The sequence below is a fragment of the Ruegeria sp. BG5 genome (genome assembly GCF_056538425.1).
The window spans coordinates 1086590-1144260 of record NZ_JBQFTC010000001.1; the positions used below are offsets into that span (position 1 = coordinate 1086590).

Genomic DNA, 57671 nt, shown 5'->3' on the forward strand with positions numbered 1-57671 from the left:
ACGCAAACCTGACCCGAGTTTCGGAAAATCCCCGCAGCCGAGACTTTGGCGGCCTCTGCCAGATCGGGGGCGTCTGCAAACACGATATTTGGGGATTTGCCACCAAGTTCCAGATAAACACGTTTGAGGTTGGACCGCGCCGATGCCTCCATCAGCCGACGCCCCGTTGCCCCAGATCCGGTGAATACCAGTACGTCCACGTCGTGAGACTCGGCAATCTCAGTCCCGACAACCGCGCCTTCGCCGGTCACGACGTTGAAAACGCCGGGGGGAAGACCAGCGTCCAGCGCCAGTTCGGCAAGGCGGATCAGGGTTAACGAGGCGGTCTCGGCCGGTTTCAAAACCACGGTGCAACCGGCGGCAAGGGCCGGGCCCAGCTTCCAACTGCCGATCATCAGGGGGAAGTTCCACGGCACGATTGCACCCACAACACCTGCGGGCTGTTTATGCACCAGCCCCAGCGCGCTGGGGGCGGTTGGGGCGATCTCGCCATATATCTTGTCGATGGCTTCGGCAAAATACCGGATCGTCCCGGCAGCGCTGAGTGGTTCGGCTTTGTAGGCCATTCCGATCTCGGTTCCGTTGTTTTGCACGCCCAATACGGCAAGTTCTGCCGCCTGCGCTTCGATAAGATCCGCCCATTTCAGCATGATTTTCTTGCGTGCAGCAGGCGCGAGGCCAGACCATCGTCCGTCGTCAAAAGCTGCGCGCGCCGAACGGATTGCCAATCGGGCATCATCCCGCGTGCCTTTTGGCATGGTCGTCAGGGTCGATCCGTCGATGGGTGACACAACATCAAGCGTGCCGCCGTCCGAGGCATCACACCGCGCGCCGTCGATCACATGGCGGGCGGGCGGTACGCTTTGGGACCGGAGTTGGTCAATTATCGCTCTGTCCAAATCACGCCTCATCGGTTTAAATAGTGAACCATGGGTATCAAAAAAGTGTCTGATCAAATGCCGACATTTGTCAATATTGATTTTCTATTGACTGAGGAGGAAACCAGATCAAAATATCTGATACCAGTGGTTCAAATATTAAACCTATCAAAAGGTATCAGATGGGAACGATCACAAAAGCTTTGGACTTGCTGTCCCTGTACGCGCGCGACCGCGCAGAAATCGGGCTGGGTGAGTTTGTGCGCCTTACCGGGCGCGACAAGGCGACGGTTCATCGCCACCTGACCGAGCTTGCGGAAAACGGCTATCTGGAGCAACACCCTGACACGCGCGCCTATCGGCTTGGTCCGGCGCTGTTGCGCCTGTCGGCCTTGCGTGAGGCGGCGTTCCCCGTGCGAAAGCTGTTGCAGCCCATCGTGTCCGAATTGTCCGAAGCTGTTGGCGAACTGGCCCATGCCAGTCTGCTGCAGGGCGAGGCGCTGTCGCCGGTCGCCCACGCGGATCCTGCCCTGCACGGCATTCAGGTGAACTTTGACATTGCCGAGATGTTGCCCCTGCACGCGACATCGTCCGGCATCGCTGCCCTGGCTTTTTGCCCCGAGGATTGGCAAGCCCGCGTCATGGCACGGCCCTTGTCGAAATATACCGACCAAACGATCTCGGACCCGGCGGACCTGAAAGGCATGATCGACCGCGTCCGGCGGTTCGGCGTGGCGTCAGTCACCGGTGGGTTTGATGAAGGGGTCACGTCGGTCGGATGCCCCGTCTTCGGCGAAGGTGGGCGCGTTCTGGGCGCTTTGGCCGTTGCCGTCCCAAGCGTGCGGGCCAGGCCGGAGAAACTGCGCGACATTGCCCAAATGCTTTTGAATGAGGCCGACCGCGCCTCGACTGCGCTGGGCGGTGCGTTTCCACAAGGGTTCGAAGCCCTGCCGCCGGACTGGGGCGATGAAACCAAGACACAACAGGTGATGTGATGAAGGACAGCAATTTCCTGAAAGAAAACAACGCGCGCCACCTGTGGCACCCGATGGCGCATCCGGCGGACAGCCTTGCAAACCCGCCTGACATTATCGTCGGCGGTGACGGTGTGCGCATCACAGATGTGGATGGGAATACGGTTGTCGATGGGGTCGGGGGGCTATGGAACGTAAACCTTGGGTATTCGTGCCAGCCGGTGAAGGATGCAATTTCCCAACAGCTGGACAGGCTGCCCTATTATTCGATTTTCCGGGGCACTACCAATGATTTGGTCATAGAACTCAGCTGGATGCTGCGCGAATTCTTTGCCCCGGACGGGCTGTCGCGCGCCTTCTTTACATCCGGCGGGTCGGATGGCGTTGAAATCGCGCTGCGCCTTGCACGGCAATATCATAAGGTGCGTGGCGAGGCCGGGCGCGTCAAATTCCTGAGCCTCAAGAAAGGCTATCATGGCACCCATACGTTGGGCGCATCCGTGAACGGTAACCCGAATTTCCGAACGCAGTACGAACCGCTGATGCCCGGCTGCCATCACATTCCATCGCCCTATACCTATCGCAATCCGTTTGGCGAAACCGATCCGGAAAACCTGGCGCAACTGTGCCTTGCGGCGCTTGAGGATGAGATCAGGTTTCAGGACCCTTCGACCATAGCCGCAATGATCATTGAGCCGGTTCTTGGGGCGGGCGGTGTGATCCCGCCGCATGAAACCTTTATGCCCGGCGTGCGCGAGATTTGCTCGAAACATGGCATTCTGCTGATCGCGGATGAAGTGATCACAGCCTATGGCCGGACGGGGGCGTGGAGCGGATCGCGCCGCTTTGGCGTCAAGCCTGACATGGCGGTCACGGCGAAGGCCATCACAAACGGGTATTTTCCGTTCGGTGCCGTGATGATCAGCGATGCGGTGGCTGATGTGTTCGAAGGTGACCGCTCGGGCAAGGCGGCAATCGGGTCGGGGTATACCTATTCCGGCCATCCCGTGGGCGCCGCTGCCGCGATTGCGTGCCTGAAGGAAACCGAACGCCTGAACGTCAAGGACAACGCCGCGCAGCGTGGGGCGCAATTGCATGCGGGCCTTCAGGCGCTGGGCGAGACATACGACCTGATCGGCGATGTGCGTGGGGGGTATGGCCTGATGTGCGCGTTAGAGCTGGTTGCGGACAGAACCACAAAAACGCCCATCGACAAGGCCACTATCGGCAAGGTGCAAAAAACGGCCTATGAGGCCGGGGCCATGGTGCGCGTGTCGGGAAACAACATCATTCTGTCCCCGCCGCTGGTGCTGGGCGAAGAGGACGTGAACACTTTGATTTCGGCGCTGGACAAAGGGCTAGCGTTGGTGTGATTTCGTGACCTTTCAAGGGGTTGAATCCTGATCTTCAATCGCCAGGGCGAAGCTTTCGCAGCAGCGCCAACAGGGTGTCGTGATCGTTATCCCCAAGGATGCTTCGGTAATGGGCGGCGATGTCCGAGGCCTCGGCCATGTGATCATCAATGATCGCTTGCCCTGCAGCCGTGATCGCAATGTGCTGGCGACGGCGGTCTGTCGCGTCGGCCTCGCGGGACACGAGCCCGGCTTTCTCCATCGAATGTACAATCCGGCTGAGGCTTGGCGACATCAGCGCCGCGCGATTGGCCAACATGCCGGCGTCCATCTTTCCGCCCTCGCTGAGCACGCGCAGAACGCGCCATTGCTGTTCGGTGATGCCCGCCTTGGCCAACATCTTGCGGATCGGGGCCATTACGGCCTCACGCGCGCGGATCAGCGACACAGGAAGTGACTGCGCCGTTGGGGGCAGGGCGTTGGGTTTTTTGGTTCGCGATGTTTCTGGCAATGGTCCGATCCCAAAATTACATCACATGTTAAATAAATTGTTTGACTCGAGGCCGCAACGTTCGATAGGTATAATATTACTTAACATAGCAAATAAAATGGATTGAGACGTGCCGCATATCCACATCGAATATTCCGCAAACCTGGAACAGGTCGTGGATATGGCCGGGCTGTGTGATGCGTTAAGGCAATCTGCGGCCCGGATCGACGCCTTGCCCATGCCCGGGCTGCGTGTGCGGGCGATCCGCGTCGATCATTATTCCATCGCGGATGGCGATCCCAAACACGGGTTTGTCGACATATCGGTCCGCCTGCGCGAAGGACGGGCGGATGCCGTCAAGCAGGACGTCATCAAGCAGATTTTCGACACCGCGCGGGCCTTTCTGAAACCCGCAATGGACACGCATTCGATCGCTTTGTCGTCTGAATTGCGGGAAATCGACGCCCGTCTTTCCCCAAAATGCGGCACGATCCGCGACCATCTGGAGGACCCGAAATGAGCAGTTTGGAGCAGAACCTGGAAAAGCTGAACGGGTTGCTGGCGCGGTTCCGGAAGGATGGGATCAAAAACCGGATTGCGGGTAAGGACCGGGACGGGTCCGCAGGCAGGTTCCAAACCACGTCTCCGGTCGACAAAAGCGTGATTTGTGAGGTTGCCCAGGGCAATGCGGACGATATCGACGCTGCGGCCAATGCTGCGGCAGGTGCATTTCCCGAATGGCGTGACATGCCCGCAACCGAGCGGCGCAAGATCTTGATCCGTGTGGCTGAAGGCATCGAAGCGCGCGCTGAGGAGATCGCCTTGTGCGAATGCTGGGACACTGGGCAGGCGTTGAAATTCATGTCGAAGGCCGCACTGCGCGGGGCCGAGAACTTTCGCTATTTCGCCGATCAGGTTGTGCAGGCGCGGGATGGTCAGCATCTGAAATCGCCGACCCTGATGAACATCACCACGCGCGTCCCGATTGGCCCGGTCGGTGTGATCACGCCCTGGAACACGCCCTTCATGCTGTCCACGTGGAAAATTGCACCTGCGCTGGCGGCCGGGTGCACAGTGGTCCACAAACCGGCCGAGGCCAGCCCGCTGACGGCAAAGCTGTTGGTCGAAATCGCGGAAGAGGCCGGTCTGCCAAAAGGCGTTTTGAACACGGTGAACGGTTTTGGCGAAGAGGCGGGAAAGGCGCTGTGCGAACATCCTAAAATCCGCGCCATTGCCTTTGTGGGCGAAAGCCGCACAGGCAGCCTGATCACCAAGCAGGGGGCAGATACGCTCAAACGCAACCATCTTGAGTTGGGCGGCAAAAACCCCGTTATCGTGTTCGACGATGCCGATCTGGACCGCGCTCTGGATGCGGTGATCTTCATGATCTATTCGATCAATGGCGAGCGCTGCACATCTTCGTCGCGTTTGCTGGTGCAGGACACGATTAAGGACGCGTTCGAGGCCAAGCTTGTCGAGCGCGTGAACACGATCAAGGTCGGCCATCCGCTGGACCCGGCGACCGAGATCGGACCGCTGGTGAGCGAGGAACATTACAACAAGGTCACCAGCTACTTTGAGGTCGCGAAAGAGGACGGGGCCACCATCGCCGCGGGCGGGACGACGGTCGGGGAGACCGGCTATTTTGTACGACCGACCCTTTTCACCAACGCAAACAACCAGATGCGCATCGCGCGCGAGGAAATCTTTGGCCCCGTTCTGACCGCCATTCCATTCTCGACCGAGGATGAGGCGCTGCAAATCGCCAACGACACACCCTACGGTCTGACCGGCTACGTCTGGACCAACGACCTGACCCGCGCCTTGCGTTTCACCGACAAGCTTGAGGCCGGGATGATCTGGGTGAACTCGGAAAACGTCCGCCATCTGCCGACGCCGTTCGGTGGTGTCAAAGCCTCGGGCATCGGTCGGGACGGCGGCGATTGGAGCTTTGAGTTCTACATGGAACAAAAGCACATCGGCTTTGCCACCGGTCAGCACAAGATCACTCGCCTCGGAACCTGACGCGCGTCGCCCTGACAATCCAATGTACTTAGGAGTTTGAAATGCCTGTACCCGCTCCGAACCTCTACCCGGATTTCAACACGATCCGCCTGAGCCATGTTTGCCTGAACGTAAGGGATCTGGCGGTGTCCAGGGCGTTTTACGTTGACATGTTCGGCCTGCAGGTGACGCATGAGACCGACACCCACATCTACCTGCGCGCGTTGGAGGAGCGTGGGCATCATAGCGTGGTTTTGCAGAAATCCGATGCGCCCGGCACGGTCGATGTCATGGGGTTCAAAGTCTTTGATGAGGCTGATCTTGATCGCGCCGAAGCCTGGTTTCAGGCCAAAGGCCGCCCGACCCAGTGGATCCAACGCCCGTTTCAGGGGCGCACGTTGCTGACCTCGGACAATTTCGGTATCCCGTTGGAATTCTATAACAAGATGGACAGGCTGCCGACGATCCATCAGGACTATGCCCGATACCATGGCGTGCGTCCCTTGCGGATAGACCATTTCAACTGTTTCAGTCCAAACGTCGATCACAGCGTCGCCTTCTACAGCGACATGGGATTTCGGGTTACGGAATATACCGAAGACGAAGACAGCAAGCGGTTGTGGGCGGCGTGGCTGCATCGCAAAGGCGGTGTGCATGACATGGCCTTTACCAACGGCACCGGGCCTCGTATGCACCATGTGGCGTTCTGGGTCGCCAACCCGATGCACATCATCGATCTTCTGGATGTCATGTCGACCACGGGTTACGTCGAAAACATCGAACGCGGGCCGGGGCGGCACGGTATTTCCAACGCGTTCTTTCTGTATATCCTTGACCCGGATGGTCACCGGATCGAAATCTACAGCTCGGATTATCAGACACTGGATCCTGATCATGAACCGCTGAAATGGGATCTGAAAGATCCCCAGCGGCAAACCCTATGGGGTGCGCCCGCACCGCGCAGCTGGTTTGAACATGGGTCACGGTTCACAGGCGTTGACGTGGCCGAGGCGGATCTGAACGCCACCCCGATCATCGCACCCTGAGGAGGCGGGAATGGACTGGGACGAGTTTGGCCACTGGGGCAAACGCATATCCGACTGGGCCGCGGATTATCACAAGGCTCTGCCCGACCTGCCGGTGCGCGCGCAAACCGCCCCGGGTGAGATTGCCGCGCAGCTTCCCCAGCAGCCGCCCGAGCATGCGCAGGCCATGGACACCATCATGGCCGATTTCGAGCGGATCGTGATGCCGGGAATGACCCATTGGCAGCACCCGCGTTTCTTTGCCTATTTCCCGGCCAATGCCGCGCCGCCGTCGATGCTGGCCGAGATGCTGGTGACCACAATCGCGGCGCAGTGCATGTTGTGGCAGACCTCTCCGGCCGCGACCGAGGTCGAAGGGGTTATGGTTGACTGGCTCCGGCAGGCGCAGGGCTTGCCAGAAGGCATGACCGGGGTCATTCAGGACAGCGCGTCCTCGGCCACCTTGTCGGCGGTGCTGACCATGCGCGAACGGGCCACGGGCTTTACCGGCAATCGTGACGGGTTGAACACCAAGGGCGCGCTGCGGATTTATTGCTCGGATCAGGTGCATTCGTCGATTGACCGGGCCTGTTGGGTTGCGGGCATCGGTCAGGACAATCTGGTCAAACTGCCCGCGCATGGCCCCACCTTTGCGATTGATCCAGATGCGCTGGAGGCCGCAATCCAGCGCGACATCGCCGCCGGTCATATGCCCGCCGGGATCATTGCCATCACCGGGGGCACCGGGGTGGGGGCATGCGATGATCTCAATGCGGTTGCCGATGTGGCGCAGAAACACGACCTCTACACCCATCTGGATGCGGCATGGGCAGGGTCGGCCATGATCTGCCCTGAATTTCGTCAGGCGTTTTGGTCCGGGGCCGACCGCTATGACAGCATCGTTTTCAACCCCCATAAATGGCTGGGCGCGCAGTTCGATTGTGCGATCCAGTTCCTGAAGGACGCCACACCGCAACTCAATACACTGAAGATTGAGCCCGAATACCTCAAAACCACGGGGGCAGAGGTCACGAATTACTCGGAATGGACGATCCCCTTGGGGCGCAGGTTCCGGGCGCTGAAGATCTGGTTCCTGTTGCGCTCATACGGGTTGGAGGGGTTGCGCACCCGCATCCGCAACCATGTCGCCTGGGCTGCTGAACTTGCCGAGGTAATTGGCGCGATGGAGGGGTTTGAGGTGACGACGGGCCCGATCCTCAGCCTGTTTTCCTTCCGCTGTCCCGGCGATGATGAGATGCAACAGCGATTGGTGGACGCGCTGAACGATGATGGCCGGATTTACCTGACCCAAGGCCTGTTCGACGGTCGCAAGATCATCCGCTTTCAGGTCGGCCAATTCGATACAACGCGCGAAGACGTGCTGATGGCGGCAGAGGTCATCCGGGACGTCTGGGGAAAGATCACATGAAGTTTGCCACCTACACAGCAGATAACAGAACGTTTTTCGGAGCGATCACCGACAACGGCGCTATCGCTCTGAACGATGCGTTCCCGGACTGTGCCAGTCTGTATGAGGTGATCGCCTCGGGTGCATTCGGGCAGTTGGCCAAAGCTGCCGAGGGCAAGCCCGTCACCCATACCGAGTTCACCTATGAGATGGTGATGCCGGATGCGCGCCGTATCCTATGTGTTGGGGTGAACTTTCCGGACCGAAATGCGGAATACAAGGACGGCAGCGCGCAGCCCAAATACATGTCGTTGTTTCCGCGCTTTGCCAGCGGCTTTACCGGCCATGACCGTCCATTGATCCGACCGCCCGAAAACCACACGCTGGATTATGAAGGCGAGGTTGCAATTGTGATCGGCAAGGGAGGGCGCAGGATCGTTCAGCAAGACGCTTATGACCATATCGCGGCGTTGACCCTGTGCAATGAAGGCACGATCCGGGATTGGGTGCGGCATGCCAAGTTCAATGTCACGCAAGGCAAGAACTGGGATAAATCGGGGGCAATCGGCCCGTGGCTGGTACCCTTCACAGATGCGGCGCAACTGGATGACGCCCGCATCCAGACCCGCGTGAATGGTGAGCTACGGCAGGATGATACGCTGAACCGCATGATGTTCCCGATCCGGCGCGAGATCGAATATATTTCGACCTTCATGACCTTGCAGCCCGGCGATATCATCGTCACCGGCACCCCCACCGGCGCGGGCGCGCGGTTCGATCCGCCAAGATACCTGGTGCCCGGCGACGTCATAGAGGTGTCGGTCGACGGCATCGGCACCCTGCGCAACACGGTCGAGGATGAACAGGTATGACCCCCGAAGATCACGACCGCGCCGCTGCCGACTTGTTGCAGGCTGAACGGACGCGCGAACAGATCGGGTTGCTGAGCCTGCGCCACCCCGAGATGGGCATGGACGACGCCTATGAGGTGCAAAAGGCGATCTACCGTCAGAAACTGGCCGAAGGGCGCAGGGTGATTGGCTGGAAGATCGGGCTGACCTCGAAAGCGATGCAATATGCGTTAAATATCGACATCCCCGACAGCGGGATTTTGTTCGATGATATGGCGTTCGAAAATGGCAGCACTGTCCCGGCAGGACGTTTCATCCAACCCCGGATCGAGGCCGAGATTGCCTTTGTCATGCATTCCGCCGTGGGGGGCGAGGACGTTTCTCGTGAGGACATCATCGCCGCCACGGATTACGTCGTACCGTCCATCGAAATCCTCGACACCCGTATTCAGCGGGTGGATCCCGAGACCGGCAAGGCGCGCACGGTGTTTGACACGATCAGCGACAACGCGGCAAATGCAGGCGTCGTGTTGGGCGATGAACGCCATGCAATTGGTGCGTTTGATTTGCGTTGGGTGGGCGCAATGACTTTCCGCAATGGCGAGATTGAGGAAACAGGGTTGGGGGCTGGTGTATTGAACGATCCTATCGAAAGCGTTGTCTGGCTAGCCCGCCGTATGGCGCAGTTCGGCCAAAGCATCGAACCGGGTCAGGTCATCTTGTCCGGCAGCTTCATCCGACCTGTCGAATGCCCGTCAGGCGCCGACATCCACGCCGATTTCGGCGCGTTTGGCTCGGTCGATATTTCTTTCGCCTGAACGGAGCGTAACAGATGCCCGATCCGATCTACGCAATAGGCGACATTCACGGTCAATTTGGGATGCTGGAGGACGCCCTGGCGCGGATCGAACGCGACGGCGGCCCCGATGCCAAAGTGGTGTTCATTGGCGATTACACCGACCGGGGGCCACAAAGCCGCGAGGTTCTGGATTTGCTGATCAAGGGGCAGGCCGAGGGCAGGAACTGGACGTTCCTGCGCGGCAATCACGACCAGATGTACGCGATGTTCCTTGAGGCTTATCCGCGCAATGATGCCCGCCTTCTGGTCGGCTACCACTGGCTGCATCCCCGGATTGGCGGCGTCGAGACGTTGAAGTCTTACGGGCTAGGGGTAGAGGACGGAGATCGTATCTATCAGGTCCACGCTCAGGCGAAACAGGCGGTGCCACCGGCGCATATCGACTTTATGAATCGGCTACAGCCTTATCACCTGACGTCGGATGTGCTGTTTGTCCATGCAGGCATTCGACCCGGTGTGCCATTAAAGCAGCAGGACCCCGACGACCTGATCTGGATCCGCGATGAGTTTCTGGACCACGAAGGCCAGCATCCGTGGCTGGTGGTGCACGGCCACACCCACGTGTCTGCGCCGGATCACCGGGGCAATCGGATCAATATCGACACCGGTGCAGGCTATGGCCACCCGCTGACTGCGGTGGTGTTCGAAGGCACGGACTGTTGGGTGCTCGAAGCTCAGGGCCGCAATCGACTGGTGCCCTAGGCTGTTTTTCGGATCTGTCGCCGGGTCTGACGCTTTTCAAGCAGCGGCTTGCAGGGCCTGCCTGAGCGTTTCGTGATCCCCAATATGATTGGCCAGCACAAGGATCAGTCGGGCGTTCAGCGCTTCGCTATCCTCATCCGACAGCCCGTCATGGGCCGCGATCAGATCGGCGTAGAAATCATCCGGTGATGGCAGGTTTGGCTCGGTAATCAACGGCATCTGCTATTCCTTTCCGCAGGCTTTGCGAACCGCCGCGCGCGTCGCCGCCTCATCAAACGCCACCCAGCGGGCCGCTACATGCTGATCCGGGCGGATCAGATAAACGGCCTGTTTGATGGACCCTAGGTAGCGGGCTGCTAGGGCATCGGTCGTCTGGACAGAGACGGTGCGCAGGGTGATCCCATTCACGTCCAGTTGTGCCGGCGCATCCGTGTTGATCGCCAGAAGAACAAACTCATCCCCAAGCCGGTCGAGCAGGAAGCCATCGCCCAAGGGCGCATCTGCACATGTCGCACCGACGCGCGTTCCGCTTGGGCCGTCGGGCAGGGCATCCTCGCCGTTCAGGGATGAATGATCATAAGTGCAGGGCACGGACAACCGCCCCGAATTGACCAGAGGCCGGGCAAAGCTGTGCGTTTCGGCCAGCTTCAAGACTGCATCGCGAAACCTTTTGCTGGTTTTGGATTTTGGGGTGATGAAATCGGTCGAACGGGTCGAGTTGAGGATATTCTCATCCGCCGCAAACACCCGTTCCTGATCATAGCTGTCCAGCAGGCTGTCCGGTGCCTTTCCCGCAATCACAAGGCCAAGCTTCCAGCCCAGATTGTCCACATCCTGCATCCCCGAATTGGCCCCGCGCGCCCCGAACGGGGAAACCTGATGCGCTGAATCTCCTGCAAAGATCACCCGGCCATGGCGGAAGTTTTGCATGCGGCGGCACTGGAAGGTGTAGATTGACGACCAGACAAGTTCATATTCGACGTTGTCGCCCAACATCGCATCCAGCCGCTTGCGGATGTTTTCCTCTTTCAGTTCCTCTTTGCGGTCCACGTCCCAGCCGATCTGAAAATCCACGCGCCAGACATCATCGGGCTGTTTGTGCAGCAGGGTCGAGGCCCCGGATTTGAAGTAAGGCTCGAACCAGAACCAGCGTTCAGTTGGGAATTCGCTGGTTTTCATCCTGATATCGGCAATCAGAAAGCTGTCCTGAAACACGCGCCCCTCGAACCCCAGATCAAGCATGTCCCGCGTCGGGGACCCCGCGCCGTCGCAGGCGATCAGCCAGTCCGCCTCGACCTGATAGGGACCATCCGGAGTTTCTATGGAAAGGGTCACGTGGTCGTCTTTGGCATCAATCGCTTCAACCCGGTTCTTGCCGCGGATTTCGATGGGCGCTCCGCGCTCCTGTTCGGCACAGATGGCCTCGAAGATGAACTTCTCGAAATAGGGCTGTTGCAGGTTGATGAACGCCGGGTTGCGATGGCCGGTTTCGGGCAGAAGGTTGAATTCATAAACCTGTCGGTCGTCCTGAAACACTTTGCCGACATTCCAGACCACGCCCTTGTCCAGCATCGGTGCGCCGCACCCGTAGCGGTCTGCGATCTCCAGCGTCCGCTTGGCAAAGCAGATCGCGCGGCTGCCCATGCCGATCCCTTCGTGATCGTCCAGAACCAGCGCGGGAATGCCTTGCCGTCCCAGATCCAGCGCCATGGCCAGCCCGATCGGACCGCCGCCGACGATAACAACCGTATGGCGCCTGGCCTGCGGTGCGTCCTGATCAGCGGATTTCCGATAGGGATAAAGCCGAAACGCGAGCGAATATCTGTCCTGAAGCATCTGAATACCTGACGTACCGAATTGGTGTGTAATCGGATCAGCCTTGCAACTGCTCCCACATCTCCAGATCGCGTTTGTCGGTCCAGATGCGGGGGTGGGTGATTCCGCGTGCTTCGTCATAGGCACGGCTGACGTTGAAAGGCAGGCAGTGTTCGTAGATGGCGTAGTCCTTGAACTTGGGGTCGCAGGCGTCGCGAACGGCGTCCCACGCGTCTTTGAGCGTTCCGCCCTTCATCGCCACGCGCTGGGCCGGGGTATAGGTCGAGTTCACAAAGTCCCGCGTGCTTTCGATAGCGCGCTCCACCGCCTCCTTGCCCACCAGCGCCGCACCACGACCCGGCGCAATGGCGTCCACGTCATAGGCCTTGATCGCGTCGAGCGTTCCGCCCCAATCCGCGAAATGCCCGTCGCCGCAATAGCAGGCCGAATGATCCTCGACGATATCGCCGGTGAACATCACATTCTGGTCGGGCACATGGATCACCGCGTCACCCGCCGTATGGGCGCGGCCGATCTGTTTGATGTCCACCCGGCGATTGCCCAGATAGACGGTCATGCTGTCGCTGAATGTCGTCGTGGGCCATGTCAGGCCGGGGATGCTTTCGTGTCCTTCGAACAGGCGCGGGAAGCGCTGGAATTCGCTATCCCAATCCTCTTGCCCGCGTTCGACAACCATCGAGCGGGCGACATCGGACATGATGATTTGCGGTGCATTAAAGGCCGACGCGCCCAGCACCCGAACGGCGTGATAGTGGGTTAGTACAACGTGGGTGATCGGTTTGTCGGTCACGGTCCGGACGCATTCGATCACTTTGTTGGCCAGGCGTGGGGTGGCCTGCGCCTCGACAATCATGACGCTGTCATCACCGATGATGACACCAGAATTCGGGTCGCCCTCGGCGGTAAACGCGTAAAGCCCTTCGCCAATCTCATCAAAAGTGATTTTCTTTTCAGTCAGATCGCCTTGCGATGCAAATGCCTTGGCCACGAGGATCGGTCCTTTTGCTGGTTTGACGAAGAAGGCCCCGGGGCGCTTCTGGTCCGAGTGTATAGGAAATTGCCTCAGATAATCGTTGCATTTGCAACGGTGTCAATATTTTTGTTGCATTTGCAATGAATATTTGGCCTCCATACGGAAAAGAGGACGTTGCCGGATGACGCCAAACACTTTGCCCGAGTTCGATCTGGAGAAATACCTGCCGTACCGCCTGACGGTCCTGGCTGCGCGTCTGAGTATGGACATGGCGCAGCAGTATAAAAGTGAGTTTGGCATTTCGATTCCCGAGTGGCGGGTTCTTGTAAATATCGGATACGCAGAGAACTTATCGGTTCGGGACATCGAAAAACGGGTCAGTTTGGAAAAATCGATGGTCAGCCGGGCAGCGGCGCGGTTAGAGGCGCGCGGGCTTGTTTCCAAGACGGTCGACCCCAAGGACCGGCGTCTGGTGAAGCTTGAATTGACCGAAGAGGGGGCCTTGGTCCTTGGTAAACTGATCCCGATCGCCTCGGCCTTTCAGGCAGATCTGGAGCGCAAGCTTGGGGCGGAAAAAGACGCGCTCTATTCCGCGCTGGATAGGTTGACGGATTGAAGGCCGTTGGCCTTTTTGGCGCAACGCGGCAGGAAGGGCGTGGTCGCGCCCCGGGAAAAACGCAACGGAACTGTGGCCAGTTGCGTGCGCTTATACTCTAGTCAGGGCAGGTATCGGGTTGAGAGGAGGGCCGGGCACACCGGCTGATAGGGGCGATGTTGGTAAAAGCGGCAAAGATCTTCGCGGGCGCGGCAGTCGCCGGCGCACTCGGTCTGACAGGGTATCTGTTGATTGCACCGCCCGATTTGCTGAAGGTCGGCACGAACTACTCGGCCAAGATCGTCTGTTCCAACGTGTTCATCGCGGGGCGCGACCCGGATGAGGTTCTGTCGGTTGACGTGCAAGCCCCCGGGCATCCATTGCTGCGGCAAATCTCGATCAAAGTGGACCGCGAAGCGCAAAACGTCGAGGCACGGATTTTCCGGTTCTTTGCGCCTGCAACTTCTCAATACCGCGAGGGGTTGGGATGTGCGAACCTGTACACATCCGAACTCAGCGACAAGACCCTTGCTGCGTCGCCGTCATTGCCGGACGGCATCTGGCCGAAGGGAAACCGAGTCAATCCGTCTCAAGATGCTGAAATAGAACGCATTCTGTCCGACGAGACCTTGCTTGGCGAAGGGTATCGCGCTGTCGTTGTCGTGCGAGATGGTCGCATCGTTGGGGAAAGCTATGCGCCGGGTTTCGACGAAAACACCCCACTGTTGGGATGGTCCATGACCAAGACCGTGACGGCGGGCCTAATTGGTACGTTGATACAGTCCGGCCAGATGGCGTTGGATGATAAACTGATCGACAGCTTCCCCGAATGGGCCGATGACAGCCGCAGGGACATCACTGTCGCCGATATGTTGTCTATGGCAAGCGGGCTGGAGTGGAACGAAGAGTACGGGGATGTTTCTGACGTCACCAGAATGCTCTATCTGCGTGATGACATGGCCGGATTTGCGGCAGGTCGTCCAGCAGAGAGCGAAATTGGCACCGACTTCAACTATTCGTCCGGAACATCCACTGCACTGTCCCGCGTGTGGCAAGACGCGGTTGGCGACGGGGGGCTAAGCTATCCGAAGGAGGCATTGTTCGAGCCGTTGGGCATGACCTCGGTCGTGCTGGAAACAGATGCTGCGGATACGTTTGTCGGGTCCAGCTATATGTACGCTACGGCGCGGGACTGGGCGCGGTTTGGGCAGTTTTTGCTGCAAAAGGGCGTCTGGGATGGGCAGCAGATACTGCCCGAAGGATTTACGGATTGGATGTTTGAGCCGGTGGCCGCGTCGAATGGTGCCTATGCCAAAGGGCACCTTTGGATCGAGGCCCCGGGTGGCGTGCCGTCCTTCGAAGATTCGGTCTGGTTACAGGGCCACGACGGACAGACCATCGGCATTTTCCCGTCCCATGACATGGTCGTCGTCCGGCTGGGTCTGACGCCTTCGAAACTGGGGTATTCCTCGCTGCCGTTGGCGCAGGAACTGATCGCGGCCTTTGCTGAAAACTAACTTTGTAGCGGGAGGTTCTGATCCACGCTGCTAAGAATGCCAGCCTCGCAGAAACACAGCAGGTTTTGGATCATGTCGTCAGACTGCGGTTCGTCACCCGTTCCGCCGAGCGCGGCAATCCGCCAGTCAGAGGTACAGAGCGCCAGCATGGACGACACCGCAAACACCAGCGCGCCAGCGACGCGCGCCGGGTCCGCGCCGGGGAAACGCGCGCACAGCATCTGTACAACACGCGTGGCCACCGGATCGAAATGCGTATTGGCCAGCGCGCGCCAGCGGGTGTCGGCCGAAACGATGGCCACGATACGCGCATAGGCCAGCCACTGAGGGTCGCCGCCAAAAGCGCGGGTCACAAGGGGCAGCATGAAGGCTGATATCAGATCGCCGACGCTCCAGTTGTCATGAGCCTCAAGCAACCTGATGGACGTAAGGCGTTCTTCGGACAGCTCGGCGGCACGGCGCGCCACGATACGCTCGAACAATTCCTCTTTCGGGCCGCCGTGAAAGTTCACGCTGGCCTTTTGAACCTGCGCCCGTTCGGCGATGTCCCGGATCGAGGCTCCTTCGAATCCCCTTTCGGCAAAGACCTGTTCTGCGGCGTCCAGAATGCGCTCTCGCGCCGCGACGGATCGCTGCGAGGGTGCTCTTTTACGTTCTTTTACAGCATGTTGGGCCATCTCAAAAACCAGTTTGCCTTATTTGGAACGTTCGTTCAAGATAAGAGATGTCGCAGGAGGAGGCGCGGATGGAACAGGGGCAGGTAAAGGCGGGTCAACCGGTTGAGGTAAAAGCCCGCCCCCAAGAGTGTTTTGCACTGATCGGAGCCGGGCCCATGGGTCTTGCAATGGCCAAGACACTGATCGAGCAGGGGGTGCCGTTTCAGGGATTTGAACTGGCAGATGATGTGGGTGGTCTTTGGAATATCGATGCACCCCGGTCCACGATGTACGAGACCGCCCACCTCATATCCTCCAAGCGGATGACGGAATTCACTGACTTCCCCATGCAGGAGGACACGGCAGAATACCCGTCGCATCGCGAGATGAAGCGTTATTTTCAGGAATTCGCGAACGCCTTCGATCTGTATCGGCACTTTCACTTCGGTGCAGAAGTTCTAAGCGCCAAGCCTTTGCAGGATGGCGGATGGGATGTGACCTGGCGCGATAGGGCCGGGGTCGAACAGACCCAGACCTTTGCCGGTATTCTGATTGCAAATGGCATCTTGTCGGAACCCAACATGCCCAAGTTCAAGGGCGAGTTCACAGGTGAACTGATCCACGCGTCCGAATACCGGTATCCGACCCAATTCGCCGGTAAGCGTGTTCTGGTCATCGGCGCGGGGAATTCCGGGTGCGACATTGCGGTGGATGCCATCCACCACGGGCTGTCCTGCGATCTGTCGATGCGCCGTGGGTATTACTTTGTGCCGAAATACGTATTTGGCGTTCCGGCGGATACGATGGGCGGCAAGATCCGCCTGCCCATGTGGCTGAAGCGCAAGGTTGACGGGGCAATCCTGAAATGGTTCGTCGGTGATCCGCAGAAATACGGGTTTCCGAAACCGGATTATGCGCTTTATGAATCCCATCCTGTTGTGAACTCGCTGATCCTGTTCCATGCCGGGCACGGGGACCTGAAGGTGCGCCCGGATGTGGAACGGTTCGAGGGTAAGACGGTTCATTTCCGTGATGGCAGTTCATCCGACTATGACATGATCCTGACAGCCACCGGGTATTCGCTGCACTATCCCTTCATCGAAAAGGACTTGCTGAACTGGAAGGGCGACGCCCCGGACCTGTACCTCAATTGCATGCACCCGGACCGGGATGACCTGTTCGTCCTCGGCATGGTCGAGGCGTCTGGGTTGGGCTGGCAGGGCCGTCATGAGCAGGCCGAGATGGTTGCGCGCTATATCGCTGGTTTGCGCTCGGGCAACGCGGCAGCCAAGGCGATCCGTGCCACCAAATCCGACGGGTATGAGCGGGCGACGGGGGGCATGAACTATATCGACCTGCCGCGCATGGCGTATTACGTCGACAAGGCAACCTATCGCAAAGAAGTCACCGGTCAGATCGCGGCGCTGCGGGCGGCTGAGCGATGAACGGGATCGATCAGGTTGCGCTGAACTTTGATGCCGGAAACCTCAGGGTTCTGAATGCGGTTCTGGCGATCATTATGTTCTCGATTGCGCTGGATTTGCGGATTGACGATTTTCGCCGCGTTGTGCGCGGACCCAAGCCACTGATTGTCGGGCTGGCGTCGCAGTTTCTGATCCTGCCTGCGCTGACATTTCTGATGATCCTTGTGCTTCGGCCCATGCCATCTGTTGCGATGGGCCTTATTCTGGTTGCGGCCTGTCCCGGCGGGAATATCTCGAACTTCATGACCCATCGGGCGCAGGGCAATGTCGCGCTGTCCGTTTCCATGACGGCCTTTGCGACGGTCGGGGCGATTGTCATCACACCGATAAACATTGCGTTCTGGGGCAATCTTTATGGCCCGACGCGCGAGATTTTGCAGCGTACGGAAATCGATCCGGTCTCGGTCGCGATAACGGTTGGGTTCATGCTGATCCTGCCGCTGATCCTGGGAATGGTCGTGAACGCGAGGTTCACTGCATTTGCCGACCGTATTCGCCGACCAATGCAGTGGGTGTCGATGGGCATTTTCGTGGCCTTCATCGCATTGGCGCTTGCCGCGAACTGGGCCCATTTCCTAAGCTTTGCCGGGGCGATCATCGGCCTTGTGGTAATCCATAACGCGCTGGCCTTTTTGGGCGGGTATGTCACCGCGACCGTGGCAGGGCTGTCCGAACGGGATCGCCGGTCCGTGACCATCGAGACCGGCATTCAGAACTCGGGCCTTGGGCTGATCCTGATTTTTGCTTTCTTCGATGGGCTGGGCGGGATGGCCGTTGCAGCGGCCCTTTGGGGCATATGGCACGCGATCTCGGGGATCGCACTGGCGCGCTATTTCGCACGGCGAGCGGTTCCGGCATGACCCGGATATTGATCACTGGCGCAGCCGGGGCGGTGGGGGCCGCGCTTTTGCGGCGCCTTGGTGAACGCCCGGAACTGGATGTGGTTGCGACCGACATTCGCAAGCCTGAGGACTTGCCGCCCAACGCGCGTTTTCTGACGATGGACGTGACAGGCGACGACCCGCAGAGCATCATCCCTGCAGAACGCCCCGATACCGTTGTGCATCTGGCATCGATTGTAACTCCGGGCCCCGATTCAACGCGTGAGATCGAATATCAGGTCGATGTCGAAGGCACCCGGAATGTGCTGAACGCGGCCATTGGAGCTGGGGTGCGGCGTTTGGTGGTCACGTCCTCGGGCGCGGCTTATGGTTACCACGCCGACAACCCTGTACCGCTGCGTGAAACGGACGCGATCCGGGGCAATCGGGAGTTTGCCTATTCCTGGCACAAGCGCTTGGTCGAAGAGATGTTGGCCGAAGCCAGAGAAAATGCCCCCGACCTGCAACAGGTCGTTCTGCGCGTGGGTACGGTGCTGGGCGAAGGTGTCGAGAACCAGATCACGTCCCTGTTCCATAAACCGCGATTGCTCGGGTTAAGGGGGTCGGACAGCCCCTTTGTTTTCATCTGGGATCAGGACCTTGCCGAGATTTTGCTGCGGGCTGCAACCGACGGGCCAGCGGGTGTTTTTAACGTTTCGGGTGATGGCGCTTTGACACTGTCCGAAATCGCCAATGCAATGGGTAAAACCGTGCGATGGCTGCCGCCGGGGCTGATCAAACTGGCCTTGACCGTGGCCCGGCCCTTGGGTCTGAGCCGTTATGGACCCGAGCAGGTCAGGTTCTTGCAGTATCGGCCCGTACTGGACAACGCATCCCTGAAATCCGACTTCGGCTATCACTCCAGCCTTTCCAGCGCCGAGGCGTTCCAGCGCTGGTGGGAGAGCAGGACATGACAAAGACCGCCGTCATAACCGGAGGGGCAGGCGGGTTAGGGCAGGCCCTTGCCATGGCGCTGCGGGATCAGGGTTGGCATACGGCCTTGATCGACCTTCCCGGCCCTGAACTTGATGCACTGGCGGCTTTGGAAAATGTCAGCGTCTACGCCTGCGATCTGACCAAGCCAGATCATTGTGCGGCGACCTGCGCCGAGATCATTAGTGACAGACCCTCGGTCGATCTGGTCATCTACAACGCGGGCGTTTCGCAAATAGCGGCCTTTGCCGACAGCGACATGCAGGCACACAGGAAACTGTTCGAAATCAACTATTTTGCAGCCGTCGAGTGTGCAAAACACTTTCTAGAACCCGTCCGCTTGGCCAAAGGAACCCATCTGGCAATATCCTCGGTCGCCGGGTTCGCGCCGTTGCTGCACCGCACCGCCTACGCCGCCAGCAAGCACGCGATGGAGGGGTTTTTTAAATCGCTACGGGCCGAGGAATTGCCTCATGGGGTAAACGTGGTCATCGCGGCCCCGTCTTTTGTCGCGACCAATATCGGGCGACCGCATGCCAACCAATCGGATTTTGTGCGTCCGGGCTCTGCGGCTGATGGTATCGAGTACATTGCGCCTCAGGACGCAGCACGGATCATTCTTCGCGGTGTGCAAAAGCAGCAGGATTTTGTTCCCGTTGGGCGTGTGGCCACGCTTTCGAACATTTTGAACCGCGTGTCCCCAACGCTTTACCTGCGCCAGATGATGCGAAGGATTGGGAAGGGTTGAAGCGCCCATAGGCTGGTGCAGGGTCAACTCAGCATTCTTTGCGAGACGTCTTCCAGAAGATCGTGCAAATCGAAATCCTGGCCTTTCTCTGCAAGCGCATGGTCTTTCAGGATGAAGGACAACCCGTGAACGAAACTCCACAACAGAAAGCCTCGGCGGCGGACCTCCTCTGTGATTTCCGATTCACCCAGACATTTCGCCACTTCGGCCAAGAGAATCCCAAAGCTCTGCTGCCCGCCTTCTTCAAGGCGCTGGTCGGCGATGCGGTCCGTGAACCCGCCAAATTTCAGCCGGAAAATCCCCGGCTCGTTCAGCGCGAAGGCAATGTATTCCATGCCGATTGCGGTGATGCGTTCGGGCGAGCCTTCGGGGATGCCCTCGAGCGCCGCCAGCATGTTTTCGCGATGCCGGACCATCCCTTCGAGAACGGTGGCGACAAGCATTTCCGTCTTGTCTTTGAAGTGTTTGTAAGGCGCAGCGGTGGATACTCCGGCCAGCCTGCAGGCTTCGGACACGGAAAAACTATCGGGGCCTTTTTCTTCCACCAACTGCCGGGTCGCTTCGATCAGAGCGGCCCGTAAATCACCGTGATGATAGGCTTTCTTGCCCACGGCCTGGCGGTCAGTGCCCCTGGTTGGCGCGAGGATTTTTTCTGTGCTCGTCATGATCCAACATCTGCCAGATCGCGTACCCCTTGTCAAAGTAAGAAGTTCTAACATATGTTAGAGAGGCTAACTTGATGAGGTCCCCAAATGCCGAATCCTGCGACATCCCCCTCTGAACCTGCCAAGCAAGGTCTGTTTTCGCGCGTGTTGCGTGGCACGGTGCGGCTTGGATTGACCGTCAGCGTGATCGCCGTTGCAGCCGCGGCTGTTTACGTCGGAACCGCGGAACTGACGCGCAGGGCGGATGCTGTGCCTGCACCAGACGCCGCCGCAGTGACCCCGGTATCCGTCACTCCGATCATCTCTGAAAACGCCTATACGGTGGATCGGGTCTTCATCGGGCAGGTCGAACCCCAACGCTCGGCTGATGTTTCGTTCGAACTGAATGGCAGGCTGGATCAAATTCTTGTGGATGAAGGCGATGCAGTGGCCAAGGGGCAGCTCCTTGCGACCTTGGATACTGCGTTGCTGGAGGTGGAACGCGATCGCCTGAGCGCGTCGCGAGATGCCATTGCCGCGCAGCTTGCCTTTGCAAAGAAAACGGTCGAGCGAAACGCAAAACTCATCGGGCAGGGCTTTACCAGCCAGGCCCGTCTGGACGAGGCCGTCGCGCAACAGGATGAGCTGTTGTCCCGGATCGGTGAGCTTGACGCTGGTTTGCGCGATGTGACGGTGCGGATCGAGAAATCCAGCATCGAGGCCCCGTTTGCGGGCCAGATCACCTCACGGCACGTGGATGGCGGGGAAACGCTCCGGTCCGGTGAGTTGGTGTTGGGCATGGTCGAGCTTGTCTCGCCTCAGGTTCGGATCGGAATCCCGCTGGATGTCGATCCGGTGCTGCTGGCGGATGTTGAGATCGAAATCGCGGGTCAGAGCTACTTGGCAGAACTTGCAACCCTGCGCCCCGATATTGATCCTGTGACCCGTACGCGGACGGCACTGTTCGATCTGAAAGACGGGCCGGATGTTGCGTTCGGGCAGACTGCGCGCGTGCATGTCCTTGATCCGGTTGAAAGTGCCGGGACATGGGTGCCCACGACATCCCTAAAGGAAGGGACGCGGGGGCAGTGGACGCTGCTGGTTGCCGATGCGCAAAAGACCGTGCGGCTTGCGACTGTCGAAGTACTGCATGCCGAGGATGACCGGGTCTTTGTGCGCGGGCAGTTTCCGGACGGGACCGTCCTGATCGATCAGGGGCCACAACGTGTCACCGTTGGTCAGCGTGTCGCCTTCGGCACCGGCGAGTAGCGGAGCTATCCCATGGAAACCCTGACCTTTCGCCACCCCCGCCTAGTTGCTCTGATTATTCTGGTTCTGGTATCTGCGGGCCTGTCATCCTTCCTGTCGCTGGGACGTCAGGAAGACCCTACGATCACCAACCTTTTTGCGACCGTGACAACGCAGTTTCCGGGTGCTGACCCCGAGCGGGTCGAAGCGCTGGTTACGGCAGAGATCGAGGAAGAACTGCGAAAAATCGCCGAGGTGGATGAGGTCAGTTCCGTGTCCCGCTCGGGCGTTTCGGTTGTCTCGGTCGAGTTGCTGGAAACGCTGGACGAAGCCACCATCGAACAGGTCTGGGCCGAGGCACGCGATGCCGTCGAAGATGCCCGCCAGACCTTCCCGGCGGGCGTGCTGCCCCCGGACTTCGATGCCGAGGGCATTTCGGCCTATTCGGCGGTTATCGCAGTCGCTGCGGATAGCCCGGATTTCCCGGTCACATTGTTGTCGCGTCATGCCGAGGCCTTGGGGGATCGTCTGCGCGCAATCCCTGCAACGCGGGCCATTGAGTATTTTGGTCAGCCAGACGAGGAAGTGCTGGTCAGCGTGGATATGGACAGGGCAGCGGCCTTGGGGCTGAGCGCTGCCGAGATCTCTCAGCGCATTGCCGAGGCGGATGGCAAGGTTCAATCCGGTCGGCTGCAATCCGACGTGGATTTGACCATCAACATCAGCGGTGAAATCGAAACGCTGGACCGCATTCGCAGCATCGTCCTGCGGGAAAGTGCGGAAGGGGCCGTGGTGCAGCTGGGCGATATCGCCAGCGTGGATCGTGGCGCGCGCAATCCGCAATCCTCAATCGCCTTTGCCAATGGCAAGCCCGCCGTTCTGGTGGGCGTGCTGGCACAAGACGGCGTGCAGATCGACCGCTGGACCGGTTTCCTTCGGGAAGAACTTGCGGCAGGTGCGCCGTCGGTGCCGTTGGGCGTTCAGGAAGTGCTGCTGTTCGATCAAAGCCAGTACACAACGGACCGTCTGACCGAGGTCGGGATCAATATGGCCATTGGCGTCGCACTGGTTGTGGCCGTTTTGTTCATCACGCTGGGCGTTCGGGCGGCGGCCATTGTGGCCTTGGTGCTGCCTGTCGTCTCACTGGCGACCTTGGCCACGATGAACATGATCGGCCTGCCGATCCATCAGATGTCTGTCACCGGCCTGATTGTGGCTTTGGGTTTGCTGGTGGACGCGGCCATTGTCATGACCGACGAAATCCGACGTCGCTTGCAAGACGGGATGGCCCGCATTGCCGCCGTGCAGGACGCCGTTCGCCGGTTGGCCGCGCCGTTGCTGGCATCGACGGTCACCACGGCGCTGGCCTTCACACCTATGATCCTGCTGCCTGGGCCCGCCGGGGATTTTGTCGGCGCTATCGCTATCGCTGTGGTTTTGATGCTGGTGTGGTCTCTGGTCGTTGCCCTGACCGTGACGCCGGCGATTGCGGGCTGGGTTCTGTCCGACCGCCCGGATGCCGGAATGCTGAGCCGGGGGATCAGCATCCCGCCGCTTGCCCGCTTGTTCGAAGCCTCAATCCGCCTGTCGGTGGCCAACCCGGTCCGGTCCATCGCGCTGGCGCTGGTTCTGCCCGTGCTTGGGTTCGCGGCCTTCCCGACGCTGACCGCGCAGTTCTTTCCAGGTGTTGACCGCAACCAGTTCTATATCGAAGTTGACATGCCAGGCGGGACATCCATCGCCACCACCGAAGCAACAGCGCGGCAGATCGACGAAATGCTGCTGGCCGACGAAGGCGTCAAAAGCGTCTACTGGACTGTGGGTGAGTCCGGCCCGGCCTTTTACTACAACATTGTCGGCAACCGTTCCCGCGAACCGGGGTTTGCGCAGGCCATGATCACGACCGACACCGCCGATGACGCAGCCCGCCTTGTCGGCGCGTTGCAAAGCCGTCTGGATACCGATTTCCCCGATGCCCAGATCATCGTGCGCAACCTGGTGCAAGGCCCGCCGGTTGACGCCCCGGTCGAGGTCAAAATTCAGGGGCAGGACATCACTGTTCTGCGCAATCTGGGCGACGAAGTTCGCTCGATCATGGCGAACTTGGATTTGGTGACGCAGGCACGGGCCAGCGTCAATGGCGGCAACCCTCAGATCCGGTTCGAGATTGATGAGGTTAAGGCCCGCCTGCTGGGGCTGGACGTGGCCGATATTGCCGGTCAGTTGGATACTGCACTTGTAGGAATTACCGGCGGGTCGCTGATCGAGGGCACCGAGCAATTGCCTGTGCGCGTGCGGCTGGGCGACGAAGTCCGCTCGGACCTGAGCGCGATTGTCAGTATGCCGATCCTGCTGCCGAATGCCCCTGCGGTTTCGGCCACCGGGGTTTTCCCTGCGGTACCGTTGTCAGAACTGGCGCGGCCCGTTCTGGAACCTGCCGAAAGCACCATCACCCGGACAGATGGCGTGCGCGAAAACACCATTCAGGCGTTCATTGTGCCGGGCGTGTTGCCGGAAGAGGCGTTGCAGGACGTGCTGGAAGCGCTGGACGCATCCGGATTTGTCCTGTCGCAAGGCTATTCGATGTCTTTGGGCGGGGACAGCGACGCGCGGTCAAACACCGTGGGCAATCTGCTGGCGTCTGTCGGCCTGATTGTCACCTTGTCGATTGCCACCATTGTGCTGACCTTCAATTCCTTCCGCCTGACCGTTGTAACGCTGGTCGTGTGCATTCTGTCAGCCGGGCTTTCGATGCTGTCACTGGCCGTCATGCAATTCCCATTCGGGATCACCTCGATCATTGGTGTGATTGGGTCAATCGGTGTGTCGATCAACGCGGCGATCATCATTCTAACGGGGTTGCAAAAGGACCCGGAGGCCAGCTGGGGCGACCTGAGTGCCATGGCGCGGGTTGTGTCGGGATCAAGCCGCCACATCATCTCGACAACCATCACCACGTTCGGCGGGTTCCTTCCGCTGATCCTTGGCGGGGGCGCGTTTTGGCCGCCCTTTGCCGTGGCAATCGCCGGGGGTGTTTTGCTGTCGACCGTGGTGTCCTTTTACTTCACGCCGCCCGTCTTTGCGATGCTGTATCGAAGACGGGCCAGCGCGGTATGCCTGCCTGCCAGCCGGAAATCCGAGCCTGGCAATGCCGTAGTCCCGCTTGCCGCCGAATAAGAGTTCTGACGCCTGAGGGCAGGGTTCTTTTCGGTTTCGCCAACCTATTTTGAGACGATCAGGAACAGATCGTCTCAATACGCGCCAATAAAAGCAGAGACCTACTCGGCCACCATTTGCGCAGACGGCGTGGACATCGAAATTGCCTGTTCCTCGTCCGTCATCTCGTCTTCGATCCCTTCAAACAAAGGTGTCGAGAGATAGCGTTCGCCCGTATCCGGCAGCATGACCAAAATCACCGAACCTTCGGGGGCATCTTCGGCCACCTTCATCGCCACCGCAAAAGTCGAACCACCAGAGATCCCGGTAAAGATACCTTCCTCGGCGGCAAGACGGCGCGACCATGCGATGCCTTCGCTGCCCGGAACGGGGATCAACTGGTCATAGTAGGATTGATCGATTGCTTCCTGCAGAACCCACGGGATGAAATCCGGCGTCCAGCCCTGAATCGGATGCGGCTCAAACTCGGGGTGGCTTTCCGTTGGCTGATGATCCGCATTGCGGGTGTTTACATAGCCCGATCCGACAAGGGCCGCATTCGCAGGCTCGGTCAGGATGATCTTGGTGTCGGGGCGCTCTTTGCGCAGCACGCGTGCAACGCCGGACACCGTTCCGCCCGTTCCATACCCCGTGATCCAGTAATCCAGCCGTCCGCTACCGAAATCGCCAAGGATTTCCTGCGCGGTTGTGTTTTCGTGGATATCCGCGTTGGCGGCGGTCTCGAACTGGCTGGCCAGGAACCACCCGTTTTGCTCGGCCAGTTCCTTGGCCTTGGTATACATCCCAAAACCTTTCTGCGCCCGTGGCGTCAGAACAACCTTTGCACCCAGAAACCGCATCAGCTTGCGCCGTTCGACCGAGAAGCTGTCTGCCATCGTCACGACAAGCGGGTATCCTTTGGCCGCGCAGACCATCGCCAGTCCGATCCCGGTATTGCCCGAGGTCGCCTCGACAACCGTTTGACCCGGCTTCAGGCGACCGTCGCGCTCGGCTGCTTCGATGATGTTGAGGGCCAGACGATCCTTGACAGATCCGGCAGGATTGAACGCTTCGAACTTGACATAGACGGACACATGCGCCGGTGCGATCCTGCCGATGCGGATGCAGGGCGTGTCACCTACCGTGTCCAAAACACTGTCGAACAGGCGTCCACGCCCCTTAGTCTTGCGAATAGCCATGAGGTCCTCCCAGTTTCCTTTGTTTGCGAACCGTGCCACAGGTCGGCTCAGATTGATACGTCGCTTGGTTGTTCTGCGGGGTCAGACGCTGATCGGAGAGATGCCGCCCGCAAAAGCCGCCAAAATGGGGGCGGCCAGCGCAAAACCCGCGCGCATGAAATCGCCGGGCCCATCTGACAGCCCGTGTTCCTTGCGCCAGTCCTGAACGTCAAAATCGTCCTCACCGCCTTCGTTCTGGCGCGCGGCGATTGCCAGATTTGTGACGCGGCCGTCCAGAATTACAGCCACAGGCAGGAAAAAGCTGAGCATCAGCAGGCAGAAATAGGTGCCGGTCAGCAAGGCCGACGCGGTGACCAAGGATGTGAATGCGGACTTTTCCGACTCGGCGATCACGGGCAAGGGCCAGTACATCCAGCTTGAAGCGAAGAACATGCCGAAGGTCAGGATCAGGCTGGACAGGTAAAGCTGTTGCTTCATCTGGCGTATGTTGCGGGCCAATCGGACAGCGGTGTCTTCGATATCGCCGTTCTCACCGGTTGCCAGGCATAGGATCATCCCTGCAATCAAAGCCCCGACTGCAAGACCCGCCAGCCCGGTGATGATGTCCATCACACGACGGAACAGCGAGAACACCGGAATTTCCCCGCATGTGCCCATCAGCCAGCGATCGCCGACGCCCTGGCAGCCGGGCAGGGTTCCTTTGGACAAGGTCATCTCGAACACTTCTTTTCCCACCTGCCGGTAAATTTGCGGCGGCGTTCCGGTCAGGTGCTGTTGGATCACCGGGATCATGGCCAGCAAAAATACGACCACAACGGTCAGGACTGCCGCAACCCTTGTGTTCCGTTCGGTCGGGCGCATCAGATTGCGGGCCAGCACTGCGACGGGCAGAACGGCCAGCGCGGCAAAGAACCAGGCGGCGGCAAGAAACCTGTACCTGCCAACCGTCTCCAACCAGTCCTTGTCCTGCACCAGAATGTCGGGGGAAAGGTCCAGATCCTTTGACAGCATATGGGTCTGGATCAGTTCATGGACCGCAAAGACGCAAATGGGCAGCGCGACAATGGAAAAGTAAACCAGTTCAACTCGACGTTTGCGCACGCCAGACCCCCTGCGTGAAAAATCATGACAAAACAAAGCATATCACGGATTTGAAGCAGCTTCATCGTTTCTGAGGTTCTGCCCACGGGCCACGCATGTCGGCAGTTTTCGGCCATGGCTTGGCCACGGTGTGTTATGATCAAGCCCGAGCAAGTTTTGGTGGGGCCATGATCAACCCGATTCAGAACTATCACTACAATCAACAGCGCCGCGCCGGACCCCGGCCCATCCTGTGTTACAGCCCGTCGACCAGCCTGTATTTCGGCACGGACGGCAATGTCTCAAGCTGTTGCTACAATCGCGAGCCGCTGGGCCGGTACCCGGATCAGTCCATCCACGAAATCTGGCAGGGGCGTCCGCGTCAGACATTGTGCCAGCGCGTGGCAAAAGGCGAACTTGGCGGAGGGTGCAACGGATGCGGATCGCAGATTGAATTCGGGAACTACGGCGCGGTCGTCGCGCAGCATTTTGATCGTTGGAGCGTTGATCCGGATCACCCAACCTCGTTTTCCTTCGAGTTGCACAATGCCTGCAATCTTGAATGCATCATGTGCAATGGCGAGCTGTCCTCGCGCATTCGCCGCTACAGGGAACTGCGTGCGCCCATGCAGCAAGCTTATGGCGATGGTTTTGTCGAGGAGTTGGAGGATTTTATCCCGTACCTCGAAGGCACGACCTTCTATGGTGGTGAGCCGTTCCTGATGCGGCTTTACTACCGGATTTGGGAGAAGATGATCACTCTGAACCCGGATTGCGAGATTACCATTCAGACCAACGCAACCCTGCTGCCGGATCAGGCCTTGTCCGTGCTGGAGCGGGGTAACGTACATATCGGTATCTCCCTCGATACGGTCCGGCGTGACACCTATGGCTCGATCCGGCGCAACGCGGATTTTGATGAGGTGATCCAAAACACCCGCTGGCTGGCTGACTATTCGCACCATCACAACCGGCCCATCGGTATCTCAGCCTGTATCATGACGGTGAACTGGCAGGAGCTTTCCGAACTGATGGATTTCACCGACGATCTGGGCGCGGTTTTGTATTTCAACACGGTGTGGGAGCCCGAGCATCTGTCGCTGGCCTATGCCGAGCCCACCATGATCCTGCGCGTCATCGAGTATTACAGCCAACTGGCAGTCGAACGGGGGCTGCGCGGGCCGCATGATACCGCCGGAACCGTGACATCGACCAATCTGACGGGATATATCGCCCTGCTTGGAACCTGGTATCAGGCCGCTATCCGCCGGGCGGGTGAGGCGAAATTGGCGAATTTCAACAGTTTGGTGTAAGCTGGCCGCATTGGCGAGTGCAGCAGACAGAGGGCTGAGATGGCTAAAGCAACCGGCAAGCAACCCGCAAAACGCCCGCGTCCCAAAGCAAAGCAAACGGCGCCCAAGCCCAAACCCAAGCCGGAACCGGTTGAGGTTAAGCCGGAGGTCGAGGTTGCGCATGCCGCTGAACCGCCCACGCATCACGGATTGGGCAAACAGGCGGAATTGCAGGCAGCGATGGAGGAAAGCTATCGCCAGCTTCAATCGATCTATACCGCCTTCACGCAGCAATACACCGACGCAGGTACGCAATATCAGCGATTGTCGGAACAGGGCTATGACCCTGACATGGCCGATCTCTACAAGGAATTCACCGAAACGCGCGGGGCCGAGATTGCGCAAGAGGGGTTGCAGCTTGCCATCCGTTATGCGGCCTCGGCTCAGGTCCTGTCCAAGCGTTATACGGACGAACTGTTCCAGTTTCTCAACAATCGGGGAAGAAACGGGCTTGCTGCCGAGCAGCCCGCGCAACCCCAGACGGCCACGATCTCATTGAGCGGCGCGGCTGGCAGCACCCTGTCGGCCAGTTTCGAGGTGGAGAACAGCACCGCGACAAGTGTCAGCCCCCGGATTTCGACCACCCCGGTTCTGGACGAGGACGGCGTTGCAGTTGAAGGCGCGATGATCGACGTGATCCCCGATCTGATCAATCTGGCACCGGGTCAAAAGCAACTGGTCAAGGTCATGGTTCCCGTCGACGCCGAACTGTACCGCGCAGGGCATAGCTACTCTACAGCGTTGGTCATCGTAGGGTTAGGACAGGCGCGCAATCAGTTGATTTCCATGGAAATCGACGTCAGTTAGAGGGCTTCCTGAGCCGCCAGATGCGATAGCTCCATTCCCCGGATTTCATCGACTCGTAAACCGCCGATCCGGGCGCGGCGAGGAAGTTGCTCATCTCCTGATCGCCGCCGAAGGCACCAAGACGCGACGCGGCAATCTCATCGCAGGACAGCAGAACATTCGGCGTGATGTCGCGTTCATCTTCGATGTCAAAGCCAAGGTCTTTCAGACGTTCAAGACATTGGTTCAGTTTCCCGACGGGCAGCAGATCAGTGTAAAGAAACGCGCCTCCGGGTTTCAGGACGCGCAGGACCGAGGCATAGAATTTCTGGATCGCCGGATAGGTGTGTGAGCTTTCGATATTTGTAATCGCGTCGAATTGGCCATCCTCGAAAGGCAGGTTCTCGGCGTCGCCTTGCACAAAGGTCAGGCGGGGATCGGTATGCGTTTTCCGGCAAAACGCGATGGCGGCCCCGGATAAATCCAGCCCGGTGACAGAGGCGGGCTCAAAGAACTCCACCAAAGTCCGCGCGGTACCGCCGCGACCGCATCCCACGTCCAGAACGGAAGTGCCGTCAATTGGATGCGCTCCAATCACCTCCAACGCAAGTTTGACCGAGTTTCGGTTCATCATCGTGTCGCTTAGCCGAACATCCGACGCCTCGGGCGCACCGTTGGGCGCATAGCCGTAGTTCAGGAAATGCGCAAAAGTCCCGAAGGCCGAGCTATCAAGCTGGTTGGTCACGCCGTCATACATGTCCTGAAAGCTTTTCTTGGCCCCTTCCAGGTCCAGATCAGGCTCGGGCTGTGGGGCCGCAATGTCCGGCTGGATTGGTTTGTCGGTGGTCTTGCCGATATTGGCTTCGATGATCGGGGCCAGACCCGCGATTGTGGGCGTATCAAAGATCTGGCCGACCTCGGGGTTAAAGCCAAAGCGCTCCTCGATCCGCATGGTCATTTCGATGGCCAGCAGCGAATGCCCGCCCAACTCAAAAAATTTGTCATGGATGCCGACGGGGCTGAGACCCAGCAGATCTTCCCAAATGCCGGCAAGGATGGTCTCCATATCCGTTTTTGGTGCTTCGAACGGGTTGCTGAGGTTGGGGCGGCTATGACCTGTGGCAGTGGTTTCGGTGGCTTTGGGCGTGGCCGTGAACTCGACCCATTCCGCCAGACGTGCCTGCAGTGGGGTGGCTGAGATCACAATCTGATTGGTATTCAATGCAGACAAACGGTGCAGCGCCTCGACCCCATCTGCGGGCGAGATCGCGTCCTCTCCATGCGTCTGATCGGCAAAGGCCCATTGATCCCAGTTGACCGAAATCCAGCGGGTATCGGAGGGGCGCGAGGCGGCGAACGCGTCCAGCATCTGGTTCGCGACGGCGTAATATCCAAGGTTCAATCCGCCAAGAACAGCGGACAGGGACGAGCCCAGCATGACGAAATCCGGGCTGTGATCCTGCAAAACCTTTGCAACTGCGCGGGCCCCGCCGATCTTTGGGTCAGTCTGGCTGTGCAGATCGTCTGCTGTCAGATCGCTGAGTTTGCCAAACCCGCTGCCAACATTTCCGGCCATGTGGAAGACGCCATTGATAGGGCCAAGCTTTCGGGCGGCTTCGGACAAGGCGCTGCGCATCGTCTTTTCGTCCGACACATCTGCTTTCAAAACCATAACTTCGGTTTTGCGCGACAAGTCCAGCAGCCTGCGCGCCAGCATCGCGGTTTTGTCGAACTCGTTGGGGCCGTTGGCTAGCGCCTCCCATTCGGATTCCGCAGGTCCGCCGGAACGGGACAAAAGGACCAACTTGGCCTTGTAGCGTTCGGCCAGCATCTCGGCCATTGCCAGCCCGATATTGCCCAAGCCGCCGGTGATGACATAGACACCTTTGCGTTTGAACAGCGGTGACGCTTCGACGGGTTCCAACTGCTGCGCCTGATAGCTGAGGCGGCACCGTTTTCCGTCGATATAGGCAACCGAAGGGGCGAACTCTGGCGCTTGCAATTCGTTCAAAAGCCAGCCTGCGAGGCGATCTGCGGCAGGTTTGCTCCGGTCGTTTTCCGCAATGTCGACCGAGGTAACGCGCAGCGAGGGGACCTCCTGTCCCAGCACCTTCGCCAATGCGAGTGTTGCCGAGGTCTCGACCCCCGTCGTCTTGTCCGCTCGGGCAGGCTGCGCCTGCGCTGTGACCGAGATCATCCGAACCTTGGCCAGTCCGTTGGCTTTGGCGATGGCCAGAGCCGCGCTCTGCATCGCCATGACATTGGCCGAGGCGTCCAATAGCGCGAGAGGCCAGAGGTAAACGATATGTGTGATCGGCTTGTCGTTGTCCCGCAGTTCGCTTGCAAGCCGGGTGAAGTGTGTTGGATTGCTCGGATCAACCGAGAACGCCCTGTCCTTGCGGTGCATGAACCGCAAAGATGCGGTGACAATGGTAGCGTCGACCCCCTTGGATCGTAACGTTTTTTGCAAAACTCTGGCTGCTTGACCCTTGTCGCTGAAGATCAGGACACGCGCATCATCGGGCAAAGCTTCGGTGTCCGTGATCGGAGCGTCCATCCACTGGGGCACATACCCCCAATCGACCATCGCCTTGCGCGTTGCCGCCGCGTCCACGCTGGGATCTTCCGCACCGCCGACCCAATAGCTGTCCCGTTCGAACGGATACATCGGAACGGGTACTTTGCATCGCGCCTCGTCCGCATAATAGCGATGCCAGTCGATTTCAGCCCCATGCGCCCAAAGCTGCCCGAGCGTGTCGGTGGCCATGTCAGCCTCGAACTGCGGACCGGATTTGCTGTCCATCGAGGGCAGGGCAACCGAGCCGGTCCCGCTCAGTTGCAGCCCGGCGAGGTTGGTCAGGGATCGGCCGGGGCCGACCTCAAGGAAAATGGCATCGGGCAGGTCCAGCCCGGCTTTGACGCAGTCAGCAAACCGCACCGCGCTGCGCAGGTGCATGGCCCAGTAGGCCGGGTCGGTTGCGGCGGTTTTGGTCAGGACGGTGCCGGTGAGGTTCGAATAAATGTCGATCTGAGGCGCACGCAGGCGAATGCCCTGAAATGCGTCGATGAAGTCGTCCAGAATCGGGTCCATCATCGCTGAATGGAACGCGTGTGAGGTTCGCAGAATAGTGGCTTTGATCTTCTGGTTCTCAAGCCGCTTCGCCAGTCGCTTGATTGCCGGGCTCGGTCCGGCCACAACGGTCATTCCGGGAGCGTTCACAGCGGCAACCGCGATGTCGTCGGGAAGCAACGGGCGCAGATAGGCTTCCTCTTTCGGAACTGCCAGCATCGAGCCGGGCTTGCATGACGCCATCAGAGCTCCACGTCGGGCCACCAGTTTTGCCGCGTCCTTTAATGTCATTACCCCGGCCAATGTTGCCGCAACATATTCGCCGATGCTGTGCCCGATCATCGCGCGCGGTCGAACGCCCCACGACATCCAAAGCTGCGCCAGCGCATATTCTACGGCAAACAGCGCAGGCTGCGTGAATTGCGTCTGCTTCAATTGCTCAGCCGCGCGTTCACGGTCCGCTTTTTTGGCGAAAACGATGGGCTTCAGGTCCAGACCGCTGCTGTCCCGAAAGGCGCGGCAACAACGGTCGAAGGCTTTGCGAAACACCGCTTCCGACCGATAGAGGCCCTTGCCCATGTCAGGGTATTGCGCGCCTTGGCCCGAGAACATGAAAACGACAGGGCGATCCTCGCCGCTGGATTCAATCGTGCGGACCTTGTCGCTGTTATTCGCCAACAGGGCCAAAGCGCTGCCCGCAGGGTTTTTGGCATCAACGCGCACATAGCGCCGAAGGGCAAACCGCGCGCGGCTTGTTTGGGTTGTGTAGGCAATATCCGCCAGGTCCGAAGGCGCGGCATTCATGATGCGGCGTGCATGTGACAGCGCCAGACGATCCAGCGCGGCTTTGTTGCGGGCGGACATGACGATCAGATGCTGCGGGCGCCCTGGCCCGGATGGGGCCTGTTTCGGAGGTTCCTCTAGCAGGATATGCGCGTTGGTCCCGCCAACCCCAAACGAACTGACACCTGCCCGGCGCGGACCGTCGCTTGCCGCCACCTTGGTCGCGTCACGGTTGACGTAGAATGGGCTGGTCGGAAAATCGATACCCGGGGCAGGGACGTTGAAATGGGGGTTAGGGGGGATCGTGCCGGTCTCGGCCACCAAAGCGGCCTTGATCAGCCCTGTTACTCCGGCGGCGCAACTCAGATGTCCGACATTCGCTTTGACCGAGCCAATGGCGCAGAACTGCGTGTCTTCGGTCGATTTGCGGAACGCGCGTGACAGGGCCGCGACCTCGATAGGGTCACCCAGCATGGTGGCGGTTCCGTGCGCCTCGATATAGCCGACCGAGCGGGGCGGGATGCCCGCCATCTGAAACGCGGTTTCAATTGCACGGGCCTGACCTTCGGCGCTGGGCGCAGCATAGCTGACCTTGTTCGATCCGTCGTTGTTGTGGCCAAAACCTCGGATCACGGCGCGGATGCGGTCGCCATCCCGAAGGGCCTTGTCCAGCCGTTTGAGCACCACAAGACCCACGCCGCTGCCCACGATTGTCCCTTGCGCCGCCGCATCGAAAGGGCGGCACTGGCCGTCCGGCGACAGAATACCCCCGGCGGCAAACAGGTAGCCGCGCCGCTGTGGGACCTTGACCGTAACGCCCCCGGCCAGCGCAATGTCGCAGCTTTCTTCCAGCAGGTTCTGACAGGCCAGACAGGTCGCAACCAGCGAGGTCGAGCATGAGGTCTGAACCGTGATCGCAGGCCCGGTCAGGTTCAGCTTATAGGCCACCTGTGTGGCCATGTAGTCCTTGTCGTTGGTGATCATCAACTGCATGCCGTCCAGAAAGCCCAGACGGTCAAGATTGCGGTTGATCAGGTACAGATAACCGGACAGTTCACAGCCGCCAAAGACACCTATGTCTCCTTTATAGCGGTCGGGGACATAGCCCGCATCCTCAAGCGCGTGCCAGGCGCATTCCAGAAACAGGCGGTGCTGGGGGTCGGTCAGTTCCGCATCACGAGGGCTGAAGCCGAAGAACTCGGCATCGAACTTGTCCACGTCATCCAGCAGGGTGGCTTTGTTGACGTAGTTCGGCAGCTGGTGCAGCTCTTTCGGGACCTGCGCGCCTTCCATTTGCTCGGGGCTCAGCGTCGTGACGGCCTCGCGCCCCGCGAGCAAGTTCTGCCACAACTCATCCACACTGGCCGCGCCGGGAAAGCGCCCCTGCATGCCGATAATGGCAATCGACGCCTCATCCGGTGCGATGGAGGTCCTTTGAGTGTTCATTCAGGGCATCATCAACGTAGTCGAAAAGTGTGTCGGCGAAATCCGGGTTGGAAAAGGGAAAGAAGTGATCGCCTGCAAACAGGCGGCATTCAAAACGGCTGCGCGTGCGGTGCCGCCAGCCGAGAATGCTGTGGAACGGAACCTGCGGGTCATTGTCCGAGCCGACCGCAAGGATTGGGCAGCTTAATGGGGGGTGCTTGCTGGCACGGTCCGCGTCATACGCTTCGAGCAGGGCAAAATCCGCGCGCAAGGCAGGCAGAAACCGATCCATCAAGTCTGCGTTGGACAGAACATCGGGCGGCGTGCCGTTGATGGCCTCAATCTCGGACAGAAACCTCGACCTTGGCAGCCCGGATATTGCGCGATCACGCCGGGTCATCTGCGGTGCAGACCCGGCGACGACCAGCAAGTCGGGCGGCTTGCCCTGATGATCAAGCGCGCGGGTGATTTCATAGGCCAGCAAGGCCCCGAAACTGTGACCGAATACGGCAAAGGGTCGATCGGTCAGTGGCTGAATCCCGGCCAAAACCGACTCGATCAGGTCCGGCCAGTGATCCATCGGCGGTTGGTCCAAAAGCCGTCCGCGTCCGGGCAGGGTGACGGCCCTGACATCCAGAACCGGCGCAAATCCGCTCATCCAGTCGTGAAAGCGCTCTGCCACGCCGCCTGCATGCGGAAAACAGACCAGCCGACCCGACAGCCCGGCATGGGTAGGGTTCTGCGGAGTCAATGCGATTTCTACACTCACAGCGTCTGTCACCTTTGGTGATACCCTCGTTCGCGTCGCGCAGACGTCGTTTTGGTCAGCGCCTATCATACCACGAATTCAGGGGTTTGACGCCGTCCAAGCCGCCGGACCACAGGTTCACCCGTGAAACAGAGGCCAAAATATGCTACCTTGGCGGTACTTTTTGCACAGTTTTCGTGCCAAGCGCTTACTCAGGTGCGGCGAGCACCGGAATGGATTTGGAGGTGACTATGCCAGGGGGCGGAGGCAAAGGTGGCGGTGGCCGCAGCACCGTAAACGTCAATAACGGACCCATCACAATCGACTCGGACACAGATGCCGATGTCACCATCAACGGCCTCGACGATATCGGTGTCACGCTGAACGGGGGTCAAACACCGATCAAGACCGAGACCAAGCTGGAAGGCGGCGATCCGATCAAGACCGAGAGCGTTCAGGACCTGAAAATCTCGGAACCCATCGTCAGCGAAAACACCACCGACCTGACGCTTGAGATCAAGCCGCTGTCGATTGATCTGAAACCTGTGGCGCTGGATCTGTGCACGACCGTCAATTACGGCAAGCTTCCGACCGGTATCATCCGCCAGCCCTATCACCACCATATCGGCGTGACTTATATGGGCGTCGAATATTACGGCGTAACCTATAGCGGCGAAAGCAAGCAGGTCTACGAAGAGTTGCCCTTCCGCCCCTCGGTCCAATTGCCTGCGCAAAGCTCGGCCCCGTCCGGTGGGTCGAAAACGGCTAAGCCCAGCCCATCCTCGGGCGGCGTCAAAATTCACATCAAATAGGGGTGCGATATGGCCAGGGCTGCAAAGACCAAGACGCCGGATGTCACACTTCTTGAGCCACTTGTTCTGGTGGGCGCACCCGGCGCGGTGCACGGCACCTTGAACCTGGGCAACGCAAGTGCGGAACGCAAAGCCCTGCGTGATTTGAAACTGACAGAGGTCAAACCCACATCGGGCCGGGGGTCGCGGGCTGCGGCAGCGAAACCCACACTATCCGTGGACCTGCCGCGGGTGAAACTGCGGGCCGGGGCCAGCAAGTCCGTGCCGGTTACAGTATCGCTCAGCCCGACGACCCCGCCGGGTATCTACGCGATGACGCTGCCCGTTGATGGCACCGACCACCCGGCCGAGGTTATCGTGACCGAGGTGGTGGATTTCGAGATCAACCCAGATGAGGTGTTTCTGGTCGGCGCCGCCGGAACCAAGGTCAAAAAGCTGATGGCGTTTCGAAACCACGGCAATGTGCCGGTCGATGTTCCCGCCATTGGGGCCGTGCAACTGGATCTGGACCTGTTGCATTGCCGGGCGCAGCGCGAGACCCTGAAGAAACTGCGCGATACGGATCGGACTCTGGACGACGTCATGAAGGCCATGTCGCTGAGCTATGATGCCGAGTTGGAAAGCTTCACACCACTCAAGGTCAAGAACGATCCGGTAACGGTGGCTGCGGGGCAGACGGTCTCGCAAATGTGGGAATTCACGATACCGGGCACGATCCCCAAAGGGGTCGAGGCCAACGCGGCCATCCGGATTTTGTCTGAAACAGTGACAGTGCACATTCTGGCGGTTTGAACGCTCTGTCTGTGATGAGGAGGCAAGAAAATGCAAAGAACCATGACACGGCGCGGTAGTGGGAAGGGCAGAAACCCCGAGGTGTTTTATGGCTACTGCTACCGGACGCAGGGCATGCGGATGATGACCGTCGACGACTATCTCTGTAACCTGCGCGAGGGGTATACGCAGATACAAGCCTATACCCAAAGCCTGTACGGCGTCCCAGATGCGCGGCGGTCCTATTACGACGATTGTGGCTGCGACTGTGACCCGTGCGGGCACGACAGTTGCTGCGACTGCTGTATCTGCGATGGCGATGTGCTGATCGAAGCGCGCTGTTCTGAACGACGCGTTATCTCGCTGACCTTCTCAAATGACTCGCGCCGCACCCGCGACGTCACCGTTTCGCTGAGCAGCTTTTCAACCGCCAGCGGGCGCGATCTTGGCTGGGCGGCGGCCCTGTCGGACACAAAGTTCACGCTTGGTCCTTGCGAGGAAAAGGTGGTTCAACTTGTCGTAAATATCGATTGTTCGGTTTTCCACAAAGACGATCCCGCAAGCACGGCAGGTACGGCAAGTTCAGCTGCCAAGGCCCGCAAGGATGACAATAATCAACGCCTTGTGGACGTGGACAGGTGCGAGGTCGCCTATGCCCGCGTCAGTGCCGATGGCTGCATTTCGCGCCCCGTTCTGGTTGCGGTCGCCGTATTGCCGAACCATTGCGACAGCTACGTCGCGACGTGCAAATGCGATTGCTGCTGATCAGGTCGCGCTGCAATCAGACAACTGCATAATGTAAGCTGTGCCTTGCGTGCATGGCGCGTTGCGCTTCTCCCGCAGCAATTGTGGAAAGCGTTGCCTTTGCCCTATGGTTTTCGCCGAAGACATACGCAATTCGGCAAGTAATTCCGAAAATCTCGAATATTGGTTTTCGTAATTTCGAACAAACTTCGTTTCTGCTGTGTCGCGCTTGATGCGCAATACATTCGCATGTTTCACTTTTCCAACACGTGTATCGCCAATGGGTGCAGACTAACAAGCTGCAAACACACGTGTTGTCAAAAAAGAACAGGCGCGGGTGGGTGGGACCTGCTGAAACACCGTGCCCCATAAAGTTCAACATGGAGAGATCTTATGAAAAAACTATCGTTGCTACTGGGTGGTGCTTCTGCAGTCGTCGCCCTGCCGGCTTTTGCGGCCGACATCGTGATTGGCGTACCAAACTGGGCCTCGGTCAACGCAACGGCGCATATCCTTGAGGTTGTCATCGAAGAGAATCTGGGCCTGGATGTCGAACTGCAAAACGGCACCAACCCCATCGTGTTCGAGGCGATGGACAGCGGTTCAATGCATGTCCACCCCGAAGTGTGGATGCCGAACCAGCAGAACCTGCATGACACCTATGTCAAGGATAACGGCACCGTCGTGATGAACGAAAACCCGGTTCAGGCCGAACAGGGCATGTGTATCCCGACCTACATCGCGGAACAGCACGGCATCACATCGATTGATGACCTGAGCGATCCGGACAAGATGGCCATTTTCGACACAGACGGTAACGGCACGCCTGAGGTATGGATCGGCGCGCCCGGATGGGCCTCGACCGTGGTCGAGAAGATACGCGCGAAATCATATGGTTATGATCAGATCTTCGACCTGACCGAATACGAAGAGACCATCGCCTACGCCAATCTGGCCAACGCGACCAAGGCAGGCGATCCGTGGATCGGATTCTGCTATAGCCCGCACTACATCTTCGTGACGCAGGACCTGACTGTGCTGGAAGAACCCGCCCATGATCCGGCGACCTGGACGATTGTCCAGCCGACCGATGATCCGGACTGGCTGGCCAAGTCCGAAGCATCAACAGCCTGGAACGGTGCGACCTTGCACCTGCACTATGCGAAAGAACTGGAAGAGGCCTATCCCGAAGTGGCCGCATTGTTCCGCAACTATCAGATGCAGGGCGACGACCTGAGCGCGATGGGCAAGGCGCTGGCCGTGGATAATATTGAAGCATCGGATTTCGCTCAGCAATGGGTGGCCGACAACGAAGACACGGTGATTGGCTGGCTGACCAACTAAGCCGATGAAACCCGGGCCGTTGCGACAGATCGCGACGGCCCTTTTCCTATCTGCCTGGCGAAACCGCGCCTTATGGGGGGCAAATGGACGAATCTGTCGTTAAACTTGAACATGTCTGGAAAATCTTCGGCAACCGCGCGCCCGAAGCCATGGAAGCCGTCCTGAAAGAGGGTCTGACCAAAGCACAGGTACTTGAGCGTTTTGGCTGTGTGGTCGGCGTGCAGGACGCCAGTTTCGAAGTCTCGCGCGGCGAGATTTTCTGCATCATGGGGCTGTCGGGATCGGGTAAATCCACTCTGGTCCGGCACGTGAACCGCCTGATCGAACCCACGGCGGGCAAGATCGAGATACTGGGCAAGGATGTATCAGCCATTTCCGAAACAGAACTGCGCCGCATTCGCGCGCAACAGATCGGAATGGTGTTTCAGCATATGGCGCTGATGCCGCATCGCTCTGTCCGCGATAATGTGGCCTATCCGCTGGAAATTCGCAAAGTGTCGAAGTCCAAACGCTGGGCGGTGTCAGACCACGCGCTGGGCCTTGTGGACCTGACCGGTTATGAAGACCGCCTGCCCAAAGAGCTGTCAGGCGGGATGCAGCAACGCGTGGGGATTGCGCGGGCACTGGCTTCGGACCCTGAGATTTTGTTGATGGACGAACCGTTCTCGGCGCTGGACCCGCTGATCCGCCTGCAATTGCAGGATCAGTTCAAGGCGCTTGTGGCGCAGTTGAAGAAAACGACCCTGTTCATCACCCATGATCTGGATGAGGCCATTCGCATCGGCCACCGGATCGCCATCATGAAGGATGGCGTGATCGTTCAGATCGGCACGCCCGAAGATATCGTGATGAACCCGACAGACGACTATGTGCGCGAGTTCGTGCAGGGCATCTCGAAACTGAAACTGGTCAAGGCGCATTCGATCATGGAGCCGGTCGCCAGCTATTCCGGTCCGCTGGATGGCGCGCCGCGAGCGGATGAAGGGGCCGATTTGGATCAGCTGATCGATCTGGCCGTGAATACGGATATGCCGGTGGTCATCACCGATGCTGGCTCGGATGTGGGTGTCGTTACCAAGCCACGATTGCTGCGCGGAATTCAGGGGGGCAAAAATGACTGATGCAGCCATGGAAATGAAGGTCACCGCCGCCTCGGATATCGAAGTCGACCGCGAGACTCTGGATCGCTCGATCCACGAATTCGCTGGGCCAAACGGCGACTATTACGTCAACGCGTTTCACAAGATCCACGACGCGACCAGTGCGATCCCGAACACGTTCAACTTGTGGGCCGCCGTGCTGGGGCCGTTCTGGTCGGCGTCGCGCGCCATTTGGGGCATGTTCTGGACCTTCCTGATCCTCGAGATCATCGCCTGGGTCCAGATCGGGCGCGGAGCCTGGGGCAATCCGGGTGCGGAATTTGCCGACCGGGCGGCGCGTCAGCAGGAACGCGCGGACGAGTTGATGGGTCGGGCTGCCGAGGCGACCGAGCAGGCTGATATCGACCGCTTCACCAAACTGGCCGAGAATATCCAGAAAGCGGCGGACACGAGCCTGGAACGCGCGCTGGCGGCACAGTCCGAGGCGACGGGTATCCTGATCACCGGTTTGTTGATGCTGTTGATTTTCAAGGTGGTTCAGGGCTTCTACGCCGACCGCGTGTACGAGAAACAGTATTCGAACTGGCGGATCAATCCGGACAGGACGGAAAGCGGGCGGTCCACGCGGAATATCGTTATGGGCGCGATCCTGATCGCTGCCATCGGGCCTCTGATCGTCTACAAGTTCACCGTGAACGCATCGCTGCCCTTGTTGGACGCCTTCCCGGAACAAGAGGTCTCGGCTGTCTTTTTGGGCGAGGATGGTGGGACGCTGTTCTCAGCGCTTGCCAGTTGGATGGAGGCGCAGATTGATGCCGCCGCCGCCGCCGGGGGCGATGTCTTTGACGGGATCGTCGCAGGTGTCCGATCCGTTCTGGATGCGCTGACCATTGCCCTGATCGGGTCGCCCTGGCCGGTGGTCATGTTGGTCATCTGCGTGACCGCCTGGCGGGCGGCTGGCCCTCGGGTCGCAATCTTCACGGCGGCGTCCTTGGCGTATATCGCGCTGTTGGGATACTGGGACGTGGCGATGGAGACGGTTGCGCTGGTGGGTGCAGCGGTGATCCTGTGCGTGGTGTTCGGCATTCCGCTGGGCATCTGGTTCGGTAAATCTCAGCGCGCCTATCGCGCGGCGGAACCGGTGCTGGACCTGATGCAGACCTTGCCTGCTTTCGTCTACCTGATCCCGATCATCGCCTTCTTTGGCACCGGCAACCCACCGGGCATTCTGGCCACGATCATCTTTGGCATGCCCCCCGTGATCCGCCTGACGGCGCTGGGGATGCGTGGGGTGCCTGAAAGCATCAAAGAGGCTGCGGTCGCCTTTGGAGCCTCGAAATGGCAATTGCTGAAGGATGTGGAGATTCCACTGGCCTTGCCCTCGATCATGACCGGGGTAAACCAGACCATCCTGATGTGCCTGTCGATGGTGGTGATCATCTCACTGATCGGCGGCGGGGGCCTGGGCAAGGAAATCCTTGAAGCGCTGCAATACGCGGCCAAGGGGCCGGGCCTGCTGGGCGGCTTTGCCATCCTGTTCTGCGCCATGGTCATCGACCGCATCGTGCAGGGTGCCTTCCGGCGAGAAGACGAGAAAATCTGAATGCAAACGCCCCCGGTTCCCGCCGGGGGCGTTTTTCATTGAAGGAGAGCGGGATGGTAGATCGCTACGAACAATCCATGATGGATAATCTGTACTGGTGGGGTGTGCCGACCCTGTTTCGCTGCCCCAACACAGGACCCGAGGGGCAGGACATCGCCTTGGTCGGTGTACCGCATTCCACGGGTAACGGCACGACCGAGCGGGACCAGCATCTGGGTCCGCGCGCTTTGCGTCATGTTTCGGCTGTGCAGCGCAGGATTCATTCCCTGTTTCAGATCGACCCGTGGACCAGTGCGAAAATCGCGGATGTGGGCGACGTGCCCTTTCCCCGCGCCAATGACAACGAAGCCTGTATCGAGCAGATCACCAAGTTCTACAAAGATATCGATGCCGCCGGTGCGCGCCCGGTTTCCATTGGCGGCGATCACTCGATCACAGGCGGTATCGTTCAGGCGCTGGGCTGTGGCAAGCTTGCGGGGGGCGAGCCCGTAAGTTTCCTGCATCTCGACGCCCACACGGACGTGTTCACCAAGGTCGATCACTTCTTGGGTGCCAAGAAGTCGGCAGCACATTGGGGCGCGTATCTGGCTGATCAGGGGCAGGTTGATCCAAGCCGATCCATGCAAATCGGACTTAGGGGGCATCCGCGCAGTCTGGACTGGCTCCAGCCATCTTATGACTACGGTTATAACATCGTGACAATGCGCGAGTTTCGGCAGCGCGGCCTGGCCGACGTGGTGGCGCAATCGCGCGAGGTGCTGGGCGACCGTCCGGTCTATATCACCTTCGATCTGGATTGCCTTGACCCGACTGTTGCGCCTGCCGTCTCCAATCTGGAACCCGGCGAGAAAGGGTTCGATATTGATGAGGCTGTGGGCCTTTTGCACGCGGCGCGGGGATTAAACATTATTGGCGGGGATGTGGTCTGCATGATGCCGACCAAGGACAGCCCGAACAACATCACCGCGCTGACGGCTGCGGCGGTGATGTTCGAGATGATCTCGATGATTGCCGAAAACGTCAGCTAGCGCCGCGCATCCACGGCCTGTGCCAACACGCAGAGCAGTTCGAACATCAGTGAAATACCAAGCCATGCCGTGCCCCCGTTTGGATCGAACGGGGGGGCGACCTCGACCAGATCGGCGCCGACAAGGTTCACGCCGGACATCTGGCGAATGACCTGCTGCGCCTGAAAGCTGTTGGGTCCACCGATTTCAGGCGTACCTGTGCCGGGGGCGTAGGTCGGGTCGACAAAGTCGATGTCATAGGTGCAATAGGACGGGGTTGTGCCGACAATCTGTCGAACCTCGGCCATGACATCGTCGATGCCGCGGTCGAACAGTTCCTCGATGCGGATGATGCGAATGCCTTGCGCCTCGCCCCACTCGATATCCTCGGTATTGTAGGCGGTGCCGCGAATGCCGACCTGCACAAAGCGTTTGGGATCGACCAGACCCTCTTCGACGGCGCGGCGGAACGGGGTGCCGTGGGTGAATTTGTGGCCGCCGAAATAGGTGTCAAACAAGTCGGTATGGCTGTCGAATTGGATCAGACCCAGCGGACCGGACGTAGCAAGCGCGCGCAGCACGGGCAGGGTGGTCAGATGATCCCCGCCAGCGGTAAGCGGCGTAATGCCACCCGACACAAGACGACCGTAGAAGCTGGTCACGCGATCCAGAGTGTCGTCAATGTCGACCGGATTGGGCGCAACATCGCCCAGATCGGCGCAGTTCACCAAGGAAAATGGGCTGACGCCGGTCACCGGGTTCATGGCGCGGATCATGGTGGAATAGTCGCGCAATTGCCGGGGACCATGCCGCGCGCCGGGTCGGTTTGTGGTGCCACCGTCCCATGGGATGCCGACGAGTGCCAGATCGACGTCTTTGTATCGCTCATGCTCGGGTGTCAGGTTCGGCAGGCGCATGAAGGTTGGAACACCCGCAAAGCGGGCAAGGTCCATCGCCGATACCGGTTGAAAAAATGCGTCTGCCATGGTGTCCCCTGATCCGTGTCGGTGTGACCCTAATCGGCTGGCGGTGTGTCGCCAATCCATAGTTTGCGGTCAGTAGAGAATACGAAACCGCTTGCGAATCTCTGCATCCTGCTCGGGCGTCAGATAGGTGGGGTGATGTGTTTGCAAGGTCTCGATGGCTTGTTCGCGGGCGTTGGTCCAGGCGTCCTTTGCACCGTCCTCTTGCCACGTGCGCGGCTCGGTTCGATCTGCAAGGGCAGGGTAGAAATAGTCCCGCTCCATCGCTTCATAGGTGTGAGAGCTGCCGAGAAAGTGACCATCACCCAGAACCGACTGGCAGATCGCCTCGAAGCCCAGATTTTCCTCGGTCACTTCGATCCCCCTTAGCGCGCGATATGTGTGAGAGTGCATTTCGTTGTCCAGCACAAAGGCTTCAAAACTCGCACCCAATAGCGACGCGGTCATGCCCGAGCTTTCATAGATCAGGTTGCCGCCCGCCAAAGCCGCCGCCAGCGAGGTCATGCCCTTCTCAACCCCATATTGCGCGTCAATGGCCTTGGCGTCCGTCATCGAGGCCGCAACGCCCGAGGGCAGGCCCAGCCAGTTGATGATCTGGGCCGAGGCCGCGTTCAGGATGGCGGTCTCGCCACTGCCGCCCGCAAATGCCCCGGTCCGCAGATCCACGATGAAGGGCCAGTTGGAAAACACCATGGGAAAGCCGGGCTGGATCGTATTGACCATCACCAGACTGGCCAGTGTCTCGGCCAGCGATTGCGCCAGAAACCCGGCCAGCGTCGCAGGGGCTGTTGCGCCGGCCTGCGCGGCGGTGATGCAGGACATCGGGATGTTGTGCCGGACGCATTCATAAACCACGTCCACCGCATCTTCACCGTATCGCAACGGAGAAATTACGGGACTGATATGCGCCTTCAGAAACGGCCGTTCGGAAAATGCGCCGGGGCCACCTGCGGCAATGTCCAAAAGCGAGACAATAGGTGCGACATGCTCGGCCAGAGTGAACGATGTCGCGACGGGTTTTGTGGTGTTTTTGACCAGCGCGTAAGCGGTGTTCACGTCCAGATCCAAAACATCGGGTACATCTGTCGCGACGCAGCAACGGGTGAACCAGCTGACATTGGCCAGCGTGTCCTGCAGGCGGGTGAAATCATGCAGATCGGCAAGGGTTGAAGGGCGATAAACACCGCTCTCAAGGTCCAGCGTCTGAACCGCAGCCCCTCCGGTTCCGAAAAACACCCGATCGCCTCCGACTTCGATCGAGCGGGCCTCGTCCCGCCCATGCAGGGTGAAAGTTTTTGCCGCCGTGTTGATTGCACGTTCGACCATCGCGCGCGGGAACAAAACGCGGTCATGTTCAGCCTCCAACGCGCCTGCTGCCAGCAGGTCCTTGCGCAAACGATCCGGGACTTCGCCCATGCCAAGCGTTTCCAGCAGACGAAGCGCGGTGTCGAAGATCCGGGAAATCTCACCCTCGGTCAGCGGCTTGTAGAAACCACCAACCTGACCGGGCGCGCAGGGATCAACCTCGGGCTTGGCCGCGCGTTGGGCATGACGGGCCTTGCGACCGCTTCTTCTGTTTCCGTCCGATGCCATGCGCGGGGCGCTCCTCCGTCGTGTCTGGTCCCACCGTAAAACTCACATATCGCGGCCCGCAAAACCAGAAATCAGCCTTTCGAAATCTAAAACCACAGTTTCGATTTTTTCAAAGCAACAAAAGGCGCGTTGCTGAGAAGTCCTGTTTGTCCCCACCATCTGACCGACGCAGGAAGGAGCGCGCGATGAAGTCACGCACAAAGGTCGTTGTGATCGGAGGGGGGATCGCCGGGTGTTCCACCCTGTACCATCTGACGCAAGAGGGGTGGAGTGATGTGGTTCTGGTTGAACGGAACGAACTGACATCGGGCACCACATGGCACTCGGCCGCGCAAGTGACGAATTTCGGCATGAACCAGACGATGGTCGGGCTGAAATCCCACTCGATCCGGCTGTATAAAGAGCTGGCAGAAGACCCCGATTACCCGATCAACTACCACCACGGTGATGGCGGCATTCGGCTGGCCAATACCGAGGCGCAGATGCAGGGCTATCGCCATTTTGCCTCGATGGCGCGGGGGATGGATGTGCAGTTTGAGGTGATCGATGCCGAGGAATGCGCCCGCAGGCACCCTTTGATTTCCACGGATAACCTGATCGGCGGGCTATGGGACCCTTTGGATGGTGATATTGACCCGGCGCAACTGTGTCAGGCTTTGGCGCGACGCGCCCGGAAAGCAGGGGCCGAGGTTTATCGCAACACGCCCGTGATCGGATTGATCCAGCACAGCGACGACACCTGGACCGTTAAGACAGAACATGGTGATATCGACTGCGATATCGTCGTGAATGCCTGTGGCTATCGTGTGAACGAGGTTGGCGCGATGATAGGGGTGCATCATCCGGTTTCCTCGATGGAGCATCAGTATTTCCTGACCGAAGAGATCGCGGCCATTCGCGATGCCGGGCACCGAATGCCGCTGCTCAGATGTCCGATCAGCGACTATTATTGCCGTCAGGAAAAGAACGGATTGCTGGTGGGGTTTTACGAACAGGATTGCAAAACCTGGGGCATGGACGGGATCGACCCCAATTTCGTCAATGCTCTGTGCCCAAATGATCTGGACCGGGTGACGGACGTTCTGGAAGGGGCCTTTGCGCGGATGCCCGCCTTGATGGAGGTCGGTATTCATACGGTCGTCAATGGCCCGATCACCTACACCATAGACGGCGCGCCCTTAGTCGGGCCGATACCCGGCAAGCGCAACGCGTTCTGCATCATCGGGCTACGCGCCGGGTTGGGCGAGGGTGGTGGGCACGGTTGGCTGCTGGCCCAGCAGATCGTGCATGGTGAGGCGTGTTATGACACATGGTGCCTCGATCCGCGCCGGTTTACCGGGCACGCGAATGTCGAACTCACGGCGCTGAAGGCGATTGAGGACTATCAAAACGAATTCAGGTTTCATTTTCCGCATGAACACCGTCCTGCCGGTCGTCCAGCTAAGACCACGCCTCTGACCCCGGTTCTGGCTGCGGCTGGTGCCGAATTCACGGTGGTGAATGGGTGGGAACGTGTCGATTACATAAAACCCAGTTCTGAGTTTGAGCCGACGCTTGGCTTCGATTTTGACGAAACGTTCGACGTTGTCGCCGCAGAAGTGCAGAACATCCAGACAAATGTCGGACTGGCCGAGGTAAACGGGTTCAACCGGATCGAGATCACCGGCGCGGATCGCCATGCCTTTCTGGATCGCATGTTCTGCGGCACGGTGACGAAACGCGAGGGGCGGGTCGGGCTGGGTTATCTGCTGAACCATCACGGAATGATCAAAGGCGAAGCGACGGTTGCGAACCTGCCCGCCAGCGATCGCGGCCCTGCGCGGGTCTGGTACGGCTCGGCGGCGGCTAGCGAGTTTCATGATATGGACTGGCTGATCCGACATCTGCGCACGGACGAGGATGTGCATCTGAAAAGCCTGACCAATGACCAGACGATCCTTGTGCTGGCGGGCCCGAACGCGCGCGCGGTTCTGTCTGCCTGCGCGCGGGGCGATTGGTCGGCGGACGCCTTCCCCTGGCTTAGCGTGCGAGAGTGTTTCGTGGGCATCGCACCCGCGATGGTGATGAATATCAGTTTCTCGGGTGAACTGGCCTATGAGATTCACGTGCCCAACGCTTCGCTTTATGCCGCATACCTTGCCTTGCAACAGGCAGGTGCCGCGTTTGACATGCGCCTGTTCGGGGCGCGCGCGGTTGACTCGATGCGGATGGAGAAGGGATTTCTGCACTGGAAAGCCGACCTGATCACCGAATTTGATCCCTATGAGACGGGATTGGCCCGTTTTGTGAAACCGCACAAGGGTGAATTCATCGGGCGGGAGGCATTGGCCCAGCGACACGCCAAGGGGCCGTCGCGATGCCTTGTGCCCCTCGCGGTCAACGCCACCCACGCCCCGGCGCATGGAGGCGCGTCGGTAATGCAAGGGGACCGTGTGGTCGGGACGGTGACGTCGGGCGATTGGGGGCATCGGACGGGATTGAACCTGGCCTATGCCTTCGTCGATGCGCCCTTGGCCAGCGTCGATACCACGTTTGACATCGACATGTGCGGAACGCGGGCCGAGGCAAAGATCATCGCCCCGTCCCCCTATGATCCACAGTTCGAGCGGATGCGCAGCTAGGCGAAAACGGCCCGGTTTTTGGCCAACCGTGCTGCATTCGGTGGCCGAACTCCGAATTGAACATTGCCGATCCGACGATTCTCTGTTTCGATTTTACCGAAAGAAAGGGGCGGGAGGAGGCGCGCCTATGTCGAAATCGCTGAGCCTGCGCTGGCTGGAGGTGTTCCAGCTGATTGCCAAATCCGGGTCCATCCAACAGACGGCTTCGGAAACCGGGTTATCGATCAGCACTGTCTCGAACCATTTGCGTAGTCTGGAAACCGCGTTGGGGATTGATCTGGTCGACCACACCCGACGCCCCATGAGCCTGACCCCCGCCGGAGAGGTGTTCGCTCGATACGTACGCGAAGGTCTGACCGTGTTGAAACGGGGAGAGGCGGAAATCCGATCCGGCAACTGGCTGCATGCCACATCCCTGCGGTTGGCGCTGATCGACGATTTCGACAATCAGGTCGCGCCCGAGCTGTTTCGCTATCTCGCCCAAACCCTGCCGCGATGCAATTTCCGCCATTTCACCCGCCCCAGCCACGAAATCATCGCGAAACTGCAGGAACATAAGCTGGATGCAGGCGTCGCGACCCGGCCACCGGGCAAGACCGATGGGCTGGTCGAATACCCGCTGCTGCGGGATCCGTTCATTGTCATTCTGCCTAAATCCTTCGGTGGGTCGATTGAGGATGTGCTGAAACCCGACTCGGACCTGCCTTTCCTGCGCTATTCCCGCGATTATACCATCGGGAAACAGATCGAGATTCAGTTGACGCGCAGCAAGTACAACCTGCCCAACCGGTTTGAGCTGGAATGCAATCAATCCATCGTCGGGCTTGTGGCCGAAGGTAGCGGGTGGGCGGTGACCACGGCGGCCAGTTTTCGGCGCGCGCGGCGGTTTCATGACAGCATTAATGCACAGCCCTTCCCGGGCCGGAACTTTGTGCGCACCGTGTCCCTGTTCACCACGGATGTGTATCCAAGATCGACCTCTCTGCTGATCCACCGTGTTCTCGGTAAACTGATCCAAACCAATTATTGCGACCCCATCGGCGCAAAACACCGCTGGATGGAGAACGAGTTCAGAACCTTGCCCAGCGGGGCCGACGGTTAGCGCGGGCGTATCAAGCTAGTTCTTGGTGCAGGGCGTCGCTTCGTGCCACACTGATCGGGTCATCGCACCGGGATCGCGCTTATGTCTGACGCAAAGCTTAAAGGCTGGAACCACATGCCCGAGGTTCCGATACAGGTCTCGCCCTTTTTCACCTGGCCGCTCAGGCCGGTTCGGATGCTGCGCTGGGTCTGGGACTCTTGGCTGCTGATCTCGGAAAAGCTGATTATCCTGCTGATTTCCTGCGCCTGTTACCTGTGGCTCAGCCCATCCTTGGCAGAGACGACGCAGTTGCAGTTCGGTTGGATCGCGCAAATCTACGTTCGCAATCTGGTGCTGATCTTTTGCATCGCCGGGCTGCTGCACCTGTGGTTTTATAGGTATTCGGCCCAAGGCGATCGGCTGAAATACGACCCCCGGCCCCTGATGCTGAAGGGTAAACAGTTCACTCTGGGCGGTCAGGTGCGGGATAATATGTTCTGGACGCTCGGTTCCGGTGTATTTTTCTGGACCGCTTACGAAGTGCTGATGTTCTGGTCGATGGCAAACGGCTTTGTCCCGTATGTCAGTTGGGCTGCAAACCCGATCTGGTTTGTTGCTATCTTCCTGCTGATCCCACTATGGGAGAGCTTTTATTTCTACTGGATCCACCGGCTGATCCACATTCCGTTTCTGTATAAACACATCCATTCGGTCCATCACCGGAATATCAATGTGGGGCCGTGGTCCGGCCTGTCGATGCACCCGGCAGAGCATGCGATTTATCTGGGGTCCGTCCTGATCCATTTCGTCATCGGCGCGCATCCGCTGCATATTATCTTCCACCTGCAATACTACACGCTGACGGCGGTCACGACGCATACCGGGTTTCAGGGGCTGGTGATCAAAGACAAAAACCGGCTGGCGCTGGGCACGTTCCACCATCAGATGCATCACCGGTATTTCGAATGTAACTACGGCTCGCTCGAAATGCCGTGGGACAAATGGTTCGGCTCGTTCCACGATGGCACCGTCGAGGCGAACGAGAGGATGCAGAAAAGGCGCAAGACGATTACGGGGAAGTAGCTTGCGCTGGCCCCAGCGACTGGCGGGTGACGACGGTGGTGTCCAACCGCAGCGAAGTCCCGGTCGAGCGTGTTTTGATCATGTCAATAAGCTCGGCGGCGGCCTTGCGGCCCATCTCTCGATGGGGGACGTGCACGGTTGTCAGTGATGGGGTGATGATCCGTGCAAGCTCGATATCGTCAAACCCTGTAATGGAAACCTCATCCGGGATTGAGATACCCATTTTCTGCGCCTGCCGCACCGCACCAACGGCCAGCACGTCGTTGCCGCACAACACGGCGGTCGGACGCTGGGGCAGGGACATCAGCCGCCCGAAGGCGTCGGCGCCGTTTTCGATTTCATAAGTCGTCTCGATCACCGACAGAGAGGTCTCGGGCAGGCCATTTGCCCGCATCGCATCCCGTATCCCTTCGATTCTGAACCGCGCCCGGTCATTGCCTTTGGTAAGCGCGGATATGGCGGCAAGGCGCGTATGGCCCAGATTTATCACCTGTTCCGCCAAGGCCTGCATCGCCTGACGGTTGTCAAACCCGACCGACGGGGCGCTTTGGTTCGGGGCAAATGACCAGGCTACGACCACCGGAACTTTCTGCGTTTCCAGATAGTCGAAAATGCGCGGATCGCGGTCATGTCCGATCAGCAACAGCCCGTCCGCGCCGCGCGCGACAAGGGTGCGGATCTGTTCTTCCTCGGCTTCTGGCTGATAGGCGGAACTAGAGACCAGCAGGGTGTAGCCCTGGCTGTGAATTTCCTCCTGAAAGGCCTGTAACCCTCTGGCAAAGATCGCGTTTTCCATGGTTGGGATGATCGCGCCTATTGTGAATGAACGCTTGGCTGCCATGACACGCGCTGCGAAGTTCGGCGTATATCCAAGGTCTGAAACCGCCGTCATCACCCGGGCGCGGGTCGCTTCGACCACACGCTGCGGATTGTTCAGGCATCGCGACACCGTTGCCGTGGACACACCCGCCTTTTTGGCGACGTCATCCAGGGTTGGCGCGGAATGGGGTTTTGGCATCTTCAAACTCAGGTTTCGATTTCTCTTAACTCTACCCCGTTCCGCGGGCAGGGAAAAGCATCAATGTAAGCGCTTGCATTTGTGATGTAAGCGCTTACAAATGGAATTGGACCGATTCTATAGGGAGTCCCGGAAATGTTTCTTGCAGCCTCGATTGTCGTATTCGTCATCTACTTTGCGAATGTTGCGTTGGGTGCTTTCTCGAACGCAGCGTTTCTTGGGGATGTCGGAGAGATGTTGGTCCTGTTCGCGGCGTCGATCCTGTTCGTTGTCGCAATTCTGAAAAAGGAGGCCGACCGGGACACCGAAAACGGCGGCTGAATTTTTTGCTTGGGAGGGCAATTTATGAACAACGACAAGAACGAGCTGGCGTCCGCAGAACGTCGCAATTTTCTGAAACTCAGCGCCAGTGGGGCGTTCACGGCGGCGCTGGTCGCAGGGGCAGGCGGGGTGCTTTGGTCGTCCGAGGCCGCAGCGCAGACCGCCAAGGAAGAAAGCGAGCGGGAAAAGGCAGCCGATCATGTGATGACCATCGCAACGGCCTATGTGCTGGGCGCGTCGCGCAGCTATCCGATCATGCAGCTGGACCTGAAAGAAAACATCCAGAACGCCACCAATGGTAAGGTTTACGTGAAACTGGCGCCGGGTGGTCAGTTGGGTGCAGGTGGCTCGCTTGTGCAGAAGGTGCAGGGCGGAACCATTCAGGCCGCGCAGCACTCGCTGTCGAACTTTGCGCCGTTTGCTTCGACCGTCGACCTGATCAACATGCCGTATCTGTGTGGCTCGAACCAGCGGTTCACCAACCTGGTGCATTCCGACACCTGGAAAAACGAAGTGCATCCCAAGGTCGAGGCCGCGGGCTTCAAGGCGCTGTTCTATGTTGTCATCGATCCGCGCGTGGTTGCGGTCCGTCAGGGCGGCGATGCCGTTCTCACCCCGGGCGATATGAGCGGTATCAAGTTCCGCGTGCCGGGCTCGAAAATGCTGCAGCAGTATTACCGCATGGTCGGTGCCAACCCGACGCCGGTGGCATGGGGTGAGACCCCCTCGGCCATTAAACAGGGTGTGGCGGATGCGCTTGACCCGTCCGTGGGCGCGCTGTTTGTCTTTGGCTTCAAGGACATCCTCAGCCACGTGACCTTTACCCAGGCAGTGCCGGACAGTCAGGTCTATTCCTGTAACCTGGAATGGTTCAACTCGATGCCCGCCGATGTGCAGGAAGGCATCATGTGGGGCTCGGAAATGACCAGCCACCAGAATCTGTCCAAGGTGCCTTCTGCGCGCGCCTATGCCATGGCGGAACTGAACAAGGCGGGCGTGCAGTTCCACTCGCTCAGCGACGATCAACTGGCCGAATGGCAGGACGCAGGCGGCTATCAGAACGCCGACTGGGATCCGTTCAAGACCGAGCTGGCCGGGTCGATGGACAACTTCGAGAAGCTTGTCGAAGCGGCCGGTACGCAGGGCAAATACTACGTCCACGACGCATAATGCGATCTAGGCGGGTGCGCTGCGGCGCGCCCGTTTGCTCCACAATAAGCAGCATATTTAAGCGGTTAGCGTGACTGCCTTCTGAAGTGCTGCCAAGAATTGGGACCGGACATGACTGTACTTCAGAAAATAGACCGGGATGCCGAGCGCTGGCTGCTGCTGGTGTTCTACGTGATGCTGGTCATCACCATGGCAATCGAGGTGCTGCGGCGCGAGATTTTCGCCTATTCCTCGATCTGGGGCGAAGAGATCGTCCGGTATTCCTTTATCTACCTCGCCTGGATCGGGGCCGCGGCCGCGGTCAAAGAACGCGCGCACATCCGCATCGATGTGGTCATGCATTACCTGCCGCAGCGGCCCAAGGCACTGCTGTATATCTTCGGTGATCTGGTGATGTTCGTTGTGGCGGTTATCGCGCTCTACTGGTCCTACGAGGCGGTGCATGTCTCGGCCAAGTTCGGATCGGTAACGGATGGTTTGCGGGTCTCGAAGGTCTGGTTCCTGATGGCCGTTCCAACTGGATTTGCGCTGATGATCTGGCGCTTGATCCAATCCCTGATGCGCGATCTGAAATCCCTTCGCGACGGTACCCCCGTCTTCGAAGGCGACAAGCTGTTTGACTGAGGAGACCCGCAATGCTTTGGAATTCCCTCAATCAAACCGTTGAACTTGGCTGGGATTTTTACCTGCCCGTCATTCTGTTCGTTGGCCTGATCGCCATGGCCGTGCCCGTTTGGGCCGCCATTGGCACCGCCGCGATCGTCATGCTGGTCATGTCCGGCGACCTGCCGCTGAGCCTTGTGGGCGAAAGCCTGTTCACCGGCATCGACGCCTTCGCCCTGACCGCCGTGCCGCTGTTCATTCTGACCGGCGACGTGCTGGTCCGCACCGGGTTGTCGCGCAAGTTTCTTGACGTGGCCGAGGCGCTGACCTGTTTCGCCAAGGGCGGCTTCGGCTCGGCCACCGTGCTGGTCTGCGGCATGTTCGCGGCGATCTCGGGCTCGGACGCAGCGGGTGCTGCCGCCGTGGGCCGGATGACGATCAACCGTCTGGTCGAAAGCGGCTACCCGCGCCCCTATGCCTGTGCACTGGTTGCGGCGGGGGCCTGTACCGGCATCCTGATCCCGCCGTCGATCGCCTATATCATCATCGGGCTTGTGCTGGGCATATCCGCCTCGACCCTGTTTTTGGCCGCACTTATCCCCGGTCTGGCCATTCTGGTCTCGATCCTCATCACCAACATCATCATGAACCGTCTCTATGCCTATGAGGGCGGCGGCATGATGACGATGGGTGAGTGGCTGGCCAATCTGGGCAAGGCCCTGAAATCCGGCTGGTATGCTTTCATCGTGCCGGGCATCATCTTCTACGGAATCTTCTCGGGCCGTTTGACGCCGACCGAGGCAGGGGCGACCGCAGTTGTCGTCACCATTATCATGGGCTTCATCCTACGCACGCTGACGCTGGCTGATTTCCCATCGATGCTGGTCAGCTCAGCCAAGGTGAACGGGGTGATCCTGCCGATCATCGCCTTCTCGGCCCCGCTGGCCGAGGCGCTGGCGATCATGGGCGTGCCGCAGGGCTTTGTGACATCCGTGACCAACCTGACCGACGATCCCTACCTGCTGATCCTGCTGATGATCGGCATACTGATCGCCGCAGGCTGCGTGATGGAGACGACACCGAACATCGTGATCCTTGCGCCGATCCTGAAACCTCTGGCAGACAATATCGGCATGAACGAGATTCAGTTCTGCATCATGATGATCACTGCGCTTGGCGTGGGTTTCATCACCCCGCCGCTGGGTCTGAACCTGTTCGTTGTTTCGGGCATTACCGGAGAGTCGATCCTGAAAATCGCTGCTCGTGCTGTGCCCTTTGTACTGACCATGCTGATCGTGGTGATCCTGATCGCCTATGTACCAGCCGTTTCAACCACTTTGCTTCCTGCAATCTACCAATAGGATCTGCTGAATATGCCGCGTGACTATTTGAAAAAGGCAACCCTGACGGCGCAATCTCATGCGTCCGAGGTTCACGATACGGTCAAGACCATTCTGTCCGATATCGAGGTGGGTGGCGATGCGAAGGCGCTGGAATACGCCGCGAAGTTCGACAAGTTCGAGGGTAACGTTCTGATGACCCAAGGTGAGATCGACGCCGCCATCGCGCTGGTGCCCGAGAAGCTGAAGGCCGACATCCGCTTTGCCCATGACAACGTGCGCCGCTTTGCCGAAACGCAAAAGGCCACTGTGTCGGATGTGCAGACCGAGATCGTGCCGGGCGTTGTCGCGGGGCAAAAAGCCATCCCCGTGGATGCGGCAGGGTGCTATGTGCCCGGCGGGCGCTACAGCCATATCGCCAGCGCGATCATGACGGTGACCACGGCCAAGGTAGCCGGGTGCCGCCACATCACGGCCTGTTCGCCCCCGCGTCCGGGCGAGGGTGTTGCCCCCGCGATTGTCTATGCCGCGCATATCTGCGGGGCCGACAGTATTCTTGCAATGGGCGGTGTGCAGGGCGTGGCCGCGATGACCTATGGCCTGTTCGGCTTGCCGCGCGCGAATATTCTTGTGGGGCCGGGCAATCAGTTCGTGGCCGAGGCAAAGCGTATTCTCTATGGCAAGGTCGGCATCGACATGATCGCGGGACCGACGGACAGCCTGATCCTTGCCGATAGCAGCGCTGATGCGCATGTGGTCGCGACCGATTTGGTCAGTCAGGCCGAGCACGGCTATAACTCGCCCGTCTGGCTGGTGACCGATGATCGGGCGTTGGCGCAAAAGGTGATGGAGCTTGTGCCCGCGCTGATTGAAGACCTGCCGGAACTGAACCGCGAAAACGCATCCGCCGCGTGGCGCGATTATGCTGAGGTGATCGTCTGTGCAGATCGCGAGGAAATGGCCGCCTGTTCCGACGATTACGCGCCTGAACACCTGACCGTTCAGGCCGAGGATCTGGATTGGTGGCTGAACCGGTTGACCTGCTATGGTTCGCTGTTTCTGGGTGAGGAAACCACCGTGTCCTATGGCGACAAGGCCACCGGCACCAACCACGTTCTGCCCACCTCGGGCGCGGCCAGCTATACCGGGGGCCTCAGCGTACATAAGTATATGAAGATCGTGACATGGCAGAGGGCAACGCGCGAAGGGTCCAAGCCCATCGCAGTCGCAACCGCCCGCATTTCACGTCTGGAAGGGATGGAAGGCCACGCCCGCGCCGCCGATGTGCGGCTGGCCAAGTATTTCCCGGATGAGCAATTCGACCTGACCGCAGATGGATGACCCACGTTCGCTCTTTGACCTGACAGGGCGCGTGGCCTGCGTCACCGGCGCAAGCTCGGGGCTGGGGCGGCGGGTGGCTTTGGTGCTGGCGCAGGCCGGGGCCAAGGTGGTCGGCGTTGCGCGGCGGGCCGATGCGTTGTCTCAGCTGTGCGATGAGATCGGGGGAAATGCCGCCGCAGTGACTGGCGATGTTGCGGATCGAGGGAATATGGGGGTTTTGGTCGCCAAAATCTCTTCCCCCTTCGGTCCGCCGGACATTGTCGTCCACGCCGCCGGGGTGAACACGCGCGAGGCGGCGGATGATGTGACGGGGCAGGGATGGGATGCGACTCTGGCCCTGAACCTGAGCGCGCCGTTTTTCCTCAGCCAGGCCATGGTGCCCGCGATGAAGGAAAAAGGCTGGGGCCGGATCGTGAACTTTGCCTCGCTGCAAACAACACGGGCCTTTCCGGGTGGCATCGCCTATGGCGCGACCAAGGCCGGGATCGGGCAGTTGACCCGCGCCATGGCCGAGGCATGGTCGCCGCACGGCATCACCGCCAACGCCATCGGGCCGGGGTTCTTCCCGACCGAACTGACGCAGGCCGTGTTCGACGACCCGGAGCGCGCCGCGCGAAACGCCGCACAGACTTGCATCCAACGCAATGGGCGGATGGAGGATATGGACGGGCCGATCCTGTTTCTGTGCTCGAAGGCGTCGGATTATGTTACCGGGCAAATCCTCATGGTGGACGGGGGGTTCACAGCGAAATGAAAGCGCTTGTCTATGATGGTGTCGAACAGGTTGTGCATCGTGAGGTGCCGGATGCCGTGCCGGAATTTGGCGAGCATCTGATCCGGGTTGAGGCGGTTGGTATCTGTGGCTCGGACATGCATGCCTATCTGGGGCATGACGCGCGACGGCCCGCGCCGCTGATCCTGGGCCACGAGGCCGCAGGCGTGATTGTCGGCGGTCCGCGTGACGGTGCACGCGTGACGGTCAACCCTCTGGTCACCTGCGGGGTCTGTCCGGCCTGCACCTCGGGTCGGGAAAACCTGTGCCCAAACCGCCAGATCATTTCGATGCCCCCGCGCGAAGGGGCTTTTGCGCAATATGTCACCATGCCAGACCGCAATCTGGTCGAGGTGCCCGAGGATGTGCCGCTAAGCAAGGCCGCGTTGGCCGAACCTCTGGCGGTTAGCTGGCATGCGGTTCGGCTGGCTATCGCTGCGCTGCATCCGGCAAGCGAAAAGCGCGCCTTGGTGCTGGGCGGCGGCGCAATTGGGCTGGCCGCTGCGCTTGCGTTAACCGCGATGGGCGTCGAAGAGGTCACTCTGGCCGAACCGAATCCGGGGCGGCGCGACTTTCTGCTGAGGCTTGGCCTGCGCGTCGTCGACGGCGTCATAGGAACCTATCCGATCGTGATCGACGCGGTCGGCTTTGCAGCGACCCGTGCGACCGCCTCGGCCTGCGCCGAACCCGGTGGCGTTATTGCTCAT

Annotated in this window: 50 protein-coding genes (2 of these 50 running past the window's edge); 36 read left to right on the forward strand and 14 right to left on the reverse strand. The window is 59.4% G+C overall.

The features are described 5' to 3' along the window. Positions 1–899 carry the 5' portion of an aldehyde dehydrogenase gene (locus ACR0KX_RS04930; protein ID WP_170621500.1) on the reverse strand. 586 nt of this gene lie to the left of the window's left edge, so 899 of the gene's 1485 nt are visible here — the first part of the coding sequence; its start codon is at positions 897–899; its stop codon lies beyond the left edge, outside the window. A 161-nt stretch (positions 900–1060) separates the two neighbouring features. On the opposite strand from ACR0KX_RS04930, the gene ACR0KX_RS04935 reads away from it, so the two are divergent. Both ACR0KX_RS04935 and ACR0KX_RS04940 read left to right on the forward strand, forming a co-directional pair. Next, positions 1061–1873: an IclR family transcriptional regulator gene (locus ACR0KX_RS04935; protein WP_170621502.1), complete on the forward strand. Its 813-nt coding sequence runs from the start codon at positions 1061–1063 to the stop codon at positions 1871–1873. Next, positions 1873–3225 (forward strand): aminotransferase class III-fold pyridoxal phosphate-dependent enzyme, encoded by a 1353-nt coding sequence (locus tag ACR0KX_RS04940; protein ID WP_170621504.1) that lies wholly within the window; start codon positions 1873–1875, stop codon positions 3223–3225. Before ACR0KX_RS04935 ends, ACR0KX_RS04940 begins: the two co-directional genes overlap by 1 nt. A gap of 34 nt (positions 3226–3259) precedes the next feature. Here the strand turns inward: ACR0KX_RS04940 and ACR0KX_RS04945 are convergent, their stop codons facing one another. Continuing rightward, positions 3260–3652 (reverse strand): MarR family transcriptional regulator, encoded by a 393-nt coding sequence (locus ACR0KX_RS04945; RefSeq protein WP_480707980.1) that lies wholly within the window; start codon positions 3650–3652, stop codon positions 3260–3262. A gap of 172 nt (positions 3653–3824) precedes the next feature. Here ACR0KX_RS04945 and ACR0KX_RS04950 point away from each other — a divergent pair, with 172 nt between their 5' ends. From ACR0KX_RS04950 to ACR0KX_RS04980, 7 genes are read left to right on the forward strand one after another with little or no spacing between them, the layout of a single operon-like run. Then, positions 3825–4214 (forward strand): 5-carboxymethyl-2-hydroxymuconate isomerase, encoded by a 390-nt coding sequence (locus tag ACR0KX_RS04950; RefSeq protein ID WP_170621506.1) that lies wholly within the window; start codon positions 3825–3827, stop codon positions 4212–4214. Further along, the gene (hpaE, locus tag ACR0KX_RS04955) at positions 4211–5719 is read left to right on the forward strand and encodes a 5-carboxymethyl-2-hydroxymuconate semialdehyde dehydrogenase (protein WP_480625797.1); all 1509 of its coding nucleotides are present in this window, start codon (positions 4211–4213) and stop codon (positions 5717–5719) included. The genes ACR0KX_RS04950 and hpaE overlap by 4 nt, the downstream gene beginning before the upstream one ends. 41 nt (positions 5720–5760) lie before the next feature. After that, positions 5761–6744, forward strand: coding sequence for a 3,4-dihydroxyphenylacetate 2,3-dioxygenase (gene hpaD / locus ACR0KX_RS04960; RefSeq protein WP_170621510.1), 984 nt, complete (start codon positions 5761–5763; stop codon positions 6742–6744). A 10-nt stretch (positions 6745–6754) separates the two neighbouring features. Beyond that, entirely contained in the window at positions 6755–8152 is a 1398-nt protein-coding gene (locus ACR0KX_RS04965; RefSeq protein WP_170621512.1) for a pyridoxal-dependent decarboxylase, read from the forward strand. Further along, positions 8149–9003 (forward strand): fumarylacetoacetate hydrolase family protein, encoded by an 855-nt coding sequence (locus tag ACR0KX_RS04970; RefSeq protein WP_170621514.1) that lies wholly within the window; start codon positions 8149–8151, stop codon positions 9001–9003. Before ACR0KX_RS04965 ends, ACR0KX_RS04970 begins: the two co-directional genes overlap by 4 nt. Continuing rightward, entirely contained in the window at positions 9000–9800 is an 801-nt protein-coding gene (gene hpaH, locus ACR0KX_RS04975; RefSeq protein ID WP_170621516.1) for a 2-oxo-hept-4-ene-1,7-dioate hydratase, read from the forward strand. The genes ACR0KX_RS04970 and hpaH overlap by 4 nt, the downstream gene beginning before the upstream one ends. A 14-nt stretch (positions 9801–9814) precedes the next feature. Beyond that, on the forward strand, positions 9815–10543 hold the full coding sequence (locus tag ACR0KX_RS04980; RefSeq protein WP_170621518.1) for a metallophosphoesterase family protein: 729 nt from the start codon (positions 9815–9817) through the stop codon (positions 10541–10543). Positions 10544–10579: 36 nt separating this feature from the next. Here ACR0KX_RS04980 and ACR0KX_RS04985 read toward each other — a convergent pair whose 3' ends face one another. Genes ACR0KX_RS04985 through ACR0KX_RS04995 form a run of 3 tightly spaced genes read right to left on the reverse strand, consistent with a single transcriptional unit; the run spans position 10580 to position 13367 of the window. Beyond that, the gene (locus tag ACR0KX_RS04985) at positions 10580–10762 is read right to left on the reverse strand and encodes a DUF2783 domain-containing protein (RefSeq protein ID WP_170451711.1); all 183 of its coding nucleotides are present in this window, start codon (positions 10760–10762) and stop codon (positions 10580–10582) included. Positions 10763–10765: 3 nt separating this feature from the next. Further along, positions 10766–12379: an FAD-dependent oxidoreductase gene (locus ACR0KX_RS04990; RefSeq protein ID WP_170621520.1), complete on the reverse strand. Its 1614-nt coding sequence runs from the start codon at positions 12377–12379 to the stop codon at positions 10766–10768. A 37-nt stretch (positions 12380–12416) separates the two neighbouring features. Next, entirely contained in the window at positions 12417–13367 is a 951-nt protein-coding gene (locus ACR0KX_RS04995; protein WP_170621523.1) for an MBL fold metallo-hydrolase, read from the reverse strand. A gap of 166 nt (positions 13368–13533) precedes the next feature. Here ACR0KX_RS04995 and ACR0KX_RS05000 point away from each other — a divergent pair, with 166 nt between their 5' ends. Together ACR0KX_RS05000 and ACR0KX_RS05005 are read left to right on the forward strand one after the other, a co-directional pair. Continuing rightward, positions 13534–13968 carry a MarR family transcriptional regulator gene (locus ACR0KX_RS05000; protein WP_170621525.1) on the forward strand — a complete coding sequence of 145 codons (435 nt, stop codon included), beginning with the start codon at positions 13534–13536 and terminating at the stop codon, positions 13966–13968. 155 nt (positions 13969–14123) lie between these two features. Next, positions 14124–15464: a serine hydrolase domain-containing protein gene (locus ACR0KX_RS05005; RefSeq protein WP_170621527.1), complete on the forward strand. Its 1341-nt coding sequence runs from the start codon at positions 14124–14126 to the stop codon at positions 15462–15464. Here ACR0KX_RS05005 and ACR0KX_RS05010 read toward each other — a convergent pair. Then, positions 15461–16141 carry a TetR/AcrR family transcriptional regulator gene (locus tag ACR0KX_RS05010; RefSeq protein WP_170451701.1) on the reverse strand — a complete coding sequence of 227 codons (681 nt, stop codon included), beginning with the start codon at positions 16139–16141 and terminating at the stop codon, positions 15461–15463. The two genes, ACR0KX_RS05005 and ACR0KX_RS05010, sit on opposite strands and share 4 nt — an antisense overlap. A 47-nt stretch (positions 16142–16188) precedes the next feature. Between ACR0KX_RS05010 and ACR0KX_RS05015 the strand changes: the two genes are divergently transcribed. From ACR0KX_RS05015 to ACR0KX_RS05030, 4 genes are read left to right on the forward strand one after another with little or no spacing between them, the layout of a single operon-like run. After that, on the forward strand, positions 16189–17565 hold the full coding sequence (locus ACR0KX_RS05015; protein WP_480707983.1) for a flavin-containing monooxygenase: 1377 nt from the start codon (positions 16189–16191) through the stop codon (positions 17563–17565). Beyond that, complete coding sequence (locus ACR0KX_RS05020) at positions 17562–18464, forward strand: bile acid:sodium symporter family protein (protein ID WP_170621529.1); 903 nt, start codon at positions 17562–17564, stop codon at positions 18462–18464. The genes ACR0KX_RS05015 and ACR0KX_RS05020 overlap by 4 nt, the downstream gene beginning before the upstream one ends. Continuing rightward, entirely contained in the window at positions 18461–19399 is a 939-nt protein-coding gene (locus ACR0KX_RS05025; RefSeq protein WP_170621531.1) for an SDR family oxidoreductase, read from the forward strand. The genes ACR0KX_RS05020 and ACR0KX_RS05025 overlap by 4 nt, the downstream gene beginning before the upstream one ends. Next, entirely contained in the window at positions 19396–20166 is a 771-nt protein-coding gene (locus tag ACR0KX_RS05030) for an SDR family NAD(P)-dependent oxidoreductase (RefSeq protein WP_170621534.1), read from the forward strand. The genes ACR0KX_RS05025 and ACR0KX_RS05030 overlap by 4 nt, the downstream gene beginning before the upstream one ends. Positions 20167–20189: 23 nt before the next feature. On the opposite strand, the gene ACR0KX_RS05035 is transcribed toward ACR0KX_RS05030, so the two are convergent. After that, a complete protein-coding gene (locus ACR0KX_RS05035; protein WP_480707986.1) occupies positions 20190–20831 on the reverse strand; it encodes a TetR/AcrR family transcriptional regulator in 642 nt (213 codons plus the stop codon). Positions 20832–20918: 87 nt separating this feature from the next. Between ACR0KX_RS05035 and ACR0KX_RS05040 the strand changes: the two genes are divergently transcribed. Then, the gene (locus tag ACR0KX_RS05040; protein ID WP_170621538.1) at positions 20919–22079 is read left to right on the forward strand and encodes an efflux RND transporter periplasmic adaptor subunit; all 1161 of its coding nucleotides are present in this window, start codon (positions 20919–20921) and stop codon (positions 22077–22079) included. 12 nt (positions 22080–22091) lie between these two features. Further along, on the forward strand, positions 22092–25235 hold the full coding sequence (locus ACR0KX_RS05045) for an efflux RND transporter permease subunit (RefSeq protein WP_170621540.1): 3144 nt from the start codon (positions 22092–22094) through the stop codon (positions 25233–25235). Between the two features lie 101 nt (positions 25236–25336). Here the strand turns inward: ACR0KX_RS05045 and ACR0KX_RS05050 are convergent, their stop codons facing one another. Together ACR0KX_RS05050 and ACR0KX_RS05055 are read right to left on the reverse strand one after the other, a co-directional pair. Continuing rightward, positions 25337–26413, reverse strand: coding sequence for a pyridoxal-phosphate dependent enzyme (locus tag ACR0KX_RS05050; RefSeq protein ID WP_170621542.1), 1077 nt, complete (start codon positions 26411–26413; stop codon positions 25337–25339). An 81-nt stretch (positions 26414–26494) separates the two neighbouring features. Beyond that, positions 26495–27514: a hypothetical protein gene (locus ACR0KX_RS05055; RefSeq protein WP_170621544.1), complete on the reverse strand. Its 1020-nt coding sequence runs from the start codon at positions 27512–27514 to the stop codon at positions 26495–26497. Between the two features lie 95 nt (positions 27515–27609). Here ACR0KX_RS05055 and ACR0KX_RS05060 point away from each other — a divergent pair, with 95 nt between their 5' ends. Continuing rightward, complete coding sequence (locus ACR0KX_RS05060; RefSeq protein WP_480707988.1) at positions 27610–28806, forward strand: radical SAM protein; 1197 nt, start codon at positions 27610–27612, stop codon at positions 28804–28806. Between the two features lie 39 nt (positions 28807–28845). Then, the gene (locus ACR0KX_RS05065) at positions 28846–29652 is read left to right on the forward strand and encodes a hypothetical protein (protein WP_170621547.1); all 807 of its coding nucleotides are present in this window, start codon (positions 28846–28848) and stop codon (positions 29650–29652) included. Here the strand turns inward: ACR0KX_RS05065 and ACR0KX_RS05070 are convergent. Together ACR0KX_RS05070 and ACR0KX_RS05075 are read right to left on the reverse strand one after the other, a co-directional pair. After that, the gene (locus ACR0KX_RS05070) at positions 29645–34930 is read right to left on the reverse strand and encodes a type I polyketide synthase (RefSeq protein ID WP_170621548.1); all 5286 of its coding nucleotides are present in this window, start codon (positions 34928–34930) and stop codon (positions 29645–29647) included. The genes ACR0KX_RS05065 and ACR0KX_RS05070 overlap by 8 nt on opposite strands. Continuing rightward, a complete protein-coding gene (locus tag ACR0KX_RS05075; protein WP_170621549.1) occupies positions 34896–35678 on the reverse strand; it encodes an alpha/beta fold hydrolase in 783 nt (260 codons plus the stop codon). The genes ACR0KX_RS05070 and ACR0KX_RS05075 overlap by 35 nt, the downstream gene beginning before the upstream one ends. A gap of 230 nt (positions 35679–35908) precedes the next feature. On the opposite strand from ACR0KX_RS05075, the gene ACR0KX_RS05080 reads away from it, so the two are divergent. The 7 genes from ACR0KX_RS05080 (at position 35909) to ACR0KX_RS05110 (ending at position 43059) form a co-directional block, all read left to right on the forward strand. Then, a complete protein-coding gene (locus ACR0KX_RS05080) occupies positions 35909–36469 on the forward strand; it encodes a hypothetical protein (protein ID WP_170451674.1) in 561 nt (186 codons plus the stop codon). A 9-nt stretch (positions 36470–36478) separates the two neighbouring features. Further along, the gene (locus tag ACR0KX_RS05085) at positions 36479–37261 is read left to right on the forward strand and encodes a hypothetical protein (protein WP_170621550.1); all 783 of its coding nucleotides are present in this window, start codon (positions 36479–36481) and stop codon (positions 37259–37261) included. Between the two features lie 30 nt (positions 37262–37291). Continuing rightward, positions 37292–38005 carry a hypothetical protein gene (locus ACR0KX_RS05090; RefSeq protein ID WP_170451671.1) on the forward strand — a complete coding sequence of 238 codons (714 nt, stop codon included), beginning with the start codon at positions 37292–37294 and terminating at the stop codon, positions 38003–38005. Positions 38006–38377: 372 nt separating this feature from the next. Then, positions 38378–39328, forward strand: a complete 951-nt coding sequence (locus ACR0KX_RS05095) for an ABC transporter substrate-binding protein (RefSeq protein ID WP_170451667.1) — start codon at positions 38378–38380, stop codon at positions 39326–39328. Between the two features lie 83 nt (positions 39329–39411). Then, positions 39412–40449, forward strand: a complete 1038-nt coding sequence (locus ACR0KX_RS05100; RefSeq protein ID WP_170451665.1) for a glycine betaine/L-proline ABC transporter ATP-binding protein — start codon at positions 39412–39414, stop codon at positions 40447–40449. Next, a complete protein-coding gene (locus ACR0KX_RS05105) occupies positions 40442–42031 on the forward strand; it encodes an ABC transporter permease (protein ID WP_480707991.1) in 1590 nt (529 codons plus the stop codon). The genes ACR0KX_RS05100 and ACR0KX_RS05105 overlap by 8 nt, the downstream gene beginning before the upstream one ends. 53 nt (positions 42032–42084) lie before the next feature. Then, complete coding sequence (locus ACR0KX_RS05110) at positions 42085–43059, forward strand: arginase family protein (RefSeq protein ID WP_480707992.1); 975 nt, start codon at positions 42085–42087, stop codon at positions 43057–43059. Here ACR0KX_RS05110 and ACR0KX_RS05115 read toward each other — a convergent pair. Next, positions 43056–44024, reverse strand: coding sequence for an agmatinase (locus ACR0KX_RS05115; RefSeq protein WP_480707993.1), 969 nt, complete (start codon positions 44022–44024; stop codon positions 43056–43058). The genes ACR0KX_RS05110 and ACR0KX_RS05115 overlap by 4 nt on opposite strands. 69 nt (positions 44025–44093) lie before the next feature. Beyond that, positions 44094–45614, reverse strand: a complete 1521-nt coding sequence (locus tag ACR0KX_RS05120; RefSeq protein ID WP_170517648.1) for a trimethylamine methyltransferase family protein — start codon at positions 45612–45614, stop codon at positions 44094–44096. Positions 45615–45799: 185 nt separating this feature from the next. On the opposite strand from ACR0KX_RS05120, the gene ACR0KX_RS05125 reads away from it, so the two are divergent. From ACR0KX_RS05125 to ACR0KX_RS05135, 3 genes are all read left to right on the forward strand, one after another. Continuing rightward, on the forward strand, positions 45800–48235 hold the full coding sequence (locus tag ACR0KX_RS05125; RefSeq protein WP_170621553.1) for a GcvT family protein: 2436 nt from the start codon (positions 45800–45802) through the stop codon (positions 48233–48235). 127 nt (positions 48236–48362) lie between these two features. Beyond that, positions 48363–49337: a LysR family transcriptional regulator gene (locus ACR0KX_RS05130; RefSeq protein WP_170451653.1), complete on the forward strand. Its 975-nt coding sequence runs from the start codon at positions 48363–48365 to the stop codon at positions 49335–49337. Between the two features lie 81 nt (positions 49338–49418). Continuing rightward, positions 49419–50399, forward strand: coding sequence for a sterol desaturase family protein (locus ACR0KX_RS05135; RefSeq protein WP_170621554.1), 981 nt, complete (start codon positions 49419–49421; stop codon positions 50397–50399). Here the strand turns inward: ACR0KX_RS05135 and ACR0KX_RS05140 are convergent. Continuing rightward, a complete protein-coding gene (locus ACR0KX_RS05140; RefSeq protein ID WP_170621555.1) occupies positions 50386–51417 on the reverse strand; it encodes a LacI family DNA-binding transcriptional regulator in 1032 nt (343 codons plus the stop codon). The genes ACR0KX_RS05135 and ACR0KX_RS05140 overlap by 14 nt on opposite strands. Positions 51418–51552: 135 nt before the next feature. Between ACR0KX_RS05140 and ACR0KX_RS05145 the strand changes: the two genes are divergently transcribed. The 7 genes from ACR0KX_RS05145 to ACR0KX_RS05175 all read left to right on the forward strand — a co-directional run. After that, a complete protein-coding gene (locus ACR0KX_RS05145; protein WP_170451648.1) occupies positions 51553–51738 on the forward strand; it encodes a hypothetical protein in 186 nt (61 codons plus the stop codon). A gap of 24 nt (positions 51739–51762) precedes the next feature. Then, a complete protein-coding gene (locus tag ACR0KX_RS05150; protein WP_170451646.1) occupies positions 51763–52908 on the forward strand; it encodes a TRAP transporter substrate-binding protein in 1146 nt (381 codons plus the stop codon). A gap of 111 nt (positions 52909–53019) precedes the next feature. Continuing rightward, positions 53020–53532, forward strand: coding sequence for a TRAP transporter small permease (locus ACR0KX_RS05155; RefSeq protein ID WP_170451644.1), 513 nt, complete (start codon positions 53020–53022; stop codon positions 53530–53532). A gap of 11 nt (positions 53533–53543) precedes the next feature. Beyond that, positions 53544–54872 (forward strand): TRAP transporter large permease, encoded by a 1329-nt coding sequence (locus ACR0KX_RS05160; RefSeq protein WP_170451642.1) that lies wholly within the window; start codon positions 53544–53546, stop codon positions 54870–54872. A gap of 12 nt (positions 54873–54884) precedes the next feature. Next, positions 54885–56192: a histidinol dehydrogenase gene (gene hisD / locus ACR0KX_RS05165; protein ID WP_170621556.1), complete on the forward strand. Its 1308-nt coding sequence runs from the start codon at positions 54885–54887 to the stop codon at positions 56190–56192. Beyond that, positions 56185–56946, forward strand: a complete 762-nt coding sequence (locus ACR0KX_RS05170) for an SDR family oxidoreductase (RefSeq protein WP_170621557.1) — start codon at positions 56185–56187, stop codon at positions 56944–56946. The genes hisD and ACR0KX_RS05170 overlap by 8 nt, the downstream gene beginning before the upstream one ends. Beyond that, positions 56943–57671, forward strand: the 5' portion of a protein-coding gene (locus tag ACR0KX_RS05175) for an alcohol dehydrogenase catalytic domain-containing protein (RefSeq protein WP_480707997.1). Its footprint extends 249 nt past the window's final position; 729 of the gene's 978 nt are visible here — the first part of the coding sequence; it begins with the start codon at positions 56943–56945; its stop codon lies off the right edge, out of view. Before ACR0KX_RS05170 ends, ACR0KX_RS05175 begins: the two co-directional genes overlap by 4 nt.

Excerpts from the sequence above, each read along its gene's own strand:
- ACR0KX_RS05120 (WP_170517648.1), bottom strand. The coding sequence starts at position 45,614 with ATGGCATCGGACGGAAACAGAAGAAGCGGTCGCAAGGCCCGTCATGCC.
- ACR0KX_RS05050 (WP_170621542.1), bottom strand. The coding sequence starts at position 26,413 with ATGGCTATTCGCAAGACTAAGGGGCGTGGACGCCTGTTCGACAGTGTT.
- ACR0KX_RS05135 (WP_170621554.1), top strand. The coding sequence starts at position 49,419 with ATGTCTGACGCAAAGCTTAAAGGCTGGAACCACATGCCCGAGGTTCCG.
- ACR0KX_RS05140 (WP_170621555.1), bottom strand. The coding sequence starts at position 51,417 with ATGCCAAAACCCCATTCCGCGCCAACCCTGGATGACGTCGCCAAAAAG.
- ACR0KX_RS05170 (WP_170621557.1), top strand. The coding sequence starts at position 56,185 with ATGGATGACCCACGTTCGCTCTTTGACCTGACAGGGCGCGTGGCCTGC.
- ACR0KX_RS04940 (WP_170621504.1), top strand. The coding sequence starts at position 1,873 with ATGAAGGACAGCAATTTCCTGAAAGAAAACAACGCGCGCCACCTGTGG.
- ACR0KX_RS05115 (WP_480707993.1), bottom strand. The coding sequence starts at position 44,024 with ATGGCAGACGCATTTTTTCAACCGGTATCGGCGATGGACCTTGCCCGC.
- ACR0KX_RS05080 (WP_170451674.1), top strand. The coding sequence starts at position 35,909 with ATGCCAGGGGGCGGAGGCAAAGGTGGCGGTGGCCGCAGCACCGTAAAC.
- ACR0KX_RS05095 (WP_170451667.1), top strand. The coding sequence starts at position 38,378 with ATGAAAAAACTATCGTTGCTACTGGGTGGTGCTTCTGCAGTCGTCGCC.
- ACR0KX_RS05065 (WP_170621547.1), top strand. The coding sequence starts at position 28,846 with ATGGCTAAAGCAACCGGCAAGCAACCCGCAAAACGCCCGCGTCCCAAA.
- ACR0KX_RS05045 (WP_170621540.1), top strand. The coding sequence starts at position 22,092 with ATGGAAACCCTGACCTTTCGCCACCCCCGCCTAGTTGCTCTGATTATT.
- ACR0KX_RS05000 (WP_170621525.1), top strand. The coding sequence starts at position 13,534 with ATGACGCCAAACACTTTGCCCGAGTTCGATCTGGAGAAATACCTGCCG.
- ACR0KX_RS05160 (WP_170451642.1), top strand. The coding sequence starts at position 53,544 with ATGCTTTGGAATTCCCTCAATCAAACCGTTGAACTTGGCTGGGATTTT.
- ACR0KX_RS05110 (WP_480707992.1), top strand. The coding sequence starts at position 42,085 with ATGGTAGATCGCTACGAACAATCCATGATGGATAATCTGTACTGGTGG.
- hpaH (WP_170621516.1), top strand. The coding sequence starts at position 9,000 with ATGACCCCCGAAGATCACGACCGCGCCGCTGCCGACTTGTTGCAGGCT.
- ACR0KX_RS05015 (WP_480707983.1), top strand. The coding sequence starts at position 16,189 with ATGTCGCAGGAGGAGGCGCGGATGGAACAGGGGCAGGTAAAGGCGGGT.
- ACR0KX_RS04980 (WP_170621518.1), top strand. The coding sequence starts at position 9,815 with ATGCCCGATCCGATCTACGCAATAGGCGACATTCACGGTCAATTTGGG.
- ACR0KX_RS05145 (WP_170451648.1), top strand. The coding sequence starts at position 51,553 with ATGTTTCTTGCAGCCTCGATTGTCGTATTCGTCATCTACTTTGCGAAT.
- ACR0KX_RS04985 (WP_170451711.1), bottom strand. The coding sequence starts at position 10,762 with ATGCCGTTGATTACCGAGCCAAACCTGCCATCACCGGATGATTTCTAC.
- ACR0KX_RS05100 (WP_170451665.1), top strand. The coding sequence starts at position 39,412 with ATGGACGAATCTGTCGTTAAACTTGAACATGTCTGGAAAATCTTCGGC.
- ACR0KX_RS05010 (WP_170451701.1), bottom strand. The coding sequence starts at position 16,141 with ATGGCCCAACATGCTGTAAAAGAACGTAAAAGAGCACCCTCGCAGCGA.
- ACR0KX_RS04990 (WP_170621520.1), bottom strand. The coding sequence starts at position 12,379 with ATGCTTCAGGACAGATATTCGCTCGCGTTTCGGCTTTATCCCTATCGG.
- ACR0KX_RS05030 (WP_170621534.1), top strand. The coding sequence starts at position 19,396 with ATGACAAAGACCGCCGTCATAACCGGAGGGGCAGGCGGGTTAGGGCAG.
- ACR0KX_RS05070 (WP_170621548.1), bottom strand. The coding sequence starts at position 34,930 with ATGAACACTCAAAGGACCTCCATCGCACCGGATGAGGCGTCGATTGCC.
- hpaE (WP_480625797.1), top strand. The coding sequence starts at position 4,211 with ATGAGCAGTTTGGAGCAGAACCTGGAAAAGCTGAACGGGTTGCTGGCG.
- ACR0KX_RS05005 (WP_170621527.1), top strand. The coding sequence starts at position 14,124 with ATGTTGGTAAAAGCGGCAAAGATCTTCGCGGGCGCGGCAGTCGCCGGC.
- ACR0KX_RS04935 (WP_170621502.1), top strand. The coding sequence starts at position 1,061 with ATGGGAACGATCACAAAAGCTTTGGACTTGCTGTCCCTGTACGCGCGC.
- hisD (WP_170621556.1), top strand. The coding sequence starts at position 54,885 with ATGCCGCGTGACTATTTGAAAAAGGCAACCCTGACGGCGCAATCTCAT.
- hpaD (WP_170621510.1), top strand. The coding sequence starts at position 5,761 with ATGCCTGTACCCGCTCCGAACCTCTACCCGGATTTCAACACGATCCGC.
- ACR0KX_RS05150 (WP_170451646.1), top strand. The coding sequence starts at position 51,763 with ATGAACAACGACAAGAACGAGCTGGCGTCCGCAGAACGTCGCAATTTT.
- ACR0KX_RS05105 (WP_480707991.1), top strand. The coding sequence starts at position 40,442 with ATGACTGATGCAGCCATGGAAATGAAGGTCACCGCCGCCTCGGATATC.
- ACR0KX_RS05085 (WP_170621550.1), top strand. The coding sequence starts at position 36,479 with ATGGCCAGGGCTGCAAAGACCAAGACGCCGGATGTCACACTTCTTGAG.
- ACR0KX_RS05130 (WP_170451653.1), top strand. The coding sequence starts at position 48,363 with ATGTCGAAATCGCTGAGCCTGCGCTGGCTGGAGGTGTTCCAGCTGATT.
- ACR0KX_RS05090 (WP_170451671.1), top strand. The coding sequence starts at position 37,292 with ATGCAAAGAACCATGACACGGCGCGGTAGTGGGAAGGGCAGAAACCCC.
- ACR0KX_RS05125 (WP_170621553.1), top strand. The coding sequence starts at position 45,800 with ATGAAGTCACGCACAAAGGTCGTTGTGATCGGAGGGGGGATCGCCGGG.
- ACR0KX_RS05060 (WP_480707988.1), top strand. The coding sequence starts at position 27,610 with ATGTCGGCAGTTTTCGGCCATGGCTTGGCCACGGTGTGTTATGATCAA.
- ACR0KX_RS05040 (WP_170621538.1), top strand. The coding sequence starts at position 20,919 with ATGCCGAATCCTGCGACATCCCCCTCTGAACCTGCCAAGCAAGGTCTG.
- ACR0KX_RS05035 (WP_480707986.1), bottom strand. The coding sequence starts at position 20,831 with ATGACGAGCACAGAAAAAATCCTCGCGCCAACCAGGGGCACTGACCGC.
- ACR0KX_RS04965 (WP_170621512.1), top strand. The coding sequence starts at position 6,755 with ATGGACTGGGACGAGTTTGGCCACTGGGGCAAACGCATATCCGACTGG.
- ACR0KX_RS05025 (WP_170621531.1), top strand. The coding sequence starts at position 18,461 with ATGACCCGGATATTGATCACTGGCGCAGCCGGGGCGGTGGGGGCCGCG.
- ACR0KX_RS05020 (WP_170621529.1), top strand. The coding sequence starts at position 17,562 with ATGAACGGGATCGATCAGGTTGCGCTGAACTTTGATGCCGGAAACCTC.
- ACR0KX_RS04970 (WP_170621514.1), top strand. The coding sequence starts at position 8,149 with ATGAAGTTTGCCACCTACACAGCAGATAACAGAACGTTTTTCGGAGCG.
- ACR0KX_RS05155 (WP_170451644.1), top strand. The coding sequence starts at position 53,020 with ATGACTGTACTTCAGAAAATAGACCGGGATGCCGAGCGCTGGCTGCTG.